Genomic DNA, 55526 nt, shown 5'->3' with positions numbered 1-55526 from the left:
AGCTGGACCTGGCGCGCGCGAAAGTCGAGCTGTCGAACGCGCAGGCCGACTTGCACGAAGTCAAGCGCCAGCGCAACCAGCTGGAAAACAGCCTGGCTACCCTGACGGGCAAGCCGCCGTCGGCGCTGCAATTGCCGGTGGCCGCCGATCCGTCCATCTTGCCGCTGCCGCCGGTCGTCCCTGTCGGCTTGCCCGCCAGCCTGCTGGCGCACCGCCCGGACCTCGTTTCCAGCGTGGCGGGCCTGCGCGCGGCTAACGCGCAAGTGGGCGTGGCCGAAGGCGCGTTTTATCCGTCGCTGCAATTGACGGGCAATTTCGGCTACGCGTCGGAAAAGCTGCGCGACCTGGCGCAGGGCGGTTCGCGCCAGTTCAGCTTTGGTCCGCTGGCCCTGTCCCTGCCGATCTTCGACGGTGGCCGCAACCAGGCCAATCTTGACCTGTCCAAGGCGCGCTATGCGGAAGCCGTGGCGAACCATGAAACGAAGCTCTTGACGGCCTTGCGCGAAGTGGAAGATGCGCTGTCCGACGTGGAGCAGCGCCAGTTGCAGGGCGACGCCCAGGCCCTGTCGCAGGAAGCGGCGGCGCGCGCCTACCTGGTGGCGCGCACGCGCTACGAGCGCGGTATCTCGACCTACCTGGACGTCACCGATGCGCAGCGCAGTTCGCTGGCAGCGGACCGCGCCGCCGCGCAGATCAAGACCCAGCGCCTGCTGGCGACCGTGGCCGTGGCCCGCTCTTTAGGTGCCGGCTGGCAGCCGGACGGCGAACTGGCCAAGCTGGCTTCCGCGCCAGCCTCGAAGGTGAACTAGGCACGACGATTACGTGAGCGCGGCCGGTGGCGGTGTCGCCGCCGGCCCGTAGCGTTCCAGCAGAAAATCGATGAAGGTCGTCAGCTTCGGCGTGGGCTGGCGGTCGCGCGGATACAGCACATGCATCAGGCGCGGCGCCGGCACGTAGTCGGCCAGCAGCGGCACCAGCCTCCCCGCCGCGATATCGTCGGCCAGCAAAATCTCCGCCTGCATGACGATGCCGAAGCCGTGCAGGGCCGCCATGCGCAGCGCCTGCCCATTGTTCGAGCGGAAGCGGCTTTCGGCCGCAGCGCCATCGTGGCGCGCTTCCTTGCCGCTCAGACGCCAGCGCATGTGGCGCGACCACTGCATGAAATCCACGCATTCGTGCCGCGCCAGGTCGTCCGGCGTGCGCGGCGTGCCGTGCTTTGCCAGGTAGGCGGGCGAGGCGCAGATCACCATCGCATAGGGACGCAAGGGCCGCGCCACCATGCCGGAATCTTCCAGCTTGCCGATGCGGATGGCCGCATCGAAGCCTTCCTCCACCAGGTCCACCATCCTGTCATTCAAATTGAGTTCCAGGCTCACGTCCGTGTAGGCCGTCAGATAGTCGGCCATCAGCGGCGCGATGCATTCGCTGCCGAAGGACACGGGCACCGTGATTTTCAGCTTGCCGCGCGGCGTGGCGCGCATCGCTTCCGCGCCCGTTTCGGCCGCCGCGATCTGCGCCAGGATCTGGCGGCACTGGTCCACGTATTGCCGGCCGATTTCCGTCAGACTTTGCCGGCGTGTCGTACGCGCCAGCAGGCGCGCACCCAGCCGCTCTTCCAGCTGCTTGATGTGCTTGCCCACCATCACGGGAGAGATGCGGAAGGTGTCGGCGGCCGCCGTGAAACTGCCCTGGTCGACGACGGACACAAAGATTTCCATGCTGCGCAATTTATCCATGGGCACCTGATTGAAAACTACAGATTAGTAATCTTGTAAATTCTAGCGCATTTATTCCTTTTTGGAAGCGGCGCATACTGGCTGCATCGTTCAACCCACACAAGGAAGCAGCATGAAAATCGTCATCATCGGCGCCAGCGGCACCATCGGCAAGGCCGTCACCGCACAACTGGCGCAACGCCATGAAATCATCGAAGTGGGCAGCCGCACGGGCACGCACCAGGCCGACATGGGCGACATCGCGCAAGTGCGCGCCCTGTTCAAGCGCATTGGCAAGGTCGACGCCGTCGTCGTCACGGCCGGCAAGCTGCACTTCGGCCCGCTGGCCGAATTCACGCCTGAACAGTTCCAGCTGGGCCTGGACAGCAAGCTGATGGGCCAGGTCAACGTGGCGCTGGTGGCGCAGGAATACCTGAACGACGGCGGTTCGATTACCTTGACCAGCGGCATCGTGGCCGAGCAGCCTATCCGCTTCGGTGCGGCCGCCAGCATGACGAATGCGGCCGTGGAAGGTTTTGTAAGGGGGGCCGCCATCGAACTGGCGCGCGGCGTGCGCATCAATGCCGTCAGCCCCACGGTGCTGGAAGAATCGCTGGAAGCGTATGGACCCTTCTTCTACGGCTTCGAACCGGCCGCCGCAAGCCGCGTGGCGCTGGCCTACAGCCGCAGCGTGGAGGGGGCGCAGACGGGGCAGGTGTACAAGGTCTGGTAAGCGGCTTGCCATGCCATGGGGCAGGTGGGACAATCGCAGGCTGAGCAAGAAAGCGGTAGCGCGCCATCCGCGCCATCCGCTTTTTTTCCGAGAAAAATCCAACCGAGACCTCCATGAAAAAACTCCTGATTCCCCTGCTGATGGCTGCCGCCGTCGGCAGCGCCTGCGCCGCAACGCCGGCAGCCCCGGCCACCGCGCAACAACTGGCGGCCATGAGCGCCCGCTACGCACCCGTCGCGCTGACGGCCGATGTCACGCACCTGTCCGCGGGCGACCGCCAGGCCATCGCCAAGCTGGTCGAGGCGGCCAAGCTGGTCGACGTGCTGCAACTGCGCCAGCGCTGGTCCGGCAATGAAGCGCTGTGGGCGGCACTGAAGAAGGACAGGTCAAAGCTGGGACAGGCCCGCCTGAATTATTTCTGGATCAACAAGGGACCATGGTCGATCCTCGACGCCCACGCCTCGTTCATGCCGGCCAGCTATGCCGGCATCGCCATTCCCGCGCACAAGCCGGAAGCGGGCAATTTCTATCCGCAGGGCGCCACCAAGGCCAGCCTGGAAACGTGGATGAATGGTTTGTCGCCAGAGGACAAGCAGCAGGCGCAATGGTTCTTCACGACGATTCGCGCTGGCAAGGACGGCAAGTACCAGACCGTCAAGTATTCGGACGAATACAAGGTGGAACTCAAGCAACTGGCCAAGCTGCTCGACGAGGCGGCCGCCGCCACGGACAACGCTTCCCTGAAGAAATTTCTCACCCTGCGCGCCAAGGCCTTCCTCGACAACGATTACCTGCCGTCCGACTTCGCCTGGATGGACCTCGATTCGCCCGTCGACATCACCATCGGCCCGTACGAGACGTATAACGACGAGCTGTTTGGCTACAAGGCCGCGTTCGAGGCCTACGTGAACATCCGCGACCAGGCGGAAACGCAGAAGCTGAACTTCTTCGCCAAGCACATGCAGGAACTGGAAGACAACCTGCCGCTCGACGCCCAGTACCGCAACCCGAAAGTGGGCGCGCTGGCGCCGATGGTGGTGGTCAACCAGGTGTATGGCGCCGGCGACGGCAATATGGCCGTGCAGACGGCCGCCTACAATTTGCCGAACGACGAGCGCATCATCAGCGCGCGCGGCTCCAAGCGCGTCATGTTGAAAAACGTGCAGGAAGCCAAGTTCAAGGCCACCCTGACGCCGATCTCGAAATTGGTGCTGACGCCCGAAGCGCAGCAGGACGTCGATTTCAATTCCTTCTTCACGCACATCCTCGCGCATGAAATCATGCACGGCCTGGGCCCGCACGCCACCACCGTTGACGGCAAGCCATCGACGCCGCGCCAGGACTTGAAGGAAGCGTATTCGACCATTGAGGAAGCCAAGGCCGATATCACGGGCCTGTTTGCGCTGCGCTACATGATGGACAAGGGGCAACTCAAGGACACCTTGGGCCAGGGCGACGTGGCCGAGCGCAAGCTGTACAACACCTTCCTCGCCTCGGGCTTTCGCACCCTGCATTTCGGCCTGACGGATTCGCACGCGCGCGGCATGGCCATCCAGATGAATTACATCCTCGACAAGGGCGGTTTTGTGTCGCTGGGCGATGGCAAGTTCGGCGTCGATTTTGCCAAGATCAAGCAAGCCGTGATCGACCTGGACCGTGAGTTCTTGACCATCGAGGCGACGGGCGACTATGCGCGCGCGAAAGACCTGATGACCAAGTACGTGGTGATCCGTCCCGAAGTGCAAGTGGCGCTCGACAAGATGAAGGCCGTGCCCAACGATATCCGCCCGGAATTCGTCACGGCGCGTGCGCTGGACAAGGCGGCGAAGAAATAAGCCTGAGCTTGACTATTGTCAGCTTGGAAAGCCGGCGCACTGCGCCGGTTTTTTTTCGTCTTTATTTATGAATAGTTGCCAGTTTTTCCTTGTGGAAATATTTTCACCGCTTACTCTGCAGTGGTAAATCCCCCTTTTTCCTGTTGATCCCATGTTGAAACTATTCTCGCTGTTGTGCGTGTCCCTTGCCTTGCCTGCCGTGGCAGCCGCCCAGCTTACCGATCTGGAAACCCGCTGGCTGCAGGCGGGCCAACCCGTCATCGCGTTTGCGCGTGCGCAAGGCTTGCCCATCGATATCATCGTGCAGCCGCAGGATGCGCCCGGCGCCGTGCCGCTGGCGCTGGGTTACGAGGCAGGGCGTTGCAAGCTGGTGCTGTCCTTGCGCGGCAATGCGCAGGCGGACAGTGTCTTGCAGGGCGTGCCGGCCGCGCGCCACGGCCTGATGATGGAAGCGATGACGGCGCATGAGATCGGCCACTGCCAGCGCTATGCGCAGGGCGACTGGCATGCCTTGCCACGCGGCTTTGTCGAGCCGCGTAGCATTCAGATGGGCAAGTTGACACCGCTGGCGCAGGAGTTGCGCGAGACGCGCCGCGAAGAAGGGTATGCGGACCTGGTGGCCCTGGCCTGGATGCATGGCCGCCACCCGGGGCAGTACCAGGATGTGCTGTCCTGGATGCGCGGCGTACGGGTCAGCGGCGAGGTTGCGGGCGGCGGTGCAGGCGGTTCCCACGCCACGCAAGGCTGGCTGGCGCTGGCCGATGGCGCGGGTGTATTTGATGGGTCCGCTTCAATATTTGAACAGGCGCAAGTATTGTGGCGAAAGGGCTTGAGCGGCGACAAATAAAGGCTGATTTTTATGTGAATGGAGTGTCAGCGTGTGCTGTCGCACGGAGCTTTGCTTCCGGCAGGGGTCTAATCTGGGCATCAACTAACCAGAGAGGAACCATCATGAACAAAATGATCGCACTCATGCTGGCCGCCAGTGCCAGCGCCCTGCTTGCCGCCACGCCAGCGTATGCGCAGGATGCCTCGTACAAGAGTTTGACGGACAAGGCAACGGCCGACTACAAGCAGGCCAAGGCCGCCTGCGACGCCCAGAGCGGCAACGCGAAAAAAGTCTGCGTGGAAGAAGCCAAGGTGGCGCGCGCCAAGGCCGACTCGGATGCCGTGGCGCAATACCGCAACACGCCGCGCGAACTGGGCAAGGCCCGCAAGGACGTCGCCAATGCCGAGTATGACCTGGCCAAGGCCAAATGCGGCGACCGCACGGGGGCCGAGAAAACCACGTGCATGAACGATGCCAAGGCAGCGAAAACGGCGGCGCTGGCCGACGCGAATACGGGCGCCAGGGATGGCACCAACGTGGCGCAAAATCCACCCGCCACGACGAAGGAAAACTGCGACGCCATGGATGCGACGGCCAAGGCCGCCTGCGTGACGCGCAACGCGGCAGGCAGCACCAAGACGGCCGTGGCCGACTCCGTCATCACCACCAAGATCAAGGCCGACCTCGTCAAGGACAACGACTTGAAAGCGCTCGACGTGCATGTGGAAACGGTGAACGGCGTCGTCATGCTCAGCGGCTTCGTGCCATCCCAGGCGCAAGTGCAGAAAGCCGCTGACCTGGCCCGTGGCGTGGAAGGCGTGACGGATGTGAAGAATGGCTTGAAGGTGAAATAAGCCCATTCCGCACAGGCCTCAAAACGAGGACTGGAGCCGCACGCGGCAGTGTGGCTCCAGTTTTTTTTGATTGTATAAATTACGATCATAATATAACATGAGAAAAATCCAATCGGCTGGCGCTGATCGGCATCCACTCTTTCTCTTCACTCTTTCTCATGAGGACTGCATGCTTTCCTATCCCTTTTCGCAATGGCTGGAGCGGCGCGGCGTGCACTTTGCCTGGGTCATCGTCGCCATCACTTTCCTCACGGCCTTGACCTCGTCCGCCGCGCTGGGCTTGCCGGGTGCGCTGATGCAGCCCTTGAGTCGCGAATTCGGCTGGGATGCCGAGCAGATTTCCTCGGCCCTGGCCGTGCGCTTCGTGCTGTTCGGTTTGATGGGGCCGTTTGCCGCCATCCTGATGGAACGCTTCGGCTTGCGCAATGTCATCTGCGTGGCCCTGGGCCTGATCGCAGCGGGCATGCTGCTGGCCACGCGCATGACGCAGTTCTGGCACCTGGTGGCCCTGTGGGGCATTCTGCTGGGTCTCGGCTCGGGCATGACGGCGCTGGTCTTGAGCGCCGTGGTGGCGAACCGCTGGTTCGAGACGCACCGGGGCCTGGTGGTGGGCGTGCTGACGGCCAGTTCGGCTACGGGCCAGTTGCTGTTCCTGCCCGTGGGCGCCTGGCTGATCGAGCACTACGGCTGGCGCACGGCCGTCATGCCCGTGTTTGCCGCCTGCGCCATCGTCGCCGTGCTGGCTTTCCTGTGCATGCGCAACCGTCCGCAGGACGTGGCCTTGCGTCCGTACGGCGCCGACCCGGCCACGCCACTGGTGGTGGCGCCGGCCGCAAAAATGACGTTTTCCACGCCGTTCGTGATTTTGCGCAGCGTGGCGACGAACCGCACTTTCTGGATATTGTTCGGCACCTTCTTCATCTGCGGCCTCAGCACGAATGGCTTGATCCAGACCCACTTTATTTCCCTGTGCGGCGACTCGGGCCTGTCCGCCGTACCTGCCGCGTCCGTGCTGGCCATGATGGGTGCGTTCGACCTGTTCGGCACGATCCTGTCCGGCTGGCTGTCGGACCGCTATGACAACCGCAAACTGCTGTTCTGGTACTACGGCTTGCGTGGCTTGTCCCTGTTCTGGCTGCCGTATTCGGAATTCACCCTGTACGGCCTGTCCCTGTTCGCCATGTTCTACGGCCTCGACTGGATCGCCACCGTGCCGCCGACCGTGAAACTGGTGGGCGCCACGTTCGGCCGGGAGCGGGCGGGCATGGTGTTCGGCTGGATCTTCGCCGGCCACCAGCTGGGCGCCGCCGTGGCCGCCTATGGTGCGGGCCGCATCCGCACCCTGATGCTGACCTACAACCCGGCCCTGTTCGCGGCCGGCGCCGCCTGTCTGGTGGCCGCGCTGATGGTGCTGGCCATCCAGCGGCAGAAGGCGGCCGCGGCCGCCGCCCAGCCCGCATGAAAAAAGCCAGGCCCGCGCGTGCGGAGCCTGGCTTTTCAAGTAGCGTGCGGCGCGATTATTTCAAGTACTTGGCCAGCCAGCCCTCTACTTCGCTATAGAAGAAGCGACTGTTCTCGCCCTTCAAGATCCAGTGGTTTTCGTCCGGGAACACGAGCAGTTTCGCCGGCACGTTCAGACGCTGTTGCACGGCAAAATTCATCAAGGCATTGTTGGCCGGCACGCGGTAGTCGAGCTCGCCCACGGTGATCAGGATCGGCGTCGTGAAACCCGTGCCTTTTTCGTGGTTGCCCGCTTGCATGATGGGGCTTTGCTCGCGCCACACGGGCAGGTTCGACCAGACGGGGCCGCCTGCATTGGTTTCACGGCCGAAACCGCCGTCGCTGGTACCCCATTGCATGATCAAGTCCATTTCGCCCGCGTGCGAGACGATGGCCTTGTAGCGCGTGGTGGTCGCTTGCAGCCAATTGGCCAGGTGGCCGCCATAGCTGGCACCGCCGGCGGCCAGTTTCGTGCCATCAATGAAGGGATATTTCTTGATGGCTTCATCGACGCCCTGGTTGACTTCATCGCCCGGACCCTTCAATGGATCGAACTGGATGGAGCGCGAAAATTCCTCGCCATAGCCGGTGGAACCCTTGTAGTCGGTCAGCAGCACGACATAGCCTGGCTTGGCCAGCAAATGATAGTTCCAGCGCAGCACGAACTGGTCGCGCCACATGCTGGCCGCGCCGCCATGGATGACGGTAAACAGCGGGTATTTCTTGTTCGGATCGAAGTTGGCCGGCTTGACGAGCATGTTATGGATCTGGCGGCCGTCGGCCGTTGTGAACCAGAAATGCTCGGGCGCCTGCCAGTCGATTTTATCGGCCTTGTCCGTGTTGAAGGCCGTCAGGCGCTTCGGCTGCTTGCCGTTGAAGGCGTAGATTTCCGGCGGGTTGATGGACGACTCCCACACGCCGACCAAGGCCTTGCCGCCGCTGCTCAGCGAATTGATGGTACCCGTCGGCAAGGATGGCTCCTCGCGCACCTCGCCGCCTTTGGCGTCGATCGAATACAGCTTTTCCAGGCCCGCATGTTCATAGCTGAAGATGACGCGCTTGCCGCCTTCGGGCAGCACGAAGCGGGAGATTGAACGGTCCAGCTTGGCTGTAAGGATGGTCGGGGCAGGGTTGCTCATCGGCCAGGCGAAACTGGCCAGGCGCTTCACGTCATACACCTTGCCTGGCGTTTCCGCGTCGCTCAGGGCGAACAGGGCCTTGCCGTCGGCCGCGAATTTCAGGCTGCCATAGCTGTGCTTGCCTTGCGTCAGGCGCTGCGCTTCGCCACCGGCCACGGGCAGCAGATACAGTTGCGAGACGACGGCTTCGCGCTGGGCCGCGTCGCGGTTGGTGGCCGCGTTGAAGACGACGGCCTTACCGTCCGGCGTCCAGACGGCGTCCAAGGATTGTCCCTCGTCGCCCTGGCCGCCGCCAAAGCCCGGCAAGGCAACCAGTTGCGTGCCCGACAGGATGTCGCGCGGCTTGGCGTCCGCTTGCGCATCAACGACGAACAGGCGCACCTGTTTGTCGGTCAGCCACTTGTCGAAATAGCGGGGCGCCGTCGTTTCATAGGAGCGGGCGCTGACTTTGCGCTCCTTGCGCTCTTTCGCGCTTTGCTTGACGTCGGCTTCCGTCTTGTTGCCTGGATAGATGTCGCTGATGAACAGCAATTGCTTGCCATCCGGACTCCATTTCGGCATGCGCGCGCCCATGGTCAAGCTCGTCAACCGTTGCGCTTCGCCGCCGGCTGCCACGTCGAGGCGGTAAATCTGGCCCGCTTCATCGCCGTCGCGCTTGGCAACGAAGACCAGCTGGCGGCTGTCCGGCGACCAGGCCACGGCGCTTTCGCCACTTTTGGAATACGTCAGGCGCCGCGCGGGGCTGTCGTCGCCAAGGGACTTGATCCACAGGTCCGACCATTGCTCCTTGCTATCGTAGGCGCTGTCGACCACGGAAAACACGGCCCACTTTCCATCGGGGCTAGCGACGGGCGCGCCCACCCGTTTCATCAGCCACACGTCTTCATGCGTGATGGCGTGTTTGGCTTGCGTTTGCGTGGCGACAACTGCGGTGGTGGCCTTGGTATCGGCGGCATGGGCAAGCGAGGCGCAGGCCGCTGCGATCAGCAGGGAGCCGAGGGAACGGCGAAGACGGGGTGAGGTCATGGGCGTGGTCCGGAGTAGTGAAAAAAGTACAGCGGGCAACATTATTGCCCATGATTTCCTGCACTGCCAAGGCTGGGTACCGTTACTTACCAAGAGGGATGGTCACGTATTGGGCGGACGCGCCATGGCTGATCAGTTAAACTTGTTCTTTTACTGACGCTACCTTTGGCCGGCCATGAAAATTAGTCTACCCTTATTGAAAACGATATTGCTGGGCGCAAGCTGCCTGCTGGCCGCCCCGGGTTTTGCCGCCGCGCCCGCTCCCTACCCGAACACGAGCGCCATGGGCGTGGGGCACGCGGAAAGCACGGCCTGGTATGCGGGCTGCTTGAAGGTCAAGGATGCGGCGCCGCCGCCGGCCGACCTGCCGGCGCCATCGGCGGTGGCGTCCCTGCAGCAATGCCAGGCAACGGACCTGTATTACGATACCAAGAGTATGTCCGCGCCCAAGCCGGCCGACTGGCGTCCCGTGCGCCATTGCGCCATGGCCACGCAAAACAGCGCCGTCCTGATGATGCTGTACCAGAATGGACAGGGTGTGCAAAAAGACCCGTTGCTGGCGCTCAAGTATGCGTGCAGCATCGATGCGGCGCCGGCCGAAATGCGCGGCCGTATCGAGCACTTGCAGCAGATCAATGCCAGCGGACGCGGCATGATCGACCTCTGCGATGACATCACCAGCGGCTACATGATGGGTGTGTGCAGCGCCATCGATGCGCGCCAGAAACAAAGAGTGCGCGGGCAGGCGACAGCCAAAGTCAGCGAAGCAATGCCGGCCGCGGCGCAAACGTCGCTGCAAAAGCTGCAGGCGGCAGCAAGCAAGTTTGCCGATGCGCGCGCGGCCAATGAAACGGACTTGAGCGGCACGGCGCGCGCCGCCCTGAGCATCGCCGCCCGCACGGCCGAGCTCGATTTGCTGGCGCACGATTTGCGCGAATACGAAGCCGGCAAGCTGCCAGCCGCCGTGTCCAAAGAGCAGGCGGCGGCGCTCGACAAGGAGCTCAACGCCATCTACGGCAAGCTCATGAAAAAGCCGGCGCAAACCCATGCGGGCGCCGTAAGCAAGGATGGCATCCGCGCCACCCAGCGCCTGTGGCTGGCCTACCGCGATGCCTGGATGAACTTTGGCGCCGTGCGCTACCCATCCGTGACGAGCGCAACCTGGGCGGCCATGCTGACGTCGCGGCGCAATGTGCAACTGCAGGATTTGCTGGAGAATTGAAACATGCGGGAAGCGTACTACCACGAAGACGATTTTTGCATGATCGAACTGCTGCCGCTGGATAACTTGCAGCACTGTCTGACGCAGATGGGCGAGCAAGAGGCGTTTGCCGACGCGCACCGCAGCGGCGCCGGCTGGACGCAGATGTACGTGCCCGAGGCGCCGCCGTCGCAGATGGGCGCGCTGGGCCTCACGGCGGATCAGCTGCGGCTGGCGCTGGCGGACGTCTTGCCGCCGTATGACGCCGTTTACACGGGTTACAGCACCTACCGAGTGGAATGCAAGAACGTGCTGGCCTTTGGCGGCGAGAAGACGGAGACCTTGTTTGCCGGCCTGGACGACAAGGGCATCGTGTGCGACCTGTGGTGCAGCGACGCCATGCCCGAGCTGTTGCTGCTGCCCTTGAAAGAGCGTTTGCTGCTGGCGGACTGGGGCGCGGGGTTTGCGTGTCCCTTGGCCGATGGGGAACTGTTTGCCCGCTATCTGCAGGAATACGAACTCGATTAGCGTAGGTAAACTTACTATTCGCAGGCGATGGCGTTCGGCTGCGCCACTTTGGTGATCGACGCAAGGCGCGCCATGTCGTTGCCGTCGCCTTGCTCCACATACGGTTGATAGCTGTCGATGACGATGCGGGCACGCGCTTGCCAGCCGCAATTGTCGGCCTGGCGCGCGGGCACACGCAGCAGACGGCGTGCCTCGCCATCGTTGCTGAAACAAAACCACGCATCGTGCGTGGCGGCAGGGCGGGGCAAGCGGCCCCACTGCGCCTTGTCGGGCGCGAAGCAGACGCGGTTGCCGATGATTTGCAGGCTCATCTCGTCCGTGCGCGCGCTGTACTGGCCGTCGAGCACGATCGGTGGCTGCGCCTGTGCGGACAGGCAGGCGGTGGCCAGGAGGAGGGTGGCGGCAAGTTTCATGCGTTTCTTTCAGGGCTGGCAAGACGAAGAGCCAGTATAACCGCGAGCGCCGGAAACGAAAAAAGCCCATCCGTGAGGATAGGCTTTTTAGTACTGCGCATTCGTGGTAGGCCGTGCGGGATTCGAACCTGCGACCAACGGATTAAAAGTCCGCTGCTCTACCAGCTGAGCTAACGACCCGAAAGAGGCCGCATTATATATCAGTTGAAAAAGAATGCAAAGCATTCCTGCTAGAAAGTGCTGGCTTGCTAATGCAGGGCTGCCGTGAGTTTCAACACTTCATCGATGCTGGTCGTGCCATCGATGATTTTACGGGCGCCGGCGATGCGCAGCGGCGTCATGCCGTCGAGCAGACTCTGGCGGCGCAGCGCGTGCAGGTCGGCGCCGGCCTTGACCAGCTGGCCGAACGTTTCCGTCACGCTCAGCAGTTCGTAGATGCCGGCGCGCCCCAGGTAGCCGCTGTGCCGGCACAGGGCGCAGCCGACGGGGCGGTAGGCTTCGTGGGGGCGCTCCAGCTGGCCGCCCGTCAGGCGTTGCCATGCGGCGGCGCCCGGGGCGGCATCCAGCTGTTTGCAGTCCGGGCACAGGCAGCGCAGCAATCGCTGCGCCAGCACGCCGATCAGGCACGCTTCCAGCAGATAGGCGGGCACGCCCAGTTCCAGCAGGCGCATGACGGCCGAGGGCGCGTCATTGGTGTGCAGGGTCGACAGTACCAGGTGGCCCGTCAGCGCCGCCTGGATGGCCATCTCGGCCGTGGCCAGGTCACGGATTTCTCCCACCATGATGATGTCGGGATCTTGCCGCATCAGTGCCCGCACGCCATCGGCAAACGACAGTTCGATGCCGGCCTGGGTTTGCACCTGCATCTGGTTGAAGGCCGGCTCGACCATTTCGATGGGGTCTTCCACCGTGCACACATTGACTTCGCTGCTGGCCAGCGCCTTCAAGGTGCTGTACAGCGTGCAGGTCTTGCCCGAGCCGGTAGGGCCCGTCACCAGCACGATGCCGTGCGTGCGCGCCGTCAGCTGGCGCCAGCGTTCGGCATCCGCCGGCGGAAAGCCCAGGTCAAACAGGCTCTTGACGGCCACTTCCGGGTCGAAGATGCGCATGACGAGCTTTTCGCCGAAGGCCGTGGGCAAGGTCGACAGCCGCAGTTCGACTTCCTGGCCCTGCGCATTGCGCGTCTTGATGCGGCCATCTTGCGGGCGGCGCTTTTCCACCACGTCCATGCGCCCGAGCAACTTGATGCGCGCCGTCATGGCCAGCAGCACGACGGGCGGCAGCTGATAGGCCTGGTGCAGGCGGCCGTCGATGCGCAGGCGCACGAGGCCCGCGTCGCGCTTCGGTTCCAGATGGATGTCGGAAGCGCGCTGGGCAAACGCGTATTGCCACAGCCAGTCGACGATGCGCACCACGTGCTGGTCGTTGGCGTCCAGGCTGGTCTTGTTGCGCCCCAGTTCCACCAGCTGTTCGAAATTGTGGCGCAGCGCCAGGTCTTGCGTGGACGCTTGGCGGGCCACCTTGACGGAGCTGGCCAGGCTGAAAAATTGCGCGATGGCGTCGGCGATGTGCAGCGGGTTGGCGATGACCAGACTCAGCTTGCGTGGCGCAAGATTCCCCAGCTGCGCCTGCCAGGCGAGCGCATACGGCTGCGCCGTGGCGATGACGATGCGTTCCGGCGTGCTTTCCACTGGCAGGATGTTGAAACGGGCCGCATAGCCGGCCGTCATGACGTCGGCCACCTGGCTGAAATCGATGTGCAGGGGATCGATGTGCACATACGGCAAGCTGGAGCGTTGCGCCAGCCACGCGCACAGGGTGTCGAGCGTCAGTGCGCCGTGGGCGATGCTGCACAGCGGATGCATGGCCGGCGCGGGCAGCAGGGCGGCCTGGGCAGCGATGGCCGCCGCTTGCGCCGCATCGAGCATGCCGTCTTCCTGCAGCCAGGCCAGCAGTTGCGGCAGTGCCAGCGAGGTATTGGGAGAAGCGGGAGAGGGCGGATGGGAAGCGGGCATGGCCGGCGCCTTTCCTGGCTGCCGGCCTTGCCTGGATAAACCGGCGCTTACAGGGTGCTGACGATGCCCTTGACCCAGGATTTGGCGGGCAGCTTGGTCTCGGCGACGATCTGTTTTGCACGCTCGAGCAGGGCGGCTTGCGCCTCGGTATCGAGTGGCACTTTCGTCTTGAAAGCGATCGCCACCACGTTCCCATCATGGACTTCCGGCAGGCAGATCACCTGTTCAAACGCAAACTTCATCGCCTTGATGTTTTTCGCGTAGCTGGGATGGTCGCCGAACAGGTTGACCGTCATGATGCCGTGCGGCGCCAGGCAGGCGCAGCAGGCGGCATAGAAATCGGCGCTGTCGAGCACGGGACCGCGCGCCGTGGCGTCATACAGGTCCACCTGCAGGGCGTCCAGGGTGCCGTGATTGGCGTCGTCGTTGACATAGTCGAGCGCATCCATCTCACGCACGTGCAGGCGCTCGTCGTTGGGCGGCAGCTTGAACATCGATTCGCAGATGGTGATGACGGAAGGATTCAGTTCGATGGCCTCGACTTGCGCCTGCGGGAACTGGCGGTAGCAGAACTTGGTCAGCGCGGCCGTGCCCAGGCCCAGCTGGGCGAGACGCTGCGGTTGCTCGATCCACAGCATCCACGCCATCATCTGCTGCGCGTATTCCAGTTCCGGCCAGTCCGGCTTGCGGATGCGCATGGCGCCCTGCACCCATTCCGTGCCGAAATGCAGATAGCGCACGCCATCCATTTCCGACAGGGTGACAGGGGCGTAGCGGGGCTTGCGCGCGGGGCGCGAGGATTCGACTTGTTCGATGGATTTTCGTTTGATAAGCATAAGGCGGCCTGAAAGTGTGCCGCATTATAGCGTGCCATAAAAAATGCCGACCCTTAGGGATCGGCATTTTAATACGCCCAATACTGAGTTATTGCTGTGCTGGTTCGATCGATACGCGCAAGCGGATGCGCTCGCCCGGATCGTAGGACATGATGCTCGTGTAGTTGCGGCCGCGGTAGTCGTAGGTGACTTGGTAGCCATTGTTGCGCGATTCCCAGTGGTCGACCTGGCGGCATTGCTTGACGGCTTGTTCCTGCATGCCGCCCTGGTAATTGTTCTGGTTGTCGACACGGTCGCCGACGACGGCACCGGCAATCGCGCCAGCGGCTGCCGCGGCCGTGCGGCCATTGCCGCCGCCGACCTGGCTGCCGAGCAGGGCGCCGGCGATACCGCCGACGATGGAGCCGCCAGCGCTGCGCTGTTGCGGCGGCGCCTGGACTTGCACGTATTCCGTACGGCATTCCTGGCGTGGACGGTTGATCTGTTCCACTTGCGGCACGACGCGCACGACCTTGCCGAAATCTTCAAAGTCGGCGGCCTGGGCGAGTGGCAATGCACCGATACAAAGGGCTGACATCATCAATTTGGCTTGCAAGTTCATTTGTAACCTCGTTATCTAGAGAATCTTTCAGGGTATTTTTTACAACTTGGGACTATAGTAATCCCGCCAGACCGGGACAAGTGTTTCGGCTGGCAACAAAATGTAACAGCCCAAGTCCCTTGCCCCACAGTCTGTAACATGCACTTTCAATCGATACAAGATGTTGAAATGACTTGAAACCAGCGGTTTGTAACAAATCTTGCGTTTGACATCATATTCGGGTTGATTCATGCAGGACAACACGTTACCCTAATACGCGTATGGCTTATATAAAATCGCACTGAATCGCATAAAAGTTGATACAGATCGAATCACCGCGTGCGCATTGACCCGCGTGCGGGGATGCAATAAGAAGAGCAGCTAGAAGAGATCCATACATAACAGGTCGATTTGAGGGAAAAATGAGTTTGTTACTAACCGTGCCGCCCAACCTTGTCCAGTCCATCCGTGCCTTTCGCGTGACCGAATTACAAGACGAGGCGATCCGTCTCGGGCAGCACTTTTTATATGCGCATTGCAACGCTGGACAGACCAAACAACAAGTCATCGGCATTATTGCAGAAGCATTCCTGTTTCCGAAAAACCTGGCGAAAAATTTCGATGCCCTGCGCCTGTGCCTGACGGACACCATGTTCAAGGCCGGCACGCAGACGGGCTTTCTGGTGGTGCTCGAGCAATTGCCAAATACGCAAAAATTCGACAAGGAAGCGCGCGAGATCCTGCTTGACGTGTTCCGCGACGCGGCCGACTACTGGGCCGAGAAGAAAGTCCCGTTCCGCGTCTTCTATTCGTTCGAGTAAACACTTACTCACGTTGTGATGGCGTAAAATCAGCCTTTTTCCGGCTTGGCAGGCAGCATTGTCCGGCGCAAGCGCTTGTTGTGCGATCATGTTGCGACGCAACAATATCGCCGGCCTTTCTTGGTTCGCATCGCCATAGCGGGTACAATGCGCGCTATGAAAAATATCGTTATCCTCATTTCCGGACGCGGCAGCAACATGGAAGCGGTCGTACGCGCGGCGCAAGCCGAGCAATGGCCAGCCCGTATTGCCGCCGTCATCAGTAACCGGGCCGATGCCCAGGGATTGGTTTTTGCCGCGGAACATGGGATAGCGACCGCAGTCGTTGCCAACAAGGATTATGCCAGCCGCGAACAGTTCGATGCGGCGCTGCAAGCCGTGATCGACGGTTTTGCCCCCGACCTGGTCGTGCTGGCCGGTTTCATGCGCATCCTGACGCCGCCCTTCGTCGAGCATTACGCGGGGCGCATGCTCAATATCCACCCGTCGCTGCTGCCGCTGTTCCCGGGCATGGCGACGCACCGCCAGGCGCTCGAGGCTCGTGTAACGGAACACGGCGCGACCGTGCATTTCGTGACTGCCGAGCTCGATCATGGCCCCGCCGTGGCGAGCGCGAAAGTCCCCGTCTTGCCAGGCGACACAGAAGAGAGCTTATCGGCGCGCGTGCTGGTACAGGAACATCTGCTTTACCCGCGCGCCATCCGCCTGTTCATTGACGATAAACTGTCAGTCGAGCATGGCCAGGTCCGCGTGGACCCTCAATAAAATATTACAGAAAGAATAACAATGAGATTGCCACCAGCGATACTTGCCAATGCTGAAGAAGTATTGCGCGAAATTTTACGTTTCACGGCCCCGGCCGACACCACCCTGTCGCGCTATTTCCGCGACCATCCGCGCCTCGGTTCGCGCGAACGCGGCGCCATCGCCGAAGGCATTTATGCCGTCCTGCGCAACAAATCGTTCTTCACGGACTTCGCCGAAGCGGGCAGTGGCCCGACCATGCGCCGTTTGACCATCCTCGGCCTGGCCGAAGCCGTCGGTGCGGACTCCTTGGGCGGCCTGACGGAAGAAGAAGTGGAATGGCTGGAACGCATCACGCAGATCGACCGCAGCCTGATGCCGTCGAACATGCGTGCCAACATGCCGACCTGGCTGTTCGACAAGCTGATCGCCCAGTTCGGCGAAGCGGAAACCATGAAGCTGGCCGATGCGCTGAACGCGCCGGCGCCGCTGGACTTGCGCGTGAACTCGCTCAAGGCCACGCGTGACGACGTGATGCTGGCCCTGGCCGAAGCGCCGATCCTCAGCACGCCGACGCCGTTCGCGCCGCTGGGTTTGCGCGTGATCAAGAAGCCATCGCTGCAAAACCTGCCATTGTTCCAGAGCGGCGCCATCGAAGTGCAAGATGAAGGCAGCCAGATCCTGTCGCAGATCGTCGGCGCCAAGCGCGGCGAGATGGTGGTTGATTTCTGTGCCGGCGCGGGCGGCAAGACGCTCGCATTGGGCGCGCTGATGCGCAACACGGGCCGTTTGTACGCATTCGACGTGTCGGAAAAACGTCTGGCCAAGCTGAAGCCGCGCATGGCCCGCAGCGGTCTGTCGAACGTGCATCCGGTACAGATCGCGCATGAGCGCGATGCCAAGATCAAGCGCCTGGCCGGCAAGATCGACCGCGTGCTGGTCGATGCCCCATGCAGCGGCCTGGGCACCCTGCGCCGTAATCCGGACGTGAAATGGCGCCAGCAGCCGAATTCGATCGTCGAGCTGCAAGCCAAGCAGGCAGCCATCCTGGCTGGCGCGGCGCGCCTGGTCAAGGGCGGCGGCCGCCTGGTGTACGCCACCTGCAGCTTCCTGAACGAAGAAAACGATTTTATCGCCGAGCAATTCCTGGCGGCCCATCCGGACTTCACCCTGGTGCCGATGAGCAAGGTGCTGGCCGAGCAGAAGATCGAGCTGGAAATGGGCGACTACCTGAAATTGTTGCCGCATCTGCACCAGACCGACGGCTTCTTCGCCGCCGTGTTCGAGCGCAAGGTCATGCCGAAAAAAGTCTACGCCGATGAAAAGCCGGCCGACGACGTTGACGCTGAACCAGCCGAATAAGTTTGTCACGGGCCATCGCTGCAGCATCGCAGCGGTGGCCATGCACTTGCGCCAGCCAGTCTGGCGCAGGCTGTGGGCACCCCGCCCGTTTGTTTTCCCGCACCACCTTCCAGATTCCATCCGCCATGAATGAAACCCCGCTGCTCAATCTGATCACTGACTTTGTCGACGATTTCCGTCAACCGGCCATCCTGTGGCAGGCGCTGGTCATCGTTGCCTGCCTGGCCCTGAGCTGGCTGCTGGTGCGGCAGTTGCGCGTGTTCCTGCACCAGCGGGCGGAAGCGGCCGCCACGCCGGCCACGCCGGAAACCTTGCAGCGCACCGATAGTTTTATCCGCATCCTGACGCCTGTGCTGGCGGCCATGCTGCTGGGCATTGCGCAGCATTTCCTGGCCAAGTTCCAGTCGGTGAACTTGCTCAGCATCGCCATCCCCCTGTGCACGTCGATGGCGCTGGTGCGCTTCGGTTTTTATGTGCTGCGCCGCATTTTTGCCCGCCATGGCGACATCAGCCCCACCATGTTGTTGTTGGAAAAGATCTTCACGGTCGTGGTGTGGGCCGGCATGGCCCTGTACATCACGGGCCTGTGGCCGGAACTGCATGCCTTCCTGGAAAGCATCGTCGTACCGCTGGGACGCAACAAGGTGTCCGTGGCTGCCATCTTGCAAGCCGCTATTTCCGTAGCCGTGCTGCTGGTGCTGGCCATGTGGGCCGGCACATCGCTCGACGAGCGCCTGATGAAAATGCAGGGCCTGCACACTTCCTTGCGCGTGGTGCTGTCGCGCATGGGACGCGCCGTGCTGATCCTCGTTTCCGTGCTGGTCAGCCTGTCGCTGGTGGGCATCGACCTGACGGTGCTGTCCGTATTTGGCGGCGCTTTCGGCGTGGCGCTGGGTTTTGGCTTGCAAAAGATCGCCGCCAACTTTGTTTCCGGTTTCATTATCCTGCTCGACCGCAGCCTCACCATCGGCGACATGATCACGGTGGGTCAATTTACGGGCAAGGTCACGCAGATCAATACGCGCTATACTGTGTTATTGGGTGGCGATGGGGTTGAATCCATCGTGCCCAATGAAATGCTGATTTCCGGCGGCGTGCAGAACATGTCGCTGAGCAACCGCATGGTCTGGCTGTCGACGGCCGTGTCGGTGGGTTACGAAACGGACCTGGACGTCATCTTCCCCTTGCTGGAAGCGGCGACCGCCAAGGTGCCGCGTGTGTCGCAAAGCAATCCGCCATCGGCCACCCTCGTGCGTTTCGGCGCCGACGGCCTCGATGTGCAGATCGGCTTCTGGATCGCGGATCCGGAAAACGGCACGGGCGGCGTGAAGTCGAATGTGAACCGCGCCATCTGGCGCACCTTGCAGGAACATAAGGTCACTGTACCGTTTCCGCAACGCGAATTGCGTATTGTTGGTACGCCTCCTGCCCCGCTCTCCAGCGCGGCAGACGGTGAGTCCGCGCCATCCGGCACCCAGCCTTAACCTCGCTGCCTGCCTCCGATTTTGCCTGATAGCACCCATTAGGGCGTACAATCACGCCTAAAATTAACTCTGCCGGACCTCCAGAGTCACTGGAGCGACCGTGCGCACGCCCTGTCCACTTGGAGTAGTAGTAATGACATTGAGTTCCGTTTTACACGACGTTTTGCAGTTCATGGCAACTGGCATTACTGATCTGTCCGCATGGCAAGTTTTCCTGTACACCATGGTGGTCACTCACATCACGATCGCCAGCGTCACGATTTACCTGCACCGCCACCAGGCCCACCGCGCGCTGGAATTGCATGCGCTGCCCAGCCATTTCTTCCGTTTCTGGCTGTGGCTGACGACGGGACAGGTCACCAAGGAGTGGGCTGCCATCCACCGCAAGCACCATGCCAAGTGCGATACGGAGGAAGATCCGCACAGCCCCGTGACGCGCGGCATCAAGAAAGTGTTCTGGGAAGGCGCCGAGCTGTACCGCGCTGAATCGAAGAACATGGAAACCATGGCCAAGTACGGCCATGGCACGCCGACGGACTGGATCGAGCGCAACCTGTACACCAAATACAGCTGGCTGGGCGTGGTATCGCTGTTCGTCATCAATTTCGTGTTGTTCGGCGTGATCGGCATTTCCGTGTGGGCCGTGCAAATGATGTGGATTCCGATCACGGCCGCCGGCATCATCAACGGCATCGGCCACTACTGGGGCTACCGCAACTACGATTGCGCCGACGCGGCCACCAACATCATTCCTTTCGGCATCCTGATCGGCGGCGAAGAGTTGCACAACAATCACCATACGTATGCGACGTCGGCCAAGCTGTCGTCGAAATGGTATGAAATCGATATCGGCTGGGCGTACATCCGCGCGCTGGAAATGCTGGGCCTGGCCAAGGTGAAAAAGCTGGCGCCGGAACCGAAGTTCTCGCACGGCAAGCTGGAAGCGGACTTCGAGACCTTGCAGTCGGTCATCGCCAACCGTTATGATGTGATGGCCAAGTACGCGAAATCGATCAAGCATGCCTGGAAGGAAGAGCTGGAACACCTGAAACACAAGGCGGAACTGGAAAAGCGCTTCCTGAAGTCGTCGCGCAAGCTGATGCAGCGCGAACCGGGCAAGCTGGCCGATGCGCACCACGAACAGTTGTCGGAACTGTTCCAGCACAGCAAGGCGCTGGAAACCATGCACCACATGCGCGTGGAACTGGGCGCCATCTGGGAGCGTTCGCACTTTACGCGCGAGCAGTTGCTGCAAAAACTGCAAGACTGGTGCACGCGCGCCGAAGCGTCGGGCATCAAGTCGCTGCAGGATTTTTCCTTGCGCCTGCGCAGCTATGCCTGAGTAAGCTGCCGCAACATATCAAAGCCCTGGTTTCCAGGGCTTTTTTTTCGTTCTGACAAAAGGGAGAGGGAAGGGCGTAAAAATCAGGGCGAAAAAAAACCGCTCATTGGAGCGGCTCTTTTTACAGAACACAATATCAATTACTTGATCTTGGTTTCTTTGTACGTTACGTGCTTGCGTGCTTTAGGATCGAATTTCATGATCTCCATTTTCGCAGGCGTCGTACGCTTGTTTTTGGTAGTCGTGTAGAAGTGACCCGTACCGGCGGTCGATTCTAACTTGATTTTGTCGCGGCCTGATTTTGCCATGATAGCTCCCTTATTCTGCTAATTAGACTTTTTCGCCACGAGCGCGCATATCGACCAATACGGCGTCGATGCCGACTTTATCGATGACGCGCAGACCGGCGTTGGACAAACGCAGGGAGACCCAGCGGTTTTCAGATTCAACAAAAATACGACGATTCTGCAAGTTAGGCAAAAAACGACGTTTGGTTTTGTTGTTTGCATGGGAAACATTGTTGCCGACCATCGGCTTCTTCCCAGTGACTTGGCAAACACGTGCCATGGCGCACTCCTTAAAGATATTCCAAATTGGAAAAACGAGAGTATATCCAAAATAAGCAGATTTATCAATGACTTGCGAAAAACAATTGTGTCATGTTGTATTGAAATAATTTAACAATTTAACTTTTACCTTCCCTCATAGGGGAAAGCACTTGTAAACAGCGTTGTTTACTGCTAGACAAGCCTGCTGCCGTTGTCACGTATGTCCTTGTTTACACATGGTTAACTGCGGTGGAGCGGGCTCTGGCCTAGATTTGCCCATGTTCCGCGAACGAATGCACTTGCCGCCCTGCCACGACGAAATGGTCGAGGATGCGCACGTCCACCAACGACAACGCTTGCACCAGCGCGCGCGTCAGCAGCAGATCCGATTCGCTGGGCTCGGGCGTGCCGGACGGGTGATTGTGCGCCAGCATGATGCTGGCCGCGTTGTGCAGCAGCGCCTGCTTGACCACTTCGCGCGGATACACACTGGTGTGGGTGAGGGTGCCGCGAAACATTTCCTGGGTCGTGATCAGGCGGTTCTTAACGTCCAAAAACAACACGTGGAATGCTTCATGCGCCAGATGGCCCAGGGTCAGGCGCAAGTAATCTTTTACCGCGTGCGGCGAATTGAGGGCCTGGCCCGCCTGCAAGTCCTCAATGATGGCGCGCCGCGCCAGTTCCAGCACGGCTTGCAGCTGAGCAAACTTGGCGCTGCCCATGCCATGCACGGCGGAAAAACTCACGAGGCTGGCGCCAAACAGGCCCCGCAAGGAACCGAAGTGCTCGACCGTATCGCGCGCCAGCTCCACGGCGCTCTTGCCGCGCACGCCCGTGCGCAGGAAGACGGCCAGCAATTCCGCGTCCGACAGCGATTGCGCGCCATCCTCGATCAGGCGTTCGCGCGGCCGTTCGCCGGCCGGCCAATCCTTGATGCCCATGCTGTTCTCCTGTTTGGCACCGGCGCGTGCCCCAGTACGTGCTTCTTTGACGAAGCCATGGGGCAGGCGCGGCCAGTGTGGCTTACAATATCGTTTTGCACCAGTTACTTGAAAACCACTATGTCCAACGAGCAACCAGCAGTCGTCACCGAAGCGGCTTACCTCACCCTGCATTATCGTCTTGCTACTGTTGACGGTACTGATATTGTCACTACCTTCAGCGGAAATCCCGCGACCTTGATGCTGGGACAGGGCCAGCTGGCGCCATTCCTTGAGCAGCGTTTGCTGGGCTTGCCTGAAGGCACGCACCAGACGTTCGAGCTGGCGGCCGGCGAAGGCTTTGGCGAGCGCAATCCCGAGCTGGTGCAATCCGTCTCGCGCGCGACGCTGGACGAGAACTCGGTGCCTGGTGCCGACTACAAGATCGGCGACCTGGTCGACTTCGCCGCGCCGGGCGGCGGCCGCTTTGCCGGCGTATTGCGCGAACTGCGCGACGACTCGGCCCTGTTCGACTTCAATCATCCGCTGGCGGGTCAGCCGCTGCGTTTTGAAGTCAAGCTCATTTCGGTCCTGTAAGGAGTAGCGATGGATAAAGAACTGTTACTGGCCCAGCCCCGCGGTTTCTGCGCTGGCGTCGACCGGGCGATCGAAATCGTCGAACGCGCCTTGCAGCAATTTGGCGCACCGATCTATGTGCGCCATGAAATCGTCCACAACGCCTATGTGGTGGCCGACTTGCGCAACAAGGGCGCCATCTTCATCGACGACCTCGATGACGTGCCTGCTGGCAATACGCTCGTGTTTTCCGCCCATGGCGTGTCGAAAGCCGTGCGTGCCGAGGCGGAGTCGCGCGGCCTGAGCATTTTTGATGCGACTTGCCCGCTCGTTACCAAGGTGCACATGGAAGTGGGCAAGATGCGCCGCGAAGGCCGCGAGATCATCATGATCGGCCACGATGGCCATCCCGAGGTCGAAGGCACGATGGGCCAGGCCGATATGGGCATGCATCTGGTGGAAACGCTCGACGATGTGGCGAAATTGCAGGTCGCCAATCCGGAGAGCCTGGCCTATGTTTCGCAAACAACGTTGTCAGTTGACGACACTAGCGACATTATTGCGGCCTTGAAAGCGAAATATCCGAATATCGCCGAGCCGAAAAAAGGCGACATTTGCTACGCCACCACGAACCGCCAGGAAGCCGTCAAATTCATGGCGCCGCTGGTGGAAGTGGTGATCGTCGTGGGCAGCCCGAACAGCTCGAATTCGAACCGCCTGCGCGAAGTGGCAGACAAGATGGGCACGCCTGCCTACATGGTCGACAATGCCTCGCAGATCGATCCCGCCTGGCTGGAAGGCAAGCTGCGCGTGGGTGTGACGGCTGGCGCCTCGGCGCCCGAGGTGCTGGTGCAAGCCGTCATCGACCGCTTGAAAGAGTGCGGCGTGAAGAGCGTGCGCCCGCTTGACGGCGTGCAGGAAGCCGTCACGTTCCCGATGCCGAAAGGCCTCGATGGCATCAAGCGCGACGTCGCCTGAGTCTGTATGGCTGTTGAGTATCGATGAAATAGTTGCCTCAAAACAGAATTTAATTCGGAAATGATCGATTTATTCCAAGTTTAGTTTTTGCAAAAGATCGTTATGATTGCCTCAAGCTTGAATATGTTGTCGTTATGACTAAGCAAGGTCACGCCCGTTTTGAGTGCGTGCACCATGCTGGTGAGAACGGTCCAGGGATGGCACTGCAGGAATTCTTCCTCCGGTGCCGTTTTTGTATCAGCGGCATGTTCTGGCGGAAGTTGTTCCCGAAAAATGCATATTTGATAGGGCAATCATGGATACATTCATCCAGCAGATCATTAACGGCTTGGTGTTGGGCAGCATGTATGCCTTAGTCGCCCTCGGTTACACCATGGTGTACGGCGTGCTGAACCTGATCAACTTCGCCCACGGCGACGTGCTCATGATCGGCGCCATGGTGGGCCTGACCATTCTCAAGCTGCTGGGCATCTATGTACCGGACTGGCCCGGCTATCTGAAACTGGCCACGGCCATCCTCGGCGCCATTCCCATCTGTATTCTGGTCAACATCATCATCGAGCGGGTCGCCTACCGCCGCCTGCGCAACGCCCCCCGCCTCGCCCCCCTGATTACCGCCATCGGCGTCTCCATCCTGCTGCAAACCTTCGCCATGATGATCTGGACGCGCAATCCCTTGCCCTTCCCGCAATTGCTGTCGACCGACCCTATCAACATAGGCGGCGCCGTGATTTCGCAAACGCAAGTGTTGCTGCTGGCCCTGGCCGCGCTGTCGATGGGCGGATTGGTGTTGTTGGTGGAAAAAACCCGCATGGGACGCGCCATGCGCGCCACGGCGGAAAACCCCCGCGTGGCAGGGCTGATGGGCGTCGATTCCGACAAGGTCATCGTGGCCACCTTTGCCATCGGCGCCGCGCTGGCGGCCGTGGCGGGCGTGATGTGGGGCGCCAACTATGCCTCCATTCAATTTTCCATGGGTGCCATTCCCGGCTTGAAGGCGTTCTGCGCGGCGGTGCTGGGCGGCATCGGCAATATTTATGGCGCCATGCTGGGCGGTATCTTGCTGGGCATTATCGAGAGCCTGGGTGCCGGCTATATCGGCGACATCACGGGCGGCTTCCTGGGCAGCCATTACCAGGATATCTTTGCCTTCGTCGTGCTGATCATCGTGCTGACCCTGCGCCCGTCCGGCATCATGGGCGAACGCGTGGCCGACCGTGCCTGATGTAAAACTGGGAGATTAAATCATGGCACTACTCGATTTCGACGCAAAAAAGAATCCCGCCAAGGCCTACGCCGGCATGCTGGGTCTGGCCGCGCTGCTGGTGGTGTTCCCGTTCTTTGCCGCCCAGTTCGGCAACTCGTGGGTACGCATCATCGACATGGCCTTGCTGTACATCATGCTGGCCCTGGGCTTGAACATCGTCGTCGGCTTTGCCGGCCTGCTGGACCTCGGCTACATCGCCTTCTACGCCGTGGGCGCCTACCTGACGGCCTTGCTGGCGTCGCCCCAGTTCGCCATCCTGCTTGAATCGGTGGTGAATCAGTATCCGGTGCTGGGCGAAACCCTGGTGCAACTGATGGGGCCGGAAATCCGCGAAAACGGCATTCATTTGTCGATCTGGATCATCGTGCCGCTGGCCGCAGCCGTGGCCGGCCTGTTCGGCGCCTTGCTGGGCGCGCCTACGCTCAAGTTGCGCGGCGACTACCTGGCCATCGTCACCCTGGGCTTTGGCGAGATCATCCGCATCTTCATGAACAATCTGAATGACCCGATCAATTTCACGAACGGGCCGCAAGGCATCAATCTGATCGACCCCATCCGCATCTTCGGCGTCAATCTGGCGGGCGAGGCGGGCACCAACAGCACCGTCACGGTGGCCGGATTTTCCATGCCGTCCGTGAACGCCTATTACTTTTTGTTCCTGTTCCTGTGCATCGCCGTCGTGTTCGTCACCAAGCGCCTGCAGCATTCGCGCCTGGGCCGTGCCTGGGTGGCCATCCGCGAAGACGAGATCGCCGCCAAGGCCATGGGCATCAATACGCGCAACGTCAAATTGCTGGCCTTTTCCATGGGCGCCTCGTTCGGCGGCGTGGCCGGTGCCATGTTTGCCTCGTTCCAGGGCTTTGTCTCGCCGGAATCGTTTTCCTTGACGGAATCGATCGCCGTGCTGGCCATGGTGGTGCTGGGCGGCATCGGCCACATTCCCGGCGTGATCCTCGGCGGCGTGATCCTCGCTTCGATACCGGAAGTGTTGCGCCACGTGGTGGAGCCGGCCCAGCAGGCGCTGTTCGGCCATGTAGTGATCGAGGCGGAAGTATTGCGCCAGTTGTTGTACGGCCTGGCCATGGTCTTGATCATGCTCAACCGTCCTGCGGGCCTGTGGCCATCGCCGAAGCACGAAGACCGGCCCGACCACGACGTCGACCAGCCGAACAAATCCACCGGCGTCGTGTCCGCTTAAGGGAGGGATAGCATGAGCGAACAGATCATTCTCAATATTGCCGGCGTGAATAAACGTTTTGGCGGCTTGCAGGCGCTCACCGACGTGGGCATCACCATCCGGCAAGGGCAAATCTATGGCTTGATCGGCCCGAACGGGGCCGGCAAGACGACGTTTTTCAACGTGATCACGGGCCTGTACCAGCCCGACACGGGCACTTTCGAGCTGGCCGGCAAGCCGTATTCACCATCCGCGCCGCACAAGGTGGCCAAGGCGGGCATTGCGCGCACCTTCCAGAACATCCGTTTGTTTGGCGACATGACGGCGCTGGAAAACGTGATGGTGGGGCGCCACGTGCGCTCGCATCAGGGCGTGTTCGGCGCCATCTTCCGCCACAAGGCGGCGCGCGAGGAAGAGGCGTCGATCCGCAAGCGGGCCATGGAGCTGCTCGACTTCGTCGGCATCGCCCAGTTCGCCAGCCGCACGGCGCGCTTTTTGTCGTACGGCGACCAGCGGCGCCTGGAAATCGCCCGCGCGCTGGCCACCGACCCGCAACTGCTGGCGCTCGACGAGCCGGCGGCCGGCATGAACGCGACGGAAAAGCTGGCCCTGCGCGAGCTGTTGGTGAAAATCAAGGCTGAAGGCAAGACCGTGCTGTTGATCGAGCACGACGTGAAACTGATGATGGGATTGTGCGACCGCATCACGGTGCTCGAGTATGGCAAGCGCATCGCCGAAGGCTTGCCGGCCGAAATACAACAGAACCCGGCCGTCATCGAGGCTTATCTGGGAGGATCGCACGCATGAGTAACGATGGCTTGAACAAGAATGTATTGAAGGTATCGGGCTTGCACGTGGCCTACGGCGGCATCAAGGCCGTGAAAGGCATCGACCTGGAAGTGAACGAGGGCGAGCTGATCGCCCTGATCGGCGCGAACGGCGCCGGCAAGACGACGACCTTGAAAGCCATCACGGGCACTTTGCCGGCCTGCAAGGTCGAAGGTACGATCAGTTACCTGGGCGAATCGCTCAAGGGGACGAAATCGTTTCATTTGGTGGAAAGAAAACTGGCCATGGTGCCGGAAGGGCGGGGCGTGTTTACCCGCATGTCGATCCGCGAAAACCTCATGATGGGCGCTTACACGCGCACGGACAAGGCCGGTGTCGAGGACGATATCGCCAAGTGGTTCGACGTGTTTCCGCGCCTGAAAGAACGGGCGGCGCAGATGGCCGGCACCCTGTCGGGCGGCGAGCAGCAGATGCTGGCCATGGCGAGGGCCTTGATGAGTCATCCGAAATTGCTGCTGCTCGACGAGCCGTCGATGGGCCTGTCGCCCATCATGGTCGAGAAAATCTTCGAGGTAATCCGCAAGGTGTCGTCCGAAGGCATCACGATCTTGCTGGTCGAACAGAATGCCCGTTTGGCCCTGCAAGCGGCGCACCGCGGCTATGTGATGGATTCCGGCCTGGTCACCATGGGCGGTAACGCGGCCGCCATGCTCGATGACCCGCGCGTGAAGGCGGCGTATCTGGGCGAGTAAGCGCGCATAAAAAATGCCCCAGCTGGGCTGGGGCATAATGGCATCCGTCGGGGAAGTACGGGATGGATGCCTGGAGGAGCTAGTGCAGCGGACCGCCGTAGCGGTCGCGCAGGAATTACTTGGCGGCAGCGCGTGGCACGACTTTTTCAGCTGCTTGCGTGAACTGGTTCACGGCCGATGCCAGGTTCGCTTCGATGGCTTCGACGGCTTGCTTGCTGGTTTTCGAGAATTGCTCGTAGCCTGCGTTGGCGTTGCCGATGGCGCTTTTCAGGATGGCGACGGCGTTTTCCGAACCGGCTGGCGCGTTCTTGGTAACTTCTTCCACCAGCGAAATTACCTTGCGGTTGGTTTCAGCGATTTGCGATTCAGCTGCTTTGCTGAACTCGGCTTGGGTGCCGGACGTGATGGCAGCCAGGTGACGGCCGTAAGCGATGGCTTTTTCGGCGCTAGGCTGGGCTTGAGCAGCGCTCAGCGAGAAGAATTCTTGTGGATCTTTTGCCGACAGCAATTGCTTGGCGGCGGCGGTCGATTCTTCCAGGGTCGCTTTGGCGGCGGTCAGGTTCAGTTCGACGATCTTTTCGATGCCTTCGAAGGCTTTGCCCGTCAGCGACGAGAACAGGGCGAATTGGGCTTCCAGGTTGGCTTTGGTAGCGGACGAAAATTGCTCAGGAATTGAAAACATATAAATCTCCAAAAAATCGAAATCTGGTTAATTTGATGCTGCGTGTACCGTTTGGGAAAGCAGGTGAATCTAAATTTTTCAAGCTGAACAAGAATTGTGCAACGCAACAAACCCTATTCTACGGTTAAAAAAAACGAAGTCAAGCGTTTCTTGTGCGATGCAACAATTGAATAGATTTGCATCAAAAGTCATTGTTTCTAAAGAGAAATATTTGATTTCTAGGTGTCAATGGTTTATGCCTAAACTATCATTTCCAGCGGCTACGGGGACGATCGCGGCGCAGCATGCTAGACTTTGCCTCCCGCACTGGCACAGCGCTCCGGTGCCGATCCTGTTTCCCGAGTTGATACCATGTCCAATCTTCCCGCCGCGGCTGGCGCCAGCGGCAAAGCCTCTTTTCTGACCACTCTGACGCCGATGGCCTTGCCTGGCTTCTTTGTGTTGTTATGGAGCACAGGTTTTATCGTCGCCAAGTTCGGCCTGCCATACGCGCCCCCGCTGACCTTTTTGCTGCTGCGCTTCCTGGGGGTGCTGGTGATCCTGCTGCCGCTGGTGCTGCTGTTGCGCGCGCCGTGGCCCGTGGGACAGTTCCGCCAGATCGCCGTTGCCGGCATCTTGATGCAAGCGGGCTATCTGGCCGGCGTCTGGTGCGCCATCAAGCTGGGCATGCCGGCTGGCCTGTCCGCCCTGATCGTGGGCATGCAGCCCGTGTTGACGGCCTGCGCCGCACCGCTGATCGGTGAATCCGTGCGCCCGCGCCAGTGGCTGGGCCTGTTCTTCGGCTTGCTGGGCGTGGCCCTCGTCGTGTATGCGAAGATCAACCTCGTGGGCCTGACCGTGGAAAGCGTGCTGCTGTGCGTGTTCGCCCTGCTGTCAATGACGGCAGGCACCATGTACCAAAAACGCCACTGTCCGCAATTCGACTTGCGCACCGGCACGGTGGTGCAGTTTGCCGCCTCCATCGTCGTGGTCTTGCCATTCGCCCTATATTACGAAGGGCTGGACCTGCATTTCAGCAATGTGCAATGGACGGCGAATTTCATCGGCGCCTTGCTGTGGTCGGTACTCGTGCTGTCCATCGGCGCCATCTTCCTGCTGTTCGCCCTGATCCGCCGCAGCGACGCCACGAAAGTGACGGGCTTGCTGTACCTGACGCCGCCCACGACGGCCGTGATGGCCTGGCTGATGTTTGGCGAAGCATTCAATATGCTGGGCATCGCCGGCATGCTGGTGGCCGTGGTTGGCGTGGTGTTTGTCGTCAAGAAGTAGAGAGCAGGAGAGCAGGGCAGTGAACAAGCAAGCATCTGAAACACAGGCGGCGCAGCAAACCGTCGACGCCGTCATTCTGTCGCGTCGTTCGATTCGCGCCTTTTTGCCCACGCCGGTGGCGCAGGACGATATCGCGCGCATCCTGGAAGTGGCGGCGCGCGCGCCCTCGGGCGCGAACATGCAGCCGTGGAAAGTGTATGTGCTGTCGGGCGAGGCGCGCGCGCGGCTGTCGCGCCGCATCCTCGACGTCTATGCCGCACCGAAGGCGCCCGATGCGCCCGCGCGCACGGCGTCGTATATCTATTACCCGCGCCAGTGGACGGCGCCGTTCATCGAACGCCGCCGCAAGATCGGCCTGGACCTGTATCAGCTGCTGGGCCTGGAGCGGGGCGATACGGTCGGCATGGCTGCCCAGCATGGACGCAATTTCCAGTTTTTCGATGCGCCCGTCGGCTTGATCTTTACCATCGAACGGGTGCTGGAACAGGGTTCCTGGCTCGACTACGGTATGTTCTTGCAAAATATCATGCTGGCGGCGCGCGCGCGCGGGCTCGACACGTGCCCGCAGGCGGCCTTCATCCATTACCATGACATCATTCGCGACGAACTGGGCGTGCCGGCCAGCGAAATGGTGGTGTGCGGCATGGCCCTTGGCTATGCCGATCCGGACAAAATCGAGAACCGCCTGAGCACGGAACGCGAGCCGCTGGCCGGCTTTGTTAAATTCATGGACAAATAGGCATTACTGGCGATGCGCACAGGCAAATAGCCGATTAAGGATGAGCTTGTTTGCTGATCGCTAACGATTTGTATTTCAGTACTGCAATAAATACTGTCGTAACTGTTAAATAGGCTTGCGATTACTCTGCATTTCGCTACACTGCAATAAGGCAACAGCTTCACGGGGAATTATCGAATGGCTAAGTTTAAACTTGCGCTGGGTGTCCTGGCTTCCCTGCTGTTTGCACTGGCGCCGGCTGCGGCCGTGCACGCCAAGGAAGCGAACGGCAAATCCTCAGCCTCCAAGAAACACAACACCAAGAAAGTCAAAGTCGTGCTGCGCAAGGGCGCGACGGCCGCGCCGCGCGAAAAGAGCGTGCGCCGGGTCGTCATGGTGCGTGGCAAACGCAAGGTCATCTATCAAAAAATCAGCAGCGTGGCCGTGCCCATGGCCGCACCGATGCCCACCATGGGCGACCTGGCCGGCCTGAACCTCACGCGCGATCCGCTCGACCTCAAGTCGAGCGTGGCGCTGGTGCTGGACCAGGCCAATTCGGAAGTGCTGTTTGAAAAGAATTCGAATGTCGCCCTGCCCATCGCCTCCATCACCAAGATGATGACGGGTCTGGTGGTGGTCGAAGCGCATCAGGACATGGATGAATTGCTGACGATCACGGACGAGGACGTCGACCGCGCGAAGTTCAGCAGCTCGCGCCTGAAAGTGGGTTCGCAATTGACACGCGCAAATATGCTGCACATCGCCCTGATGAGTTCGGAAAACCGGGCCGCCTCGGCGCTGGGCCGCAATTATCCGGGCGGCTTGTCGGCATTTGTCGACGCCATGAACAGCAAGGCGCGCCAGCTGGGCATGATGGATACGCATTACGTCGATTCCAGTGGCCTGTCAAAAATGAACGTGGCCAGCGCGCGCGACCTGGGCAAGCTGGCCATGGCCGCTTTCCGCCATCCGCTGCTGCGCGAGTACTCGACGGACCCGAAAGCCATCGTCGAAGCCAGCGGCCAGCCCATGCAGTTTGGCAATACGAATCATCTGGTGGCCAACCCGGGCTGGGAAATCGGCTTGCAAAAGACGGGCTTTATCAATGAGGCGGGACGTTGCCTGATGATGCAGGCTGTCATCGAAGGACGGGCCGTGATCATGGTTTTCCTCGATTCCAAGGGAAAACAGTCGCGCACGGCCGATGCGGGCCGCATGCGCAAGTGGCTGGAGGCTTTAAAACCTGCCAACATGAGTCTGCCAGGCGGCTAAAAGAAACAGGGCGGCGTTGCTGCCCTGCTTCTTTAGTCTTGGGGTATAAACCCCAAAGTCACTGAAATCTGGTTGGCCGTTTCCACCAGGTCCACCAGCCACTCATCCTGCAGGCGGTCGGCTGGCGCCGAGATCGACAGGCCCGCGATCAGCTTGCCGGAATCGTCGCGGATGCCGGCGGCCATGCAGCGCACGCCCAGTTCCAGCTCTTCATTGTCGCGCGCATAGCCGCGTTCGCGCACCAGGCTCAGTTCGCGCTCGAGCTTTTGCAGATCCGTGATGGAATTCTTGTTGTGCCCGGCCAAGCCCGTGCGCGTGGCATACGCTCGGATGGCTTTCGGCTCATCGACGGAGAGGAACAGCTTGCCGGTCGAGGTCAGGTGCAGCGGGCCGCGGCCGCCGATGGCGCGCACCACCTGCATGCCCGAGCGTTCGGAAAAGGCGCGGTCGATGTAGACGATCTCGTCGCCCTGGCGCACGGACAGGTTGATCGTTTGCTGGGTTTTCTTGTGCAGCTGGCGCATGAAGTCCAGCGCCGCTTCGCGCACGCTGAGGCGGCTTTTCACCACATTGCCCAGTTCCAGCAGGCGCATGCCCAGCCGGTACGTGCCAGGTTCGATGCGGTCGACAAAACGCGTCAGCACCATGTCGTTGAGGATGCGGTGCGCCGTCGAGGGGTGCAGGCCCGATACTTTGGACAATTCCTTCAGGCTGACCGGGTCGGAATATTTGGCCAGGGCATCGAGCAGGGCGACCATGCGCTCGATCACCTGGATCGTCGTCTTCGGGGCAGCGACCGGTTCAATTTTCATGATGGATTTGGTGCAATGCAGTATTCATGCTTCTTTATACCATGATGTGAAAAAATAGTGAAATGTTCCGAGATATTCAGCGAATAAATTGTCACAATTCTCATATTGACCCTCATAATTGGCGGCTGGACGTACTTGGAACCCTGGAAAACTATGCAACCTGTGAATGAATTCAAGAGCAAAAGCGGCTTGAAACGGATTTTTTCCGCCTTTTTCTACTCGCTCGATGGCTTGAAGGCGGCCTGGCGCCACGAACACGCGTTCCGCCAGGAGCTGGGCCTGTTCGTCGTCGGCACGGTGATCGCCTTGCTGCTGCGCATTTCCGCGTTTGAAAAGCTGGTGCTGATCGGCGTGCTGCTGCTGGTGCTGATCGTCGAACTGATCAATTCGGCAATCGAAGCCGTGGTTGACCGCATTTCGCTCGAACGCCATCCGCTGTCGAAAAATGCCAAGGATTTCGGCAGCGCCGCTGTGCTGCTGACGTGCATCCTGGCCTTCGCCACCTGGGCCGTTGTATTGTTTAACCGCTTTTATTAGGCACTAAATCCCCGATGCGTGTCGGCTATATGCGGAAATCGCATATCAAACGGCGAAACGCTTCGTTCTCTTTGCGGCCATGGCGCCGTAATCTGGTGGCTCTGCAAGTTCAACCATACGGGGATCTTAGATGCTGTCGAAAAAAATCATCATTGCCGCCGCCATCAGCGCGTTTGCCCTTTTGCAAACGGCGCAGGCTGCCGATATCACCCTGCTTAACGTGTCGTACGATCCGACGCGCGAGCTGTACCAGGATGTGAATACGGCATTTGCCAAGGAGTGGAAAGGCAAGACGGGCGACAACGTCAAGATCAAGCAATCGCACGGCGGTTCCGGCAAGCAGGCGCGCGCCGTCATCGACGGTCTGGAAGCGGACGTGGTCACCCTGGCCCTCGCCTACGACATCGATGCGCTGGCCGAGCACAAGCTGCTGGCCGCCGACTGGCAAAAGCGTTTGGCGCACAACAGCTCGCCTTACACCTCGACCATCGTGTTTCTGGTGCGCAAGGGCAACCCGAAAGGCATCAAGGATTGGAACGACCTGATCAAGCCGGGCGTGTCCGTCATCACGCCGAACCCGAAAACTTCGGGCGGCGCCCGCTGGAACCATCTGGCAGCCTGGGGCTATGCATTGCGCCAGCCGGGCGGCAATGAAGCGAAGGCCAAGGATTTCCTCGGCAAACTGTACAAGAACGTGCCCGTGCTCGATTCCGGCGCGCGCGGCGCCACCACCACCTTCGTCGAGCGCGGCATCGGCGACGTGCTGATCGCTTGGGAAAACGAGGCTTATCTGGCCGTCAAGGAACTGGGCCCGACCAAGTTCGACATCATCACGCCATCCGTCAGCATCCTGGCCGAGCCGCCTGTCGCCGTCGTCGACAAATTTGCCGACAAGCATGGTACGCGCAAGGTGGCCGAGGCTTACCTGAACTACCTGTACACGGATGAAGCGCAAGACATCATCGCGAAAAATTACTACCGTCCGGCAACGGACAAGGCGGCGAAGAAATACGCGTCGCAGTTCGCCAAGGTCAACCTGTTCACCATCGAGCAAGTGGCTGGCGGCTGGACGGCCGCACAGAAGGCGCACTTTGCCGATGGCGGCATCTTCGACCAGATCTACCAGCCCAAGTAATACCGGATGGCACGATTGCCAGACCGTTACTAAAAGGACACATCATGGCGCTGCGCAGCTTTTCTGATTACCGGGTACTGATCGTGCCGGGCTTGCATAACAGCGGTCCCGAACACTGGCAGAGCCGCTGGCAGCGCCTGTATCCGCAATTCGAGCGGGTCGAGCAGGACGACTGGAACGCGCCCGACCTGGCCACCTGGTCGGCGCGCCTGGACCAGGTGCGGCGGCAGGATGCGCGCCCGACCCTGATCGTCGCCCACAGCTTCGGCTGCCTGACGACGGCGCACAGCCTGGCTCGGGACCCGCAGGGCGTGGCCGGCGTGCTGCTGGTGGGGCCGGCCGATCCGGACAAGTTTGGCGTGGCGAAGGCATTGCCGCAAAAGCGGCTGCCTTGCCCCGGCATCCTGATCGCCAGCCAGACCGATCCGTGGATGACGGCCGAGCACGCGGCGCAGTGGGCACGGCGCTGGAATTGCAAGTATATTGATGGCGGTGCGCTGGGCCATATCAACGCCGAGTCGCGCCTTGGCGACTGGGTCTACGGCCAGGCGCAATTGCAAACGCTGTTTGATCTGGCGCAAAGCGACAAGCGCCACCGTCAGGCAGCCTGATTCGACGAATTCGATTGCCACATAACCTCACAGGAGATCACGATGACTTTACGCCTGGGCGATGTCGCCCCTGATTTTGAACAAGACAGCTCGATCGGTCCGCTCAAGTTCCATGAGTGGGCTGGCAATTCCTGGGTGGTGCTGTTCTCCCACCCGGCCGACTTTACCCCCGTGTGCACGACGGAACTGGGCCTGACGGCCAAGCTCAAGCCGGAATTCGACAAGCGCAATGTGAAGGCCATCGCCCTGTCCGTGGACGCGGCCGAGTCGCACAAGAGCTGGATCAAGGATATCGAAGAGACGCAAAACACGGTCGTGGGCTTCCCCATCATCGCCGACGTGGACAAGAAAGTATCGGTGCTGTATGACATGATCCACCCGGAGCAATCCGTCACGGCCACCGTGCGCTCCGTCTTCATCATCGACCCGAACAAGAAAGTACGGCTGATCCTCACGTATCCGCTGAGCACGGGCCGCAACTTCAATGAAATCCTGCGCGTCATCGACGCCCTGCAACTGACGGACTGCTACACGGTGGCCACGCCAGGCAACTGGAAAGACGGCGACGACGTCATCATTCCATTGACCGTGCAAGACCCGGACGTGATCAAGCAGAAGTATCCGAAGGGCTTTACGGCAGCGAAACCTTATCTTCGTCTGACGCCGCAGCCAAATAAATAAACGTTTCAGCTTTCATAAAAACGCACCTGTCCGGTGCGTTTTTTTTCGTCCGCAGATTCCGCCAGCAAGTATGCAAAATCCATCTAAGCAAATGAGAAATGGTTAGTTCTTTTTATAACGGTTGCATGTGATTATTGCGCCCTATAACTCAAAAATGTAATAAGAAGGGGTTTCTATGTCTGCAGCATCAGCAGCACCGCTCAAGGCGCGCGGAGCGCCGTTTCGGGTCATGCCGGGGTTTAAGCTGTCTCTGGGCTTCACGCTCTTTTACCTGGCCCTGATCGTTCTCATCCCGCTGTCGTCGGTGTTCCTGAAGACCTTCACCATGACATGGGACGCCTTCTTCAGCGCCGTCACGTCCGATCGCGTGATGGCGTCGTACCGCCTGACGTTTGGCGCCTCGCTGATCGCGGCCCTGTTGAACGTGGTGTTTGGCGGCATCCTGGCTTGGGTGCTGGTGCGCTATAAATTCCCCGGCAAGCGCATCATCGATGCGCTCGTCGACTTGCCGTTCGCCTTGCCGACGGCCGTGGCCGGCATCACCCTGACGGCCTTGTATTCGTCGAACGGCTGGTTCGGCCAGTTCATCGAAGGCGTGCTGGGCATCAAGGTGGCGTTCACGCCGCTGGGCGTGGTGGTGGCGCTGACCTTCATCGGCTTGCCCTTCGTCGTGCGTACCGTGCAACCGGTGCTGGAAGACGCGGAAAAGGAACTGGAAGAAGCGGCCGCCAGCCTGGGCGCCAATTCCCTGCAAACGTTTATCCGCGTCATCTTCCCCACGATTTTGCCATCCTTGCTGACGGGCTTTGCGCTGGCCTTCGCCCGCGCCACGGGCGAGTACGGTTCCGTGATCTTTATCGCCGGCAATATGCCGATGGTGTCGGAAATCACGCCGCTGTTCATTATTACCAAGCTGGAGCAATACGATTACGCAGGCGCCACGGCCATCGCCGTGGTGATGCTGGTGGTCTCCTTTTTGCTGTTGTTGACGATTAACTTGCTGCAAGCATGGACGCGCGGAAAGGCGAAGAAATCATGAGTACGAATACGACTGCCGCCGCTGGCGTGGACAAGGCGCTGCCGACGGCGCGCCGCTTCGAACCGAATGTCGGCCCCGTTGTGCTGGAACCACTGTGGGTGCGCACGGTCTTGATCACCATCGCCTTGCTGTTCCTGACGGCCTTCCTCATCGTGCCCCTGGTGGCCGTGTTTGCGGAAGCGTTCAAGAAGGGCTGGGAAGCGTACATCGCCGCCATCATCGACCCGGACGCGATTTCTGCGATTAAATTGACCTTGATCACGGCCGCCATCGCCGTGCCGCTGAACCTGGTATTCGGCGTGGCCGCTTCCTGGTGCATCGCCAAGTTCGACTTCCGCGGCAAGAGCATCTTGCTGACCTTGATCGACTTGCCGTTTTCCGTCTCGCCCGTGATTTCCGGCCTGATCTACGTGCTGATGTTTGGCGCCCAGGGCTGGTTCGGCCCGTGGCTGCAGGCGCACGACATCAAGATTCTGTTCGCCGTGCCCGGCATCGTGCTGGCCACCATTTTCATCACCTTCCCGTTCGTGGCGCGCGAACTGATCCCGCTGATGCAGTCGCAGGGCAGCGAAGAGGAAGAGGCCGCCATCGTGCTGGGCGCGTCGGGCTGGAACACTTTCCGCCGGGTCACCTTGCCGAACATCAAGTGGGGTCTGCTGTATGGCGTGATCCTGTGTAATGCGCGCGCCATGGGCGAGTTCGGCGCCGTGTCCGTGGTCTCGGGCCATATCCGCGGCGAAACCAACACCATGCCGCTGCAAGTCGAAATTTTGTACAACGAGTACAACTTTGCCGCCGCATTTGCCGTCGCCTCCCTGCTGGCCCTGCTGGCGCTGGTGACCCTGGCCTTGAAAGCTTTTATTGAGTGGCGTTTGAACGAGAGCGACGCCGACGATTCCGCCTTACGTTCTACGGAGCACTGATATGACCATCGCAGTTAAAAACATCCACAAGCGCTTCGGCGATTTCGTCGCCCTCGACAATATCTCGCTGGACTTTCCCGCCGGCGAACTGACGGCCCTGCTGGGTCCGTCCGGCTGCGGCAAGACCACCTTGCTGCGCATCATCGCCGGTCTGGAACATCCGGACAGCGGGCAAGTGCTGCTGGACGCGGAAGACGCGTCGAATCGCCACGTGCGCGAGCGGCAAGTCGGTTTCGTGTTCCAGCACTATGCGCTGTTCAAGCACATGACCGTGTTTGAAAACGTGGCCTTTGGTTTACGCGTGAAGTCGCGCAGCGAGCGCCCGTCGGAAGACCAGATCCGCCGTAAAGTGAAAGATTTGCTGGAGCTGGTGCAGCTCGATTGGCTGGCCGACCGCTATCCGCCGCAGCTGTCTGGCGGGCAACGCCAGCGTATCGCCCTAGCGCGCGCCCTGGCTGTCGAGCCGCGCGTGCTGCTGCTCGACGAGCCGTTCGGTGCGCTTGACGCCAAGGTGCGCAAGGAATTGCGCCGCTGGCTGCGCCGCCTGCATGACGACTTGCACGTGACCAGCATTTTCGTCACGCACGACCAGGAAGAAGCGCTGGAAGTGGCGGACCAGGTCGTGCTGATGAACAAGGGCACGGTCGAGCAACTCGGTTCCCCCGAGCAAGTCTACAACCACCCGGCTTCGCCCTTCGTGTATGGCTTCCTCGGCAACGTCAACCTGTTCCACGGCCGCGTGCATGACGGCGTGATGGCCACCGGCGACGCCAGCTTCGAAGTACCCGACTATGCGGGCGTGAGCGACAGCAAGGGCACGGCCTATGTGCGTCCGCACGACCTGGAAATCGACCGCTACACGCAGGGTGCGGAAGGCATCGTCGTCAAGCTGAGCCGCGCGCATGCGATCGGCCCGCTGGCCCAGCTGGACTTGCAGCGCGTCGATAACAGCGAACTGATCGAGGCGGTGATGTCGAACGAGCGTTTTACGCATCTGCAGCTGAAAGAGGGCGAGACCCTGGTCGTGCGCCCGAAACGCTTGCACGTGTTCGTTGAACCGACAAGAACCTGAGAGGCTGGAACACTATGAATTTTCAACAATTGCGCTCGATCCGCGAAGCGGCCCGCCGCGGCTATAACCTGACGGAAGTGGCCAACGCCCTGTTCACGTCGCAGCCGGGCGTGAGCCGGCAAATCCGCGAACTGGAAGATGAGCTGGGCGTGGTGATTTTCGAGCGCAACGGCAAGCGTTTGACGGGCTTGACGGAGCCGGGCAAGGGCATCCTGAAGATCGTCGACCGGCTCTTGATCGAGGCGGAAAACCTGCAGCAGGCCAGCCTCGAGTACAGCGGCCAGACCAGCGGGACGCTATCCGTGGCGGCCACGCACACGCAGGCGCGCTATGCGCTGCCGAAAGTGGTGCAGGGCTTCCGCGCCGCCTTCCCCGACGTGCGCATCGCGCTGCAGCAAAGCGCGCCCGAACACATCGCGGAATGGGTGCTGTCGGGCAAGACCGATATCGGCATCGCCACGGAAGGCTTGAGCCAGTTCCCCGACCTCGTGTCGTTCCCGTGCTACCGCTGGAGCCATCTGATCGTCGTGCCGGACGGCCATCCGCTGCTCGATCACTCGCCGATCCGCCTGGAAGACCTGGCGAAATATCCGTTGATTACCTACGACAAGGGTTTCACGGGCCGCGGCCATATCGACGATGCGTTCGCCAAGGCGGGCGTGACGACCGATATCATCCTCACCGCCATGGATTCGGACGTCATCAAGCAGTACGTGGCGCTGGGCCTGGGCGTGGGCATCGTGGCCTCGATGGCCTTCGATCATGGCCGCGACAAGGGTTTGAGGGCCGTGGAAGCGTCGCATCTGTTCGCCACCAACACGACGCGCTTGGCCGTGCGCCGCGGCGCCTACCTGCGCGCCTACGCCTACGAGTTCATCCTGCAACTGGCGCCGGACCTGACGCGTGAAGACATCGACCGCGCCATGGCGGGCGAGGAAGCGCTCTAGGCGATGGCCGCCCGCTGCGCGCGCGTCAGGCTGGCCACGGCGCGCGCGTAGCTATCGCGCACCAGTTCTGCCAGGTAATCTGCGGGGAAGCGCGTTACGTCGACGATGGTCACCCAGTGAAAGCGGCCCATGTAACGGGCCGGTTTGACGCCGGGCATGTCCGTCAGCTCGATAAAACGCTCGGCGCTGACCCGCAGGCTGAAGCGCCACTGCTCGGGCGCGCTGGTCTTGAAATAGGCAAATTTCTTGCCGCTCACCTCAACCACGAGGATATTCGACGGCGGGCCGTACAGCACGGCTTGCGCGCCGGGCAGGGCCGCGCAAAAATCCTTCAATTCATCAGTTGTCATTCGTCCACCGCCACGAATTGCTGCGTGTTGTGGTCGAAGGCATAGGCCGACCCGGCAGGCGCATCCAGCAGCGCAATAAAACGGTCGTCCACACTGAGCACGGCGCCCAGCGACACGAGGGCCACGTTGGCGCTGTCGTTCATGTAGTCGTCGCTCTCGTCGTTGGCCGTGAAGCGCCAGCCGCTGTCGCTTTCGTTGTCCGGCTCCTCGCGGTACAGATAGCCGACGGGCGCGCCGTCTTCCAGCACTTTTTTCGTCACGAAGCACAGGCCCGCGTAGCGGTTGACGAGGTTGTCGTCATCGTCGTGCTGCGTATTGATGATGTGGCGCGCATCGAAGGCGATGGGGTCTTTGGCATGCAAATCGGCAATGTAGCCGGGCATGTTGTCGAGCTTGCCGGTGAAGTGCCCATGCGGTTCGACCGTATCGACCAGCACCCACATGCGCTCGGCGCCCGGCGCTTGCGGGTCGTCGCTGTGGAAGGCGAAGATCAGCTTGACCACCTCGCCCGGTCGCACCTGGGCGATGGCCTCGGGCGGCGATTTATAGAAGGTGTAGGGGTGGCGCGCCGCCAGTTCGGCGGCGTCGGCCAAGTGCCAGCTGGGCATGGTGGTCCGTCATGGGAGTCGAAGAGCTCCCATGGTAGCTGATTGCCCGCCGGCCTGGCTACTCTCCAGGCCAGTTCAGGCCGCCTTGCGGGCAAACAGCCTGGCCGCCACCAGCACGCCGGCCGCCCCCATGATCCACGCAGCGGTGCTGCCGGAAAAACCGATCAGCGTATTGGCGGCGATCTTGCCCGCTTGCGGCTTGACCAGGGCCATGCGGCGCTGTGTCATCTGCGCACCCAGCTCGCTCAAGCGCCTTGCTGTCAGCTGCGCTTCCGCTTCCGGCAGGCGCACGGTTTCCTCATCGGCCACATGGTGCAGCACGTCGCGCATCAGTTCCAGCAGCAAGGCGTCATGGCGCGTGGCGGCGGCATCCGTCGCGCGCAATTCGGCGATCAGGCGGCGCATTTCCTGATGCTCGGGCACGCTTTTCTGGCGTACCGCCGCGTCGCCATCGAGCAGGCGCATCTGCGGATAAAAAATTTCCTCTTCCAGGTTCGCATGGATTTCCAGCGCGCTGCAGATGGTTTCGGCCAGCGCTTTCTTGACGGCAGGTTTCTTGCTGGTGGTGTACTGGTGGAAGGCCAGCAGCACGTGGCTATGGTCGAAACGGATCATGTCGGTGATGGAGGGACTCAATTTGCTTAAAGTCAGCATGGCGTGCTCCGTGATGAATGTAGGCAGGAGCATGCATGATAGGGTGCGGTGTCGGGCCGTCCGGCAGGAAGCATGGCGTTTGTCTGCGCTGGCGCAAAACGGCGCGCGATAACGCCGGCCGGGCTTGCCTGAACGACGTTTTCGCTGGTGTGAATTAACAACACTTCAGTCCAACCCGCCAATCTCCCGGAACAAATCCCACGAAGCATGACGCCGCGCAAAGCGGGCTGATGCAATCAATGCATGAGAGCGATTGAAATTTTCAATGACTGAAGATGTTTCTTTTATTGCATTCTGATTTCTTGAATGATATCTTTTGCCCAATCGCAAAGAAATATAACAAAAATATAATCAACATTGTAATTTTTGAAATTGATCAATAGGGGAAATCATGAATATGACTAAACGTGCTGTGCTGGGTCTCTGCCTTGCTGTCTCGGCTTGCCTGGCGCCATTGGCCCAGGCTGCAAGCTGGGTGGAAGTCACCGATCCTGCCATGAGCGGCTTCCTGGTGGGCGGCAAGACCGTCACCTACGGCAGCGTGGCAGCGGACTCGGTCTGGGTCTATGACGGCGCCAACCCGTCCGGCGCGCAAAGTGCGGCCGCCATCAAGAGCCTGGTAAGCAGCAAGTTCGGCCTGCCATCGAGCGGCACCGGCTCGTTGGTCTTTGCCGCCCAGGGCGACCTGGCCAGCAACAAGTCCGGTTCGTTCACCGTCAACTCCAGCTTTGACTACTTGGCCGTGCATTATGGCCGTGGCGAACTGTTGTTCCACTGGGACACGCCGCTGGCCGCCAATACGGTTTTCAGCCTGGGCAACCTGCCGCGTGGCCTGAGCAATTTCCGCGCGTTCAATTCGGTCTCGGCCGTGCCTGAGCCAGCGACCTACGGCATGATGCTGCTGGGCTTGGGCCTGGTCGGTTTTGCCGCGCGCCGCCGCCGCGCCTGAGCTTGCAGCGCCTGCGGGCGCAAGACGTGAAAAAGCCCGGAAACGCGATGCGTTCCGGGCTTTTTGCATGGCAGAGCGTTATTTACCAGCTATAGCCAGCCTTGGCGTAGTAGTAGCGGCCGTTGAAGCCGTTCGGCGCGAAGATGCTGTAGGGCTGGGTGCCGTTGACGTTCAGGTTGCCCGCGCTCGTCACTTGCGCCGGGTAGCGGTTGGTGACGTTGTCGATGCCGGCCACCAGGCGCCAGTTCTTGCCCAGTTTTACGGAGCCGGACACGTCCAGCACCCATTGCGGGTCATACGTCTGGTCCAGCTTGACGTCATTTTGCGGCACGGTGAAGCTGCCGTAGCGCGTCACGACGCCGTGCGCATTCCAGATGCCGAAGCCGTAGTCGGCGGCCAGGCTGAACTTGTCCTTCGGCGACGCCACCGTGATGCGGTCGATGCTCTGGCGGTCGATCAGTTTCAGGTTGTTGGCCGTCAGGATGGCCGGATTGTCGGCGATTTTCTGTACCGTGCTCTTGTTGTGGTTGTACGCCACGGTGAGGTCGAGGCGGTCCTTGTCCTGAAGGTCGATGCGGTAGGTACTGACGATGTCCACGCCTTCCGTGCGCGTGTCGACGGCGTTGGTGAAGTAGCGCGCCGCACCCACGGTCGAGCCTTGCGTTGCCAGCTGGGCCTTGAGCTTGTCGTTCAGCGCCAGGTTGGCCGAGAACAGGATGCGGTTGTCGATGTCGATGCGGTAGGCATCGATGCTGGTGGTGAAGTTGCGGTTAGGCTGGAACTGCAGGCCCAGGCTGTAGTTGCGGGCTTTTTCCGGTTTCAGATCCTGTGCGCCCAATGCGCGCGCCTGCGGCGTATTCACGGCGAAGGTGCCCGTCTCGATGGCCGTATTGTTGCCGTTGATGACCTGGAAGTTGGTGGTGGTGATGGTGTAGTACTGCTGTGCCAGCGATGGCGCGCGGAAACCGCTCGACACGGTGCCGCGCAGGGACAGCGCGTCCGTGAACGCATAGCGCGCGGAACCCTTGGCCGAGGTGGTGCTGCCGAAATCGCTGTAGCGCTCATGGCGCAGGGCCACGCCGCCCGACAGTTTCTTCGTCGCTTCCGCTTCCAGGTTGACATAGATCGATTCGTTGTGGCGTGAATGGCTGCCCGCGTTGACAGGGCGGAAGCCGGCAAAGCCTTGCGAGCCGCCGCCCGTGTACGACGCTGCGTCGCCGGCGCCAATGCTGTACTTTTCATGGCGCGCTTCGGCGCCGACGGCCACCGTCAGCGGACCCGTAAAGTAAGACACGGGAAATTCGCGCGCCGCATCGAGGTTGAAGACGGTCTGCTCGTTTTTCAGCGAGCCTGCATAGAAATGCGTGGGGCTGTTCGCGCCCAGCGACTGGTTGACCGTGTTGTCCAGGTCCAGTTCGAATTTGTTGCTGCCATAGTTCAGGCTGGCGTCCCAGCGCCAGCCAGCCGCTTCACCGCGCAAGCCCGTGACGATCGACTGGTCCGTCAGGGTGCTGTTTTGCAGCGGCAAGAAGCCTTCCGGGAAGATTGGCGTGCGCTGCGAGTACGCCTTGGTGACGGAATCTTGGATCAGCGCCGTGCGCCAGGTGGCGGCGGCCGAGGTGTCGCGCTTGCCATAGTTGCCGAAGGCATACCAGTCGATATTGTCGCTGATGCGGTATTCGCTGTTGAGGAAAATCGTCGCCGGCTTGCTTTCCGGGTCGCCGTAGCGCTGGTTGACCTTGCCGTAGCGCGGCTCCAGCGGATTGCGGAAGTCGGCGCCGGCGCGGTTGGTCGGATCGCGTTCCGCCACTTCCGCCGAGACGCGCACCCAGCCGTCGTCGCCCAGGGCGAAGCCGGCCGAACCCTTGATGGATTTTTGCTTGCCGTCGCGTTCCTGCGTCTGGCCATAGCCCACTTCGATATCGCCGCCGGCCGCGCCTTTTTTCAGGATGATGTTGATCACGCCGGCGATCGCATCGGAACCGTACTGGGCCGCCGCGCCATCGCGCAGCACTTCCACGTGGTCGATGGCGGCCAGCGGGATGGCGTTCAGGTCGACGGGCGCCGAGCCGCGGCCCAGGGAACCGTTGACGTTGACGACGGCCGACGTGTAGCGGCGCTTGCCGTTCACCAGCACCAGGGTCTGGTCCGGTGACAGGCCGCGCAATTGCGCCGGACGCACGGCGTCGCTGGCGTCGGCGCCCGTGGCGCGGGCAAAGTTCAGCGATGGCAGCAGGCGCGCCAGCACGGTGGCCAGTTCGCCCGAACCCGTGCTTTGCAAGTCGCGCGACGTGAGGATGTCGATCGGCGATTCGGAATCGATGGTGCGGCGGTTCTTGGCGAAGGTGCCGGTGACCACGACCGACTGCAATTCGCCTTCGGCCGGCAGTTCTTGCTGCGCTTGCGCCAGCATCGGCAGGCTGAAGCAGGCGATCAGGCTGGCGGCGATAACGGTTTTGACGGGGAGGGCGGGAAGCTGGGAACGGGCGGTGCTTGAACTCATCGACGATATCTCTTCGGTTGGTGGTTGCGCGGACCATGGCGGTCCGATGATGCAATCAGATTAACAGTGGGCACGCGGCGTGCTTACGAATCGTTCTGTCTATCGATATGCAATAAATATCTGAAAGACGTCAACATGGCGCGAGTAGCGCATATAGCCTCGTTTTCAGCATACGACCGCGCAGGGCAAGGCCGCAATGCTGCACAGCAGTAAATTGCCAGCTGTTGCATAAATACGACTATCTGCGGTGAGGGGGGAGCCTGGCGGCGGCCTGCGCCGCCAGGAGGGCGCGCTTACTGCCCCGGATTGGGCAGGCTGGCGTGGATGGCGTCGACGGCCGCCACGAGTTCCGGCGACAGGCTGACTTGATGGGCATCGATATTTTGCTGCAGCTGCGCCGTGCTGGTGGCGCCGATGATGGTCGAGGCCACGAACCAGCGCGAGTAGCACCAGGCCAGGGCCAGCTGCGCCGGCGTCAAGCCGTGCGCGCGGGCCAGCGCCGCATACTGGGCGGCTGCCGCTATGGTAGCGGGGCGCACGTAGCGGGGACTCCAGCCGGGCGGGAAAATCGTCAAGCGCCCCTTGGCTTGCGGATCGTCGAGGTATTTCGCCGTCAGCTGGCCGAACGCCAGAGGGCTGTAGGCCAGCAAGCCCACATTTTCCCGGTGGCAGGTTTCGTCGAGCAAGCTCGTCTCGAAATGGCGCGCCGTCAGGTTGTACAGGTTCTGAATGGATACGATGCGCGGCAAGCCTTTCAGCTCGGCCTGCTTGATGTATTCGCATACGCCCCACGACGATTCGTTCGATACGCCGATGTGGCCGATCTTGCCTTCGTCAATCAGCTTGCCCAGCACGGCCAGAGTGTCTTCAATGGCGACCGACGCGTGTTCCTTGCGCGGGTTGTACACGCTGGCGCCGAAGATGGGCAGGTTGCGGCTGGGCCAGTGCAACTGGTACAGGTCGATGTGCTCCGTTTGCAGCCGGCGCAGGCTGTCCTCGACGGCGGCGCGGATGTTGACGGCGTCGTGGTCCGTCTTGCCCTTGCGTATCCAGTGCATGCGCGAGTTCGGCCCGGCCACCTTGCTGGCCAGCACGATCTGGCCGCGCTTGCCGCTTTTCTTCAGCCAGCTGCCGATGTAGCGCTCGGTGCTGCCCTGCGTTTGCGCGCTGGCCATCACCGGATACATCTCGGCCGTGTCGATGAAGTTGATACCCCGTTCCAACGCGTAATCGAGCTGGCTGTGCGCTTCGGCTTCGCTATTCTGTTCGCCGAACGTCATCGTGCCCAGGCAGATCGTGCTCACTTCCAGGCTGCTGGAACCCAGCTTGACCTTGTTGATCATTTCGCCTGCTTGCCGCGCAGCGCGCGGGCGCAATCCTTGATCAGGGCCGGACCCGCGTAAATCAGGCCGCTGTACAGCTGCACCAGCTGCGCACCCGCCTCGAACTTGGCCAAAGCATCCTTGCCTTGCATGATGCCGCCCACGCCGATGATGGGCAAAGCGTCGCCCAGTTCCGCTTTCAGCAAGCGGATGATATTGTTCGACAGCTCGAACACAGGCGCGCCCGACAGGCCACCCGCTTCGGCGCCATGTGGCATGCCTTCGACGGCGCTGCGCGACAGGGTCGTGTTGGTGGCGATGACGCCGTCGATCTTGTGGCGCGTGAGCGACTCGGCGATGCTTTTCACCTGTTCGCCATCCATGTCCGGCGCGATTTTCAGGGCCAGCGGCACGTAGCGCTTGTGCTTGTCCGCCAGGCGTGCCTGGGCTTCCTTGAGTTGCGACAGCAGGGCGTCGAGTTCGGATGCGCCCTGCAACTGGCGCAAATTCTTCGTGTTCGGCGACGAGATGTTCACCGTCACATAGCTGGCGTACGGATAGACTTTTTCCAGGCACAGCAGGTAATCGTCGGCCGCCCGTTCGATGGGCGTGTCGGCATTCTTGCCGATGTTCAGGCCCAGCACGCCCGCGCGGTCCTGGTAAAACTTCGACGCCTGCACGTTGGCCACAAAGGCGTCGACGCCGCCATTATTGAAACCCATGCGGTTGATGATGCCCTGCGCCTGCGGCAGGCGGAACATACGCGGTTTCGGATTGCCCGCCTGCGCGCGCGGCGTGACGGTGCCCACTTCGATGGAGCCAAAACCCAGGTCGGCCAGCGCGTCGATGTAGGCGCCATCCTTGTCCAGGCCAGCGGCCAGGCCGACCGGGTTGGGGAAGGTGATGCCCATCACCGTGCGCGGGTCCGCCGCCGGTTTGCCGGCCAGTTTCGTCAGGCCCAGCGCGCTGGCGCGTTTCAGGGCGGGCAGGGTGAGATGATGGGCCGCTTCGGCATCCATCGAAAACAGCAGCGGGCGGGCGAGGGAGTACAGGAATTTTTCAGACATGGGGCGCTTTGAGTAGGTATGCGGGCTGCCGGGAAGGGCTGGCGGCGCGCGAAATAAGTGCCGTATTTTACCGTGTTCCGCGCCGCTGCCGGGTGTATAGTTCTCTTTGGTCCAATGCAACATTGATTCCTTGTTAATTCGCATTCGGCCGTGGACCTTCCTGTTTTTTCTCTGTTCTGTTGACTTCATAAGCGAGACATCGATTGAAAAAGACACGCATCTTGACGGCCATCGCGGCCGCCAGCGCACTGCTGCTGAGCCACCCGGCCCTGGCCCTGCCCAATACGCAAGACACCCGCATGCTGAGCGAACCGGCCGTCTCCAGCCGCCACATCGCCTTCATCTATGCGGGCGATTTGTGGCTGTCGAACCTCGATGGCGGCGGCGCGCGGCGCCTGACCTCCGACCTGGGCGACAAGTCCAATCCCGTGTTTTCGCCTGACGGCAGTCTGATCGCGTATAGCGCGAATATCGACGGCAATGTCGACGTGTACGTGATCGCGGCGGCCGGTGGCGTGCCGCGCCGCCTGACCTTCCATCCGGGCGCGGACCTGGCGCAGTCGTTCACGCCCGATGGCCAGTCCGTGATGTTTACCTCGCCCCGCGCCGCCTTCAACAACCGCTTCCAGAAGCTGTTTACGGTACCGGTGGCGGGCGGCGTGGAAACGCAGCTGGAAATCCCGAACGCGTCGCGCGCCACGTATTCGCCCGATGGCAAGCGCATCGCGTACAACCCGCTGGCGCCCGCCTTCAAGCAGTGGAAGCGCTACCGGGGCGGCACCAATTCCTGGCTGTGGCTATTCTCGTCCGCCGACAAGTCGATCGAAAAAATCCCCCAGCCGACAACGCGCTCGAACGACGTCGACCCGATGTGGATAGGCGACACCGTGTACTTCCGCTCGGACCGCAACGGCGAATTCAACCTGTTTGCGTATGACGTGAAAACGAAGGCCGTGCGCCAGCTGACGCGGCACACGGATTTCCCCGTGCTGAACGCGTCGGCTGCGAACGGCACCATCGTCTACGAGCAGGCCGGCTATCTGCACGCGTTCGACATCGCCAGCGGCCAGGCGCACAAGCTGACCATCGGCGTGGCCAGCGACCTGGGGCAGACGCGCCCCCGCTGGGTCAAGAATGCGAAATACATCCGCGACGCGTCGATCTCGCCATCGGGCGCGCGCATCGCCTTCGAGTACCGGGGCGAGATCGTCACCATCCCCGCCGACAAGGGCGACGTGCGCAACCTGACGCAGACGGCCGGCGCCCACGAGCGCACACCCATCTGGTCGCCCGATGGCCGCTCGGTCGCGTATTTCTCGGACGAGTCGGGCGAGTATGAACTGCATGTGCGGGCGCAGGACGGCAAGGGCGCGGTGCGCAAGTTCAAGCTCAATGGCAGCGGCTTCTATGACAACGCCGTCTGGTCGCCCGACAGCAGGAAGATCGCGTTTGCCGACAATGGCTGGAGCATGTACGTGATCGACGTCGGCACGGGCAAGGTGCAAAAAATCGCCACGGAACCGATGTATGGCGTCGACAAGAGCATGCGCGCCTCGTGGGCGCCCGACTCGCGCTGGCTGGCCTACACGCTCAATTCGCCCACCTACACGCGCAGCGCCTACATCTATTCCGTCGAGCAGAACAAGTCGATGCCCGTGACCGATGGCCTGTCCGACGTGGCCGAACCTGTGTTCGACAAGAGCGGCAAATACCTGTACTTCTTCGCGTCGACGAATGCTGGCCCCAGCAACAACTGGTTCTCGCAGCAGAACGAAGACAACCTGGTGACGCGCACCGTGTGGATGGCCGTGCTGCGGCGCGATTTGCCGTCGCCCCTGATCAAGGAGAGCGACGAGGAAAAGGCCGCCAGCACGGACGCGAAAAAAGAAACGGCGAAGGCGGAAGCGGAGCCGAAGAACGAAGCGAAGATCGATCCGAAGACGGGCCGCGACGACCCGAAAGTGGCCGTGGCGCCGGTGGCGCCGATCAGCATCGATTTCGACGGCATCGCCACGCGCATCGTCGACTTGCCGCTGCCGGCCGCGCAGTTTTCCAGCCTCGCCGCCGGCGCTGCGGGACAGATCTTTTTGCTGCGCGAAAGCGATGGCAAGAAGGCCGTGCAGCGCTTCGACCTGAAGGAGCGCAAGGCGGAAACCGTGGTGGCCGAAGCCGATGATTTCGAAGTCTCCGCCGACGGCAAGAAGCTGTTGTATCGCCAGAAGGACAATTGGGCCATGGGCTCCGCCACGGGCAAGCTGCTGATGCCGGGCGAAGGCAAGATCAAGGTTGACGTTATCGAAGTGAAGGCCGATCCGCGCGCCGAGTGGACGCAGATTTTCAATGAAGTGTGGCGCATCAACCGCGATTATTTCTATGACCCGGGCATGCATGGCGTGGACTGGAAAGCCATGCGCGACAAGTACGCCGTGTTCCTGCCTGAGCTGTCCAGCCGCGCGGACCTGAACCGCCTGATCCAGTGGATGTGCAGCGAGCTGGCCGTGGGCCACCATCGCGGCGGTGGCGGCGACGATTTTATCGAGGCGAAGAAGGTGCCGGGGGGACTCCTGGGCGCCGATTACGAAGTGAGCGACGGCCATTACCGCTTCAAGAAAGTGTATGGCGGCTTGAACTGGAACCCGGCCCTGCGCGCGCCATTGACGGAGCCGGGCCTGAACGTCAAGGCGGGCGAATACCTGCTGGCCGTCGACAGCCGCCCGCTGGCGCCACCCACGAACTTGTACAGCGCCTTCGAGAACACGGCCGGCAAGGCCATCGACCTGACCGTGGGACCCTCGGCTGACGGCAAGGGCGCGCGCACGATCACCGTCGTGCCCGTGCCGACCGAGGATGCCTTGCGCAACCGCGACTGGATCGAAGGCAATATGCGCAAGGTCAATGCCGCGACCGGGGGCAAGGTGGCCTACGTGTACGTGCCGAATACGGCGGGCCTGGGCCACACCTACTTCAAGCGCTATTTCTTCCCGCAGGCGGACAAGCAGGCCATCATCGTCGACGAGCGTTTCAATGGCGGCGGCAGCGTGGCCGATTACTACATCGAGATCCTGCAGAAGAAGGAAATCGCCTGGTGGACCATGCGCTACGGCGCCGACATGAAGACGCCGTCCGCGTCGATCCAGGGCCCGCGCGCCATGCTGATCGACGAGACGGCCGGCTCGGGCGGCGACCTGCTGCCGTGGATGTTCCGCAAAAATAACATGGGTCCGCTGATCGGCAAGGCCACGTGGGGCGGCCTGGTGGGCATCCTCGGCTTCCCCGTGCTGATGGATGGCGGCAACATCACGGCGCCGAACCTGGCGTTCTGGACGCGCGAAAACGGCTGGGGCGTGGAAAACGAAGGCGTGCCGCCCGATATCGAAGTCGAGCAAACGCCGGCCGACGTCATCGCCGGCCGAGATCCGCAGCTGGAAAAAGCGATTGAAGTGATACAGGCCGAGCTGGCGAAAAATCCACCCGTGCAGCCCAAGCGTCCGGCGTTTCCGGATAAAAGTAAATAAAAGGCGTAGGTCGGATTAGGCGCGCAGCGCCGTAATCCGACAACATTGTTGGCGCCGCCGGTGGTGTCGGATTACGCGCTTCGCGCCTCGGCGGCCCCGCTAATCCGACCTACATCACAATCCATTGTCCTTTGATCCTCGCTTCCAGCGGCTTGAAATTGATTTTATAGGCCATCTTCGGGCTCTGCGCGATCCAGTAGCCGAGATACACATACGGCAGCCCCAGCTCGCGCGCCTGGGCGATCTGCCACAGCACGTTGTAGGTACCGAACGAGGCGCCCGGCACGTCCGGATCAAAGAACGTGTAGACGGACGACAGGCCATCGGCCAGCACGTCGATGATGCTGACCATGCGCAGGATGCCGTCGGCGTCGCGAAATTCCACCAGGCGCGTGTTGACCCGGCTTTGCAGCAGGAATTGCGCGTACTGGTCGCGGCTGTCCTGGTCCATGCCGCCGCCCGCGTGGCGCGTGCTCTGGTAGCGCAGATACAGCTCGTAATGCTCGTCGAGGAAGGAGAGGGTGGCCACGCCCGCCTGCAGGCCGGCGTGCCGGCTCCAGGCGCGGCGCTGGTTGCGGTTCGGCGTGAATTCGCCGGCCACCACGCGCACGGGAATGCAGGCCTGGCAGCCGTCGCAATACGGGCGGTAGGTAAAGATGCCGCTGCGGCGAAAGCCGTTGCGCACCAGTTCCGAGTACACGTCGCTGTTGATCAGGTGCGAAGGCGTGGCCACCTGCGAGCGGGCCTGGCGGTCGTCCAGGTAGCTGCACGGGTACGGTGCCGTCGTGTAGAACTGCAGGGTGGCAAACGGTAGTTCGTTCAGGTGCGTCATGCTGATCCTGTCTGGTCTGTCCGCGGCGGTGTGCCTTGGGCTATCATAGCTTTTTTACGCCGGTGGCGCAGCATGCCAATCGGTGATTTGCGCTGCTTCAATGGCGATCCGTACATGGGCCAGGAAGCGCGCGCGCGAAATGGGTGCCGCGCCCAGCGAGGCCAGGTGTTTCGTTTCTTGCTGACAGTCAATCATGGCCACGCCGCGCGCCTTCAAGAAGTGCACCAGCTGCGCCAGCGCGATCTTCGAGCCATCCGAGACGCGGGCGAACATTGATTCGCCATAGAACATGCGGCCGATCGACACGCCATACGCGCCGCCCACCAGTTCACCGTCAAGCCACAGTTCCGACGAATGCGCGTAGCCCAGCTTGTGCAAGCCCGTGTAGCCGGCGATGATCTCGTCCGAAATCCAGGTGCCAGGGCCATCCTTGCGCGGCGCTGCGCAGGCGCGCATGACGGCCTCGAAATCGCCGTCGAAGCGCAGCTGCCAGCGGCCATCCGTGGCGGCGCTGCGTTCGACCTTGCGGATCGCCTTGGCCAGGCTGTCGGACACCTTGAAGTCTTCCGTCATCAGCACCATGCGCGGATCGGTGCTCCACCACAGGATGGGCTGGCCTTCGGAAAACCAGGGAAAGATGCCGCGCCGGTAAGCGTCGAGCAGGCGCGCGGGCGACAGGTCGGCGCCGGCCGCCAGCAGGCCGGGCGCCTCGTCGGTCAGGGCGCGCGAGACGTCGGGGAACGGGGTGTGGATGTCGAGCCAGGGAATCATGCGGCGTGGTGGCTTACTCTGCGTCCGCGCGCGCCATCGGGCGCGTGATGTCGCCCGTATGGACGCCGTAGCTGCCGCCTTCGCGGATTTTCACGCGGTCGGCAAAGAACAGTTCCAGGGTGGCGCGAATGGTGGGGAAGGCCAGGTCATCCCAGGGGATCTGCGCTTCCGTAAACAGCTGCACGTCGAGGCTTTCGATGCCCGGCGCGAAATCGAGGTCGCGCAAACGCGCCAGGTAGAACAGGTGCACCTGGTGCACGCGCTGCACGTTCAGCAGCGAAAACAGGGGCCCCAGTTCGATATTCGCGCCCGCTTCCTCCACCGTTTCGCGCTCGGCCGCGTCGGACGTCGTTTCATCGTTTTCCATGAAGCCGGCCGGCAAGGTCCAGTAGCCGAGGCGCGGCTCGATGGCCCGCTTGCACAGCAAGACCTGTAGCTGGCCATCTTCTTCCCACACGGGGATCGAGCCGACCACCATTTTCGGGTTCTGGTAATGGATGGCGTCGCAATTGGCGCAGACATAGCGGGGACGGTTGTCGCCTTCCGGAATGGACAGGCTGACAGGATGGGCGCATTCGGAGCAGAATTTCATGGGCAGGCTTAGGATAAGAGATGTCTCGTGTAACGCTTACTGTACACCGATTGCGTGCCGCGTGGCGAGCTGCGCAGGCACGATTGGCTGCCGGTCATGCCACCCGCGTATTCATTAGATTGGTCTATTACGGTTGAATTTAAGATAGCTATTGCCTAAGCCACCCGTTTGCCCTTATAATTCTTGTGCGGGGTGGAGCAGTCTGGCAGCTCGTCGGGCTCATAACCCGAAGGTCACAGGTTCAAATCCTGTCCCCGCAACCAATACCGGAAAGCCGCTGATACTTGCAAAAGATCAGCGGCTTTTTCTATTCTCAAGCCGCGCATGCAGCTCTTCCAGCCGCCTGCCGCGATTAGCTCCCCGCAGTGCAGCAAACTGGTATATAATTCGCCTGCGGGGTGGAGCAGTCTGGCAGCTCGTCGGGCTCATAACCCGAAGGTCACAGGTTCAAATCCTGTCCCCGCAACCAATTCGAAGCCGCTGGTTCCTCGCAAGAGGGCCAGCGGTTTTTTCGTTGTGGGCTCCGTTTACTCCGGCGCCTGGCGCGCATACACGACCAGCCGCAAGTGGCGGTCCGCATCGATGGTCAGTGTGGTGTGTTCATAGGCGACCTGTTCGCCATCGACGTCCAGGCGGCGCACGCCAGCACACGGCGCATGCACGTCGTGGCGGCGCCACCATCGCTTGAATTCGGGCGAGACTTTTTCCAGTTCCTCCACCAGCGCGTGGATGTCCGCTTCCTGCGTGGCGCGCGCGTAGTCGCGGCGAAAGCTCGACAGCATCAGCGGCGCCTGCTCTTCCCAGGCCGTGAAGCGTGCGCGCAGCAGCGGATCGGTAAACAACAGCCACAGCAGATTGCGGCGCGAGGCGGCATGCGCGCCGAAACCAAACAGGGTGTCGGCGCCCGCATTGAACGCCAACACGTCCCAGCGCAGGTTAAGCACATAGGCGGGATGCGCCAGTTCGTGCATCAAGCGGCGCACCGGCGGCGGCACCACGCAAAACGTCTTGCCTTCTTCGGCCGGCGGGCGCGCATGCGCGAGCAGGAACAGGTGGCGGCGTTCTGCCGCGTCCAGTTTCAGCACTTCGGCCAGCTTGTCGAGAAAGGCGCTCGAGACGCCGATGTCGCGCCCCTGCTCCAGCCACGTGTACCAGGTCAGCCCCACGCCAGCCAGCGCCGCCACTTCTTCGCGGCGCAAGCCCGGTGTCCTGCGCCGTCCGCCGCCGGGCAAGCCCACGTCTTCCGGCGACAGCCGCGCGCGCCGCGCCTGCAGGTAGGCGGCCAGTTCGTGGCGGGTGCGTTGCAAGGTGCGCATGGTGCGGTCTTTCCCGTGAGGCTGTTGCTATCAGTAATAGCATAAACAGTTAAATTGTAATTGTTTATATTGTATTCCAGAATGCCTGCTTTCTTCCTGAGGGCTGGCCCATGTCTGACTATTCTTCCTACCGTGTCGGTCTTCCCGCCACCGTCTACCTGATCGCCATTGGTGCGTTCGCGCTGGGCATGGCGTCGTACGTGACGGCGGGCTTGATGCCGATGATCGCCGGCGCGTTTTCCATCTCGCTGGCGATGGCCGCGCAACTGGTGACGGCGTTCACCCTGGCCTATGGCCTCGGTTCGCCGCTGGCCGTGGCCTTGCTGCCGGCGCGCGCGCAGCGCTCGGGCCTCTTGATCGCGCTGGCCGTGTTCGTGCTGGCGAACGGGGCCAGCGCGCTGGCGTCCGGTTTCGGCAGTTTGCTCGCGTGGCGCGCCATTGCCGGCATCGGTGCTGGCGTCTACCTGGCGCTCGGTATCGCGGCGGCGGCGGGCGTGTCGGCGCCGCAGCAGCGGGGCAAGGCCATCGGCGTGATCATGGGTGGCATGGCGGGCGGCACGGTGCTGGGCGTGCCATTGAGCTTGCTGCTGGCGCAGCAGCTGGGCTGGACGGCGGCCCTGTGGCTGGTGGCTCTTCTGGGCGGGCTGGCGCTGGCGGGCTTGCTGTGGAAGCTGCCCGCGCTGCCGGTGGCGCCGGCGATTTCTCTGCGCCGCAAGCTGGCCTTGCTGGCCGATGGGCAGGTGCTGGCGATCCTGCTCGTGTCCTTGTTGGCGGCCATCGCGAGCCTGGGCATGTACACGTTTATCGCGCCGCTGCTGGCGTGGTCGGCGAACGGCATGGCGATGTCCGCCACGCCCTTCCTGTGGGCGTGGGGCGTGGGAGGGATCGTGGGCAGCATGCTGGTCGGGCCATGGGCGGACAAGGTGGCGGCGCCGAAGCTGACCTGCTTCATCTTGCTGCTGCTGGCGCTGGCCTTGTGCGCGCTGCTGTTGGCGGCCCGCTGGTCGGCCTGGCTGATGCTGGCGCCGATCGCGCTGTGGGGCGCGGCTGGCTGGGCCCTGCAAGTGCCGCAAAACCAGCAGCTGCTGGCCGTGCGTGCGCGGCAGGGCGACGGCAACCTGGCCATCGCCCTCAACGAATCGGCGCTGTACCTGGGCAGCGCCATCGGCGCCGCCATGGGCGGCTTGCTGCTCCTGCTCAACTGGCCGATGTGGCTGCTGGCGGCCGGCGCCGGCGCCGTGGCCACTGCGGCGTTGCTGCTGCAGTGGCCCGCCGCGCGGCGGACTTAAGCCTTTTTCGCCAGCTGCATGCCCACGGGCAGGGCGCGGATGCGCTTGCCCGTGGCGGCGAAGATGGCGTTGCACAGGGCCGGGGCGATGGGCGGC

At 61.6% G+C, this 55526-nt stretch carries 54 protein-coding genes and 3 tRNA genes (1 of these 57 running past the window's edge); 35 read left to right on the top strand and 22 right to left on the bottom strand.

Translation table 11 applies throughout. The features are described 5' to 3' along the window. Positions 1-809 carry the 3' portion of an efflux transporter outer membrane subunit gene (locus ASN89_RS17290; protein WP_058050168.1) on the top strand. It extends 664 nt beyond the left edge of the window, so the window shows 809 of its 1473 coding nt (coding positions 665-1473); its start codon lies beyond the left edge, outside the window; its stop codon occupies positions 807-809. 9 nt (positions 810-818) lie between these two features. On the opposite strand, the gene ASN89_RS17285 is transcribed toward ASN89_RS17290, so the two are convergent. Beyond that, complete coding sequence (locus ASN89_RS17285; RefSeq protein WP_058050138.1) at positions 819-1736, bottom strand: LysR family transcriptional regulator; 918 nt, start codon at positions 1734-1736, stop codon at positions 819-821. A 112-nt stretch (positions 1737-1848) separates the two neighbouring features. Here ASN89_RS17285 and ASN89_RS17280 point away from each other — a divergent pair, with 112 nt between their 5' ends. The 5 genes from ASN89_RS17280 to ASN89_RS17260 all read left to right on the top strand — a co-directional run bounded on the left by ASN89_RS17280 (position 1849) and on the right by ASN89_RS17260 (position 7428). Beyond that, positions 1849-2448 carry a short chain dehydrogenase gene (locus ASN89_RS17280; protein ID WP_046686015.1) on the top strand — a complete coding sequence of 200 codons (600 nt, stop codon included), beginning with the start codon at positions 1849-1851 and terminating at the stop codon, positions 2446-2448. Positions 2449-2561: 113 nt separating this feature from the next. After that, complete coding sequence (locus ASN89_RS17275; protein WP_058050137.1) at positions 2562-4283, top strand: dipeptidyl-peptidase 3 family protein; 1722 nt, start codon at positions 2562-2564, stop codon at positions 4281-4283. Between the two features lie 151 nt (positions 4284-4434). Continuing rightward, the gene (locus ASN89_RS17270; RefSeq protein WP_058050136.1) at positions 4435-5130 is read left to right on the top strand and encodes a hypothetical protein; all 696 of its coding nucleotides are present in this window, start codon (positions 4435-4437) and stop codon (positions 5128-5130) included. A 104-nt stretch (positions 5131-5234) separates the two neighbouring features. Then, positions 5235-5966 carry a BON domain-containing protein gene (locus ASN89_RS17265; protein WP_058050135.1) on the top strand — a complete coding sequence of 244 codons (732 nt, stop codon included), beginning with the start codon at positions 5235-5237 and terminating at the stop codon, positions 5964-5966. Positions 5967-6135: 169 nt separating this feature from the next. Further along, a complete protein-coding gene (locus ASN89_RS17260; protein WP_058050134.1) occupies positions 6136-7428 on the top strand; it encodes an MFS transporter in 1293 nt (430 codons plus the stop codon). A gap of 55 nt (positions 7429-7483) precedes the next feature. On the opposite strand, the gene ASN89_RS17255 is transcribed toward ASN89_RS17260, so the two are convergent. Further along, the gene (locus ASN89_RS17255; RefSeq protein WP_058050133.1) at positions 7484-9631 is read right to left on the bottom strand and encodes an alpha/beta hydrolase family protein; all 2148 of its coding nucleotides are present in this window, start codon (positions 9629-9631) and stop codon (positions 7484-7486) included. Positions 9632-9806: 175 nt separating this feature from the next. Here ASN89_RS17255 and ASN89_RS29325 point away from each other — a divergent pair, with 175 nt between their 5' ends. Together ASN89_RS29325 and ASN89_RS17245 are read left to right on the top strand one after the other, a co-directional pair. Continuing rightward, a complete protein-coding gene (locus ASN89_RS29325) occupies positions 9807-10853 on the top strand; it encodes a lysozyme inhibitor LprI family protein (protein WP_082654615.1) in 1047 nt (348 codons plus the stop codon). Positions 10854-10856: 3 nt separating this feature from the next. Next, entirely contained in the window at positions 10857-11360 is a 504-nt protein-coding gene (locus tag ASN89_RS17245) for a hypothetical protein (protein WP_046686009.1), read from the top strand. A 14-nt stretch (positions 11361-11374) separates the two neighbouring features. Here the strand turns inward: ASN89_RS17245 and ASN89_RS17240 are convergent, their stop codons facing one another. The 5 genes from ASN89_RS17240 to ASN89_RS17220 form a co-directional block, all read right to left on the bottom strand. Next, positions 11375-11773 (bottom strand): hypothetical protein, encoded by a 399-nt coding sequence (locus tag ASN89_RS17240; protein ID WP_058050131.1) that lies wholly within the window; start codon positions 11771-11773, stop codon positions 11375-11377. A gap of 104 nt (positions 11774-11877) precedes the next feature. Next, a tRNA-Lys gene (locus ASN89_RS17235) sits at positions 11878-11953 on the bottom strand. Positions 11954-12021: 68 nt separating this feature from the next. Continuing rightward, positions 12022-13788 carry a GspE/PulE family protein gene (locus tag ASN89_RS17230; RefSeq protein WP_046686007.1) on the bottom strand — a complete coding sequence of 589 codons (1767 nt, stop codon included), beginning with the start codon at positions 13786-13788 and terminating at the stop codon, positions 12022-12024. A 47-nt stretch (positions 13789-13835) separates the two neighbouring features. After that, positions 13836-14624, bottom strand: coding sequence for a spermidine synthase (locus ASN89_RS17225; RefSeq protein ID WP_046686006.1), 789 nt, complete (start codon positions 14622-14624; stop codon positions 13836-13838). A gap of 88 nt (positions 14625-14712) precedes the next feature. Continuing rightward, complete coding sequence (locus ASN89_RS17220) at positions 14713-15225, bottom strand: glycine zipper 2TM domain-containing protein (protein WP_034785134.1); 513 nt, start codon at positions 15223-15225, stop codon at positions 14713-14715. Positions 15226-15626: 401 nt separating this feature from the next. Here ASN89_RS17220 and ASN89_RS17215 point away from each other — a divergent pair, with 401 nt between their 5' ends. The 5 genes from ASN89_RS17215 (at position 15627) to ASN89_RS17195 (ending at position 20957) form a co-directional block, all read left to right on the top strand. Further along, positions 15627-16025 carry a barstar family protein gene (locus ASN89_RS17215; protein WP_034747450.1) on the top strand — a complete coding sequence of 133 codons (399 nt, stop codon included), beginning with the start codon at positions 15627-15629 and terminating at the stop codon, positions 16023-16025. A gap of 156 nt (positions 16026-16181) precedes the next feature. After that, positions 16182-16790: a phosphoribosylglycinamide formyltransferase gene (gene purN, locus ASN89_RS17210; protein ID WP_034747453.1), complete on the top strand. Its 609-nt coding sequence runs from the start codon at positions 16182-16184 to the stop codon at positions 16788-16790. 21 nt (positions 16791-16811) lie between these two features. Further along, on the top strand, positions 16812-18131 hold the full coding sequence (locus ASN89_RS17205; RefSeq protein ID WP_058050130.1) for an RsmB/NOP family class I SAM-dependent RNA methyltransferase: 1320 nt from the start codon (positions 16812-16814) through the stop codon (positions 18129-18131). A gap of 125 nt (positions 18132-18256) precedes the next feature. Continuing rightward, a complete protein-coding gene (locus tag ASN89_RS17200; protein WP_058050167.1) occupies positions 18257-19615 on the top strand; it encodes a mechanosensitive ion channel family protein in 1359 nt (452 codons plus the stop codon). 133 nt (positions 19616-19748) lie between these two features. Beyond that, positions 19749-20957: a fatty acid desaturase gene (locus ASN89_RS17195; protein ID WP_046686002.1), complete on the top strand. Its 1209-nt coding sequence runs from the start codon at positions 19749-19751 to the stop codon at positions 20955-20957. Between the two features lie 140 nt (positions 20958-21097). Here ASN89_RS17195 and rpmG read toward each other — a convergent pair whose 3' ends face one another. The 3 genes from rpmG to radC all read right to left on the bottom strand — a co-directional run bounded on the left by rpmG (position 21098) and on the right by radC (position 22446). After that, entirely contained in the window at positions 21098-21265 is a 168-nt protein-coding gene (gene rpmG / locus ASN89_RS17190) for a 50S ribosomal protein L33 (RefSeq protein WP_010400929.1), read from the bottom strand. Between the two features lie 22 nt (positions 21266-21287). Continuing rightward, complete coding sequence (rpmB, locus tag ASN89_RS17185; protein ID WP_010400928.1) at positions 21288-21524, bottom strand: 50S ribosomal protein L28; 237 nt, start codon at positions 21522-21524, stop codon at positions 21288-21290. A gap of 247 nt (positions 21525-21771) precedes the next feature. After that, positions 21772-22446: a RadC family protein gene (gene radC, locus ASN89_RS17180; RefSeq protein WP_058050129.1), complete on the bottom strand. Its 675-nt coding sequence runs from the start codon at positions 22444-22446 to the stop codon at positions 21772-21774. Between the two features lie 120 nt (positions 22447-22566). Here radC and ASN89_RS17175 point away from each other — a divergent pair, with 120 nt between their 5' ends. The 6 genes from ASN89_RS17175 to ASN89_RS17145 all read left to right on the top strand — a co-directional run bounded on the left by ASN89_RS17175 (position 22567) and on the right by ASN89_RS17145 (position 27964). Continuing rightward, on the top strand, positions 22567-23022 hold the full coding sequence (locus ASN89_RS17175; RefSeq protein ID WP_034747468.1) for an FKBP-type peptidyl-prolyl cis-trans isomerase: 456 nt from the start codon (positions 22567-22569) through the stop codon (positions 23020-23022). 9 nt (positions 23023-23031) lie between these two features. Then, positions 23032-23979: a 4-hydroxy-3-methylbut-2-enyl diphosphate reductase gene (gene ispH / locus ASN89_RS17170; RefSeq protein ID WP_034747471.1), complete on the top strand. Its 948-nt coding sequence runs from the start codon at positions 23032-23034 to the stop codon at positions 23977-23979. Between the two features lie 295 nt (positions 23980-24274). Then, positions 24275-25204 carry a branched-chain amino acid ABC transporter permease gene (locus tag ASN89_RS17160; RefSeq protein ID WP_034747477.1) on the top strand — a complete coding sequence of 310 codons (930 nt, stop codon included), beginning with the start codon at positions 24275-24277 and terminating at the stop codon, positions 25202-25204. 22 nt (positions 25205-25226) lie between these two features. After that, on the top strand, positions 25227-26444 hold the full coding sequence (locus ASN89_RS17155; RefSeq protein ID WP_046685998.1) for an ABC transporter permease subunit: 1218 nt from the start codon (positions 25227-25229) through the stop codon (positions 26442-26444). A 12-nt stretch (positions 26445-26456) separates the two neighbouring features. After that, a complete protein-coding gene (locus ASN89_RS17150; protein WP_034747484.1) occupies positions 26457-27230 on the top strand; it encodes an ABC transporter ATP-binding protein in 774 nt (257 codons plus the stop codon). A gap of 11 nt (positions 27231-27241) precedes the next feature. After that, entirely contained in the window at positions 27242-27964 is a 723-nt protein-coding gene (locus ASN89_RS17145) for an ABC transporter ATP-binding protein (RefSeq protein WP_138829074.1), read from the top strand. Positions 27965-28079: 115 nt separating this feature from the next. Here the strand turns inward: ASN89_RS17145 and ASN89_RS17140 are convergent, their stop codons facing one another. Further along, positions 28080-28646, bottom strand: coding sequence for a phasin family protein (locus ASN89_RS17140; RefSeq protein ID WP_046685995.1), 567 nt, complete (start codon positions 28644-28646; stop codon positions 28080-28082). Between the two features lie 351 nt (positions 28647-28997). Here ASN89_RS17140 and ASN89_RS17135 point away from each other — a divergent pair, with 351 nt between their 5' ends. The 3 genes from ASN89_RS17135 (at position 28998) to pbpG (ending at position 31905) form a co-directional block, all read left to right on the top strand. Continuing rightward, positions 28998-29915, top strand: a complete 918-nt coding sequence (locus tag ASN89_RS17135) for a DMT family transporter (protein WP_046685994.1) — start codon at positions 28998-29000, stop codon at positions 29913-29915. A gap of 19 nt (positions 29916-29934) precedes the next feature. Continuing rightward, positions 29935-30654, top strand: coding sequence for a nitroreductase (locus tag ASN89_RS17130; RefSeq protein ID WP_058050128.1), 720 nt, complete (start codon positions 29935-29937; stop codon positions 30652-30654). Positions 30655-30831: 177 nt separating this feature from the next. Continuing rightward, positions 30832-31905: a D-alanyl-D-alanine endopeptidase gene (gene pbpG / locus ASN89_RS17125; protein WP_046685992.1), complete on the top strand. Its 1074-nt coding sequence runs from the start codon at positions 30832-30834 to the stop codon at positions 31903-31905. A 32-nt stretch (positions 31906-31937) separates the two neighbouring features. Here pbpG and ASN89_RS17120 read toward each other — a convergent pair whose 3' ends face one another. Then, on the bottom strand, positions 31938-32717 hold the full coding sequence (locus ASN89_RS17120) for an IclR family transcriptional regulator (RefSeq protein ID WP_046685991.1): 780 nt from the start codon (positions 32715-32717) through the stop codon (positions 31938-31940). Positions 32718-32870: 153 nt separating this feature from the next. On the opposite strand from ASN89_RS17120, the gene ASN89_RS17115 reads away from it, so the two are divergent. The 8 genes from ASN89_RS17115 (at position 32871) to ASN89_RS17080 (ending at position 39662) form a co-directional block, all read left to right on the top strand. Beyond that, positions 32871-33254 (top strand): diacylglycerol kinase, encoded by a 384-nt coding sequence (locus ASN89_RS17115; protein ID WP_035821531.1) that lies wholly within the window; start codon positions 32871-32873, stop codon positions 33252-33254. A gap of 130 nt (positions 33255-33384) precedes the next feature. Continuing rightward, a complete protein-coding gene (locus tag ASN89_RS17110; RefSeq protein ID WP_058050127.1) occupies positions 33385-34389 on the top strand; it encodes a sulfate ABC transporter substrate-binding protein in 1005 nt (334 codons plus the stop codon). 44 nt (positions 34390-34433) lie between these two features. Next, on the top strand, positions 34434-35000 hold the full coding sequence (locus ASN89_RS17105; protein WP_034747509.1) for an RBBP9/YdeN family alpha/beta hydrolase: 567 nt from the start codon (positions 34434-34436) through the stop codon (positions 34998-35000). 42 nt (positions 35001-35042) lie between these two features. Continuing rightward, entirely contained in the window at positions 35043-35681 is a 639-nt protein-coding gene (locus ASN89_RS17100; RefSeq protein ID WP_058050126.1) for a peroxiredoxin, read from the top strand. Positions 35682-35910: 229 nt separating this feature from the next. Then, positions 35911-36720: a sulfate ABC transporter permease subunit CysT gene (cysT, locus tag ASN89_RS17095; RefSeq protein ID WP_099408869.1), complete on the top strand. Its 810-nt coding sequence runs from the start codon at positions 35911-35913 to the stop codon at positions 36718-36720. After that, positions 36717-37643, top strand: a complete 927-nt coding sequence (gene cysW / locus ASN89_RS17090; RefSeq protein WP_034747965.1) for a sulfate ABC transporter permease subunit CysW — start codon at positions 36717-36719, stop codon at positions 37641-37643. Before cysT ends, cysW begins: the two co-directional genes overlap by 4 nt. Position 37644: 1 nt before the next feature. After that, positions 37645-38715 (top strand): sulfate/molybdate ABC transporter ATP-binding protein, encoded by a 1071-nt coding sequence (locus ASN89_RS17085; protein ID WP_034747519.1) that lies wholly within the window; start codon positions 37645-37647, stop codon positions 38713-38715. 14 nt (positions 38716-38729) lie between these two features. Beyond that, positions 38730-39662: a CysB family HTH-type transcriptional regulator gene (locus ASN89_RS17080; protein ID WP_034747522.1), complete on the top strand. Its 933-nt coding sequence runs from the start codon at positions 38730-38732 to the stop codon at positions 39660-39662. On the opposite strand, the gene ASN89_RS17075 is transcribed toward ASN89_RS17080, so the two are convergent. The 3 genes from ASN89_RS17075 to ASN89_RS17065 form a co-directional block, all read right to left on the bottom strand. Beyond that, on the bottom strand, positions 39659-40012 hold the full coding sequence (locus tag ASN89_RS17075) for an MmcQ/YjbR family DNA-binding protein (RefSeq protein ID WP_058050125.1): 354 nt from the start codon (positions 40010-40012) through the stop codon (positions 39659-39661). The two genes, ASN89_RS17080 and ASN89_RS17075, sit on opposite strands and share 4 nt — an antisense overlap. Further along, entirely contained in the window at positions 40009-40620 is a 612-nt protein-coding gene (locus tag ASN89_RS17070) for an immunity protein Imm33 domain-containing protein (protein ID WP_058050124.1), read from the bottom strand. The genes ASN89_RS17075 and ASN89_RS17070 overlap by 4 nt, the downstream gene beginning before the upstream one ends. A 75-nt stretch (positions 40621-40695) precedes the next feature. Beyond that, positions 40696-41274 (bottom strand): hemerythrin domain-containing protein, encoded by a 579-nt coding sequence (locus ASN89_RS17065; RefSeq protein WP_200969065.1) that lies wholly within the window; start codon positions 41272-41274, stop codon positions 40696-40698. Between the two features lie 391 nt (positions 41275-41665). Between ASN89_RS17065 and ASN89_RS29515 the strand changes: the two genes are divergently transcribed. After that, positions 41666-42223 (top strand): FxDxF family PEP-CTERM protein, encoded by a 558-nt coding sequence (locus tag ASN89_RS29515; RefSeq protein ID WP_082127910.1) that lies wholly within the window; start codon positions 41666-41668, stop codon positions 42221-42223. Positions 42224-42305: 82 nt separating this feature from the next. Here the strand turns inward: ASN89_RS29515 and ASN89_RS17055 are convergent, their stop codons facing one another. The 3 genes from ASN89_RS17055 to ASN89_RS17045 form a co-directional block, all read right to left on the bottom strand. Further along, complete coding sequence (locus ASN89_RS17055; RefSeq protein WP_058050123.1) at positions 42306-44726, bottom strand: TonB-dependent receptor plug domain-containing protein; 2421 nt, start codon at positions 44724-44726, stop codon at positions 42306-42308. Between the two features lie 293 nt (positions 44727-45019). After that, positions 45020-46066 carry an aldo/keto reductase gene (locus ASN89_RS17050; RefSeq protein ID WP_058050165.1) on the bottom strand — a complete coding sequence of 349 codons (1047 nt, stop codon included), beginning with the start codon at positions 46064-46066 and terminating at the stop codon, positions 45020-45022. Beyond that, positions 46066-47115: a quinone-dependent dihydroorotate dehydrogenase gene (locus tag ASN89_RS17045; protein WP_058050122.1), complete on the bottom strand. Its 1050-nt coding sequence runs from the start codon at positions 47113-47115 to the stop codon at positions 46066-46068. The genes ASN89_RS17050 and ASN89_RS17045 overlap by 1 nt, the downstream gene beginning before the upstream one ends. A gap of 203 nt (positions 47116-47318) precedes the next feature. On the opposite strand from ASN89_RS17045, the gene ASN89_RS17040 reads away from it, so the two are divergent. Next, positions 47319-50630: a S41 family peptidase gene (locus ASN89_RS17040; RefSeq protein ID WP_058050121.1), complete on the top strand. Its 3312-nt coding sequence runs from the start codon at positions 47319-47321 to the stop codon at positions 50628-50630. Positions 50631-50739: 109 nt separating this feature from the next. Here the strand turns inward: ASN89_RS17040 and ASN89_RS17035 are convergent, their stop codons facing one another. The 3 genes from ASN89_RS17035 to ASN89_RS17025 are packed head-to-tail and all read right to left on the bottom strand — an operon-like array spanning position 50740 to position 52825. Beyond that, the gene (locus tag ASN89_RS17035; protein WP_058050120.1) at positions 50740-51462 is read right to left on the bottom strand and encodes an arginyltransferase; all 723 of its coding nucleotides are present in this window, start codon (positions 51460-51462) and stop codon (positions 50740-50742) included. Positions 51463-51516: 54 nt separating this feature from the next. Next, positions 51517-52233 carry a leucyl/phenylalanyl-tRNA--protein transferase gene (gene aat / locus ASN89_RS17030; RefSeq protein ID WP_046685982.1) on the bottom strand — a complete coding sequence of 239 codons (717 nt, stop codon included), beginning with the start codon at positions 52231-52233 and terminating at the stop codon, positions 51517-51519. Between the two features lie 13 nt (positions 52234-52246). Next, on the bottom strand, positions 52247-52825 hold the full coding sequence (locus ASN89_RS17025) for an NUDIX hydrolase (RefSeq protein WP_034747557.1): 579 nt from the start codon (positions 52823-52825) through the stop codon (positions 52247-52249). Between the two features lie 186 nt (positions 52826-53011). Here ASN89_RS17025 and ASN89_RS17020 point away from each other — a divergent pair. After that, positions 53012-53088 (top strand) — tRNA-Met (locus tag ASN89_RS17020). 129 nt (positions 53089-53217) lie between these two features. After that, positions 53218-53294 (top strand) — tRNA-Met (locus ASN89_RS17015). A gap of 58 nt (positions 53295-53352) precedes the next feature. On the opposite strand, the gene ASN89_RS17010 is transcribed toward ASN89_RS17015, so the two are convergent. Next, positions 53353-54141: a helix-turn-helix transcriptional regulator gene (locus tag ASN89_RS17010; protein WP_058050119.1), complete on the bottom strand. Its 789-nt coding sequence runs from the start codon at positions 54139-54141 to the stop codon at positions 53353-53355. Positions 54142-54251: 110 nt separating this feature from the next. Here ASN89_RS17010 and ASN89_RS17005 point away from each other — a divergent pair, with 110 nt between their 5' ends. Further along, entirely contained in the window at positions 54252-55430 is a 1179-nt protein-coding gene (locus ASN89_RS17005; RefSeq protein WP_058050118.1) for an MFS transporter, read from the top strand. Positions 55431-55526 lie beyond the last annotated feature (96 nt).

It is taken from the genome of Janthinobacterium sp. Ant5-2-1, from assembly GCF_001445815.1.
GTDB classification, from domain to species: domain Bacteria; phylum Pseudomonadota; class Gammaproteobacteria; order Burkholderiales; family Burkholderiaceae_D; genus Janthinobacterium; species Janthinobacterium lividum_E.
Note: the sequence above shows the minus strand (reverse complement) of the source record. Positions and strands in the feature narration are given on the sequence as shown.

What these genes read in the sequence shown, in the direction of transcription:
- ASN89_RS17080 (WP_034747522.1), top strand. Translation starts at nt 38,730, where the DNA reads ATGAATTTTCAACAATTGCGCTCGATCCGCGAAGCGGCCCGCCGCGGC.
- ASN89_RS17280 (WP_046686015.1), top strand. Translation starts at nt 1,849, where the DNA reads ATGAAAATCGTCATCATCGGCGCCAGCGGCACCATCGGCAAGGCCGTC.
- ASN89_RS17160 (WP_034747477.1), top strand. Translation starts at nt 24,275, where the DNA reads ATGGATACATTCATCCAGCAGATCATTAACGGCTTGGTGTTGGGCAGC.
- ASN89_RS17120 (WP_046685991.1), bottom strand. Translation starts at nt 32,717, where the DNA reads ATGAAAATTGAACCGGTCGCTGCCCCGAAGACGACGATCCAGGTGATC.
- ASN89_RS17135 (WP_046685994.1), top strand. Translation starts at nt 28,998, where the DNA reads ATGTCCAATCTTCCCGCCGCGGCTGGCGCCAGCGGCAAAGCCTCTTTT.
- ASN89_RS17010 (WP_058050119.1), bottom strand. Translation starts at nt 54,141, where the DNA reads ATGCGCACCTTGCAACGCACCCGCCACGAACTGGCCGCCTACCTGCAG.
- ASN89_RS17005 (WP_058050118.1), top strand. Translation starts at nt 54,252, where the DNA reads ATGTCTGACTATTCTTCCTACCGTGTCGGTCTTCCCGCCACCGTCTAC.
- ASN89_RS17140 (WP_046685995.1), bottom strand. Translation starts at nt 28,646, where the DNA reads ATGTTTTCAATTCCTGAGCAATTTTCGTCCGCTACCAAAGCCAACCTG.
- ASN89_RS17070 (WP_058050124.1), bottom strand. Translation starts at nt 40,620, where the DNA reads ATGCCCAGCTGGCACTTGGCCGACGCCGCCGAACTGGCGGCGCGCCAC.
- aat (WP_046685982.1), bottom strand. Translation starts at nt 52,233, where the DNA reads ATGATTCCCTGGCTCGACATCCACACCCCGTTCCCCGACGTCTCGCGC.
- ASN89_RS29325 (WP_082654615.1), top strand. Translation starts at nt 9,807, where the DNA reads ATGAAAATTAGTCTACCCTTATTGAAAACGATATTGCTGGGCGCAAGC.
- ASN89_RS29515 (WP_082127910.1), top strand. Translation starts at nt 41,666, where the DNA reads ATGAATATGACTAAACGTGCTGTGCTGGGTCTCTGCCTTGCTGTCTCG.
- ASN89_RS17195 (WP_046686002.1), top strand. Translation starts at nt 19,749, where the DNA reads ATGACATTGAGTTCCGTTTTACACGACGTTTTGCAGTTCATGGCAACT.
- ASN89_RS17265 (WP_058050135.1), top strand. Translation starts at nt 5,235, where the DNA reads ATGAACAAAATGATCGCACTCATGCTGGCCGCCAGTGCCAGCGCCCTG.
- ASN89_RS17230 (WP_046686007.1), bottom strand. Translation starts at nt 13,788, where the DNA reads ATGCCCGCTTCCCATCCGCCCTCTCCCGCTTCTCCCAATACCTCGCTG.
- ASN89_RS17245 (WP_046686009.1), top strand. Translation starts at nt 10,857, where the DNA reads ATGCGGGAAGCGTACTACCACGAAGACGATTTTTGCATGATCGAACTG.
- ASN89_RS17075 (WP_058050125.1), bottom strand. Translation starts at nt 40,012, where the DNA reads ATGACAACTGATGAATTGAAGGATTTTTGCGCGGCCCTGCCCGGCGCG.
- ASN89_RS17025 (WP_034747557.1), bottom strand. Translation starts at nt 52,825, where the DNA reads ATGAAATTCTGCTCCGAATGCGCCCATCCTGTCAGCCTGTCCATTCCG.
- ASN89_RS17065 (WP_200969065.1), bottom strand. Translation starts at nt 41,274, where the DNA reads ATGCTGACTTTAAGCAAATTGAGTCCCTCCATCACCGACATGATCCGT.
- ASN89_RS17150 (WP_034747484.1), top strand. Translation starts at nt 26,457, where the DNA reads ATGAGCGAACAGATCATTCTCAATATTGCCGGCGTGAATAAACGTTTT.
- ASN89_RS17105 (WP_034747509.1), top strand. Translation starts at nt 34,434, where the DNA reads ATGGCGCTGCGCAGCTTTTCTGATTACCGGGTACTGATCGTGCCGGGC.
- ASN89_RS17260 (WP_058050134.1), top strand. Translation starts at nt 6,136, where the DNA reads ATGCTTTCCTATCCCTTTTCGCAATGGCTGGAGCGGCGCGGCGTGCAC.
- ASN89_RS17220 (WP_034785134.1), bottom strand. Translation starts at nt 15,225, where the DNA reads ATGAACTTGCAAGCCAAATTGATGATGTCAGCCCTTTGTATCGGTGCA.
- cysT (WP_099408869.1), top strand. Translation starts at nt 35,911, where the DNA reads ATGCCGGGGTTTAAGCTGTCTCTGGGCTTCACGCTCTTTTACCTGGCC.
- rpmG (WP_010400929.1), bottom strand. Translation starts at nt 21,265, where the DNA reads ATGGCAAAATCAGGCCGCGACAAAATCAAGTTAGAATCGACCGCCGGT.
- ASN89_RS17270 (WP_058050136.1), top strand. Translation starts at nt 4,435, where the DNA reads ATGTTGAAACTATTCTCGCTGTTGTGCGTGTCCCTTGCCTTGCCTGCC.
- rpmB (WP_010400928.1), bottom strand. Translation starts at nt 21,524, where the DNA reads ATGGCACGTGTTTGCCAAGTCACTGGGAAGAAGCCGATGGTCGGCAAC.
- ASN89_RS17100 (WP_058050126.1), top strand. Translation starts at nt 35,043, where the DNA reads ATGACTTTACGCCTGGGCGATGTCGCCCCTGATTTTGAACAAGACAGC.
- ASN89_RS17255 (WP_058050133.1), bottom strand. Translation starts at nt 9,631, where the DNA reads ATGACCTCACCCCGTCTTCGCCGTTCCCTCGGCTCCCTGCTGATCGCA.
- ASN89_RS17240 (WP_058050131.1), bottom strand. Translation starts at nt 11,773, where the DNA reads ATGAAACTTGCCGCCACCCTCCTCCTGGCCACCGCCTGCCTGTCCGCA.
- ispH (WP_034747471.1), top strand. Translation starts at nt 23,032, where the DNA reads ATGGATAAAGAACTGTTACTGGCCCAGCCCCGCGGTTTCTGCGCTGGC.
- ASN89_RS17035 (WP_058050120.1), bottom strand. Translation starts at nt 51,462, where the DNA reads ATGACGCACCTGAACGAACTACCGTTTGCCACCCTGCAGTTCTACACG.
- ASN89_RS17205 (WP_058050130.1), top strand. Translation starts at nt 16,812, where the DNA reads ATGAGATTGCCACCAGCGATACTTGCCAATGCTGAAGAAGTATTGCGC.
- ASN89_RS17155 (WP_046685998.1), top strand. Translation starts at nt 25,227, where the DNA reads ATGGCACTACTCGATTTCGACGCAAAAAAGAATCCCGCCAAGGCCTAC.
- ASN89_RS17285 (WP_058050138.1), bottom strand. Translation starts at nt 1,736, where the DNA reads ATGGATAAATTGCGCAGCATGGAAATCTTTGTGTCCGTCGTCGACCAG.
- ASN89_RS17085 (WP_034747519.1), top strand. Translation starts at nt 37,645, where the DNA reads ATGACCATCGCAGTTAAAAACATCCACAAGCGCTTCGGCGATTTCGTC.
- ASN89_RS17275 (WP_058050137.1), top strand. Translation starts at nt 2,562, where the DNA reads ATGAAAAAACTCCTGATTCCCCTGCTGATGGCTGCCGCCGTCGGCAGC.
- cysW (WP_034747965.1), top strand. Translation starts at nt 36,717, where the DNA reads ATGAGTACGAATACGACTGCCGCCGCTGGCGTGGACAAGGCGCTGCCG.
- ASN89_RS17055 (WP_058050123.1), bottom strand. Translation starts at nt 44,726, where the DNA reads ATGAGTTCAAGCACCGCCCGTTCCCAGCTTCCCGCCCTCCCCGTCAAA.
- ASN89_RS17175 (WP_034747468.1), top strand. Translation starts at nt 22,567, where the DNA reads ATGTCCAACGAGCAACCAGCAGTCGTCACCGAAGCGGCTTACCTCACC.
- ASN89_RS17045 (WP_058050122.1), bottom strand. Translation starts at nt 47,115, where the DNA reads ATGTCTGAAAAATTCCTGTACTCCCTCGCCCGCCCGCTGCTGTTTTCG.
- ASN89_RS17225 (WP_046686006.1), bottom strand. Translation starts at nt 14,624, where the DNA reads ATGCTTATCAAACGAAAATCCATCGAACAAGTCGAATCCTCGCGCCCC.
- purN (WP_034747453.1), top strand. Translation starts at nt 16,182, where the DNA reads ATGAAAAATATCGTTATCCTCATTTCCGGACGCGGCAGCAACATGGAA.
- ASN89_RS17215 (WP_034747450.1), top strand. Translation starts at nt 15,627, where the DNA reads ATGAGTTTGTTACTAACCGTGCCGCCCAACCTTGTCCAGTCCATCCGT.
- ASN89_RS17110 (WP_058050127.1), top strand. Translation starts at nt 33,385, where the DNA reads ATGCTGTCGAAAAAAATCATCATTGCCGCCGCCATCAGCGCGTTTGCC.
- radC (WP_058050129.1), bottom strand. Translation starts at nt 22,446, where the DNA reads ATGGGCATCAAGGATTGGCCGGCCGGCGAACGGCCGCGCGAACGCCTG.
- pbpG (WP_046685992.1), top strand. Translation starts at nt 30,832, where the DNA reads ATGGCTAAGTTTAAACTTGCGCTGGGTGTCCTGGCTTCCCTGCTGTTT.
- ASN89_RS17115 (WP_035821531.1), top strand. Translation starts at nt 32,871, where the DNA reads ATGCAACCTGTGAATGAATTCAAGAGCAAAAGCGGCTTGAAACGGATT.
- ASN89_RS17200 (WP_058050167.1), top strand. Translation starts at nt 18,257, where the DNA reads ATGAATGAAACCCCGCTGCTCAATCTGATCACTGACTTTGTCGACGAT.